General features: G+C 66.3%; 51 protein-coding genes and 3 tRNA genes (2 of these 54 cut by a window edge). 19 read left to right on the top strand and 35 right to left on the bottom strand.

The features are described 5' to 3' along the window. Together sppA and GGR45_RS08385 are read left to right on the top strand one after the other, a co-directional pair. Positions 1 to 1,752, top strand: partial view of a signal peptide peptidase SppA gene (sppA, locus tag GGR45_RS08390; RefSeq protein WP_175311553.1) — the 3' portion only. The gene continues 210 nt to the left of window position 1, outside the view; the window shows 1,752 of its 1,962 coding nt (coding positions 211-1,962); its start codon lies beyond the left edge, outside the window; the stop codon is at positions 1,750 to 1,752. Between the two features lie 118 nt (positions 1,753 to 1,870). Continuing rightward, positions 1,871 to 2,461 carry a GNAT family N-acetyltransferase gene (locus GGR45_RS08385; protein WP_175311554.1) on the top strand — a complete coding sequence of 197 codons (591 nt, stop codon included), beginning with the start codon at positions 1,871 to 1,873 and terminating at the stop codon, positions 2,459 to 2,461. A 39-nt stretch (positions 2,462 to 2,500) separates the two neighbouring features. On the opposite strand, the gene GGR45_RS08380 is transcribed toward GGR45_RS08385, so the two are convergent. Next, a complete protein-coding gene (locus GGR45_RS08380) occupies positions 2,501 to 3,385 on the bottom strand; it encodes an energy transducer TonB (RefSeq protein ID WP_175311555.1) in 885 nt (294 codons plus the stop codon). Positions 3,386 to 3,595: 210 nt separating this feature from the next. On the opposite strand from GGR45_RS08380, the gene pgi reads away from it, so the two are divergent. From pgi to GGR45_RS08365, 3 genes are all read left to right on the top strand, one after another. Then, positions 3,596 to 5,089, top strand: a complete 1,494-nt coding sequence (pgi, locus tag GGR45_RS08375; protein WP_175311556.1) for a glucose-6-phosphate isomerase — start codon at positions 3,596 to 3,598, stop codon at positions 5,087 to 5,089. A 240-nt stretch (positions 5,090 to 5,329) separates the two neighbouring features. Beyond that, positions 5,330 to 6,679 carry a glutathione-disulfide reductase gene (gene gor / locus GGR45_RS08370; protein WP_175311557.1) on the top strand — a complete coding sequence of 450 codons (1,350 nt, stop codon included), beginning with the start codon at positions 5,330 to 5,332 and terminating at the stop codon, positions 6,677 to 6,679. Between the two features lie 142 nt (positions 6,680 to 6,821). After that, positions 6,822 to 6,995 (top strand): hypothetical protein, encoded by a 174-nt coding sequence (locus tag GGR45_RS08365; RefSeq protein ID WP_175311558.1) that lies wholly within the window; start codon positions 6,822 to 6,824, stop codon positions 6,993 to 6,995. Positions 6,996 to 7,005: 10 nt separating this feature from the next. Here the strand turns inward: GGR45_RS08365 and GGR45_RS08360 are convergent, their stop codons facing one another. The 7 genes from GGR45_RS08360 to ptsP form a co-directional block, all read right to left on the bottom strand. Then, positions 7,006 to 7,623: a glutathione S-transferase family protein gene (locus tag GGR45_RS08360; protein WP_175311559.1), complete on the bottom strand. Its 618-nt coding sequence runs from the start codon at positions 7,621 to 7,623 to the stop codon at positions 7,006 to 7,008. Positions 7,624 to 7,655: 32 nt separating this feature from the next. Beyond that, a complete protein-coding gene (locus tag GGR45_RS08355) occupies positions 7,656 to 8,552 on the bottom strand; it encodes a dienelactone hydrolase family protein (protein ID WP_175311560.1) in 897 nt (298 codons plus the stop codon). Positions 8,553 to 8,879: 327 nt separating this feature from the next. After that, positions 8,880 to 10,847, bottom strand: a complete 1,968-nt coding sequence (ftsH, locus tag GGR45_RS08350; protein WP_175311561.1) for an ATP-dependent zinc metalloprotease FtsH — start codon at positions 10,845 to 10,847, stop codon at positions 8,880 to 8,882. A 112-nt stretch (positions 10,848 to 10,959) separates the two neighbouring features. After that, the gene (tilS, locus tag GGR45_RS08345) at positions 10,960 to 11,952 is read right to left on the bottom strand and encodes a tRNA lysidine(34) synthetase TilS (protein ID WP_175311562.1); all 993 of its coding nucleotides are present in this window, start codon (positions 11,950 to 11,952) and stop codon (positions 10,960 to 10,962) included. Positions 11,953 to 12,180: 228 nt separating this feature from the next. Then, entirely contained in the window at positions 12,181 to 13,128 is a 948-nt protein-coding gene (locus GGR45_RS08340) for a tetratricopeptide repeat protein (RefSeq protein WP_175311563.1), read from the bottom strand. Between the two features lie 87 nt (positions 13,129 to 13,215). Further along, entirely contained in the window at positions 13,216 to 14,184 is a 969-nt protein-coding gene (locus tag GGR45_RS08335; protein ID WP_175311564.1) for a helix-turn-helix domain-containing protein, read from the bottom strand. A 70-nt stretch (positions 14,185 to 14,254) separates the two neighbouring features. Then, positions 14,255 to 16,528 carry a phosphoenolpyruvate--protein phosphotransferase gene (gene ptsP, locus GGR45_RS08330; protein ID WP_175311784.1) on the bottom strand — a complete coding sequence of 758 codons (2,274 nt, stop codon included), beginning with the start codon at positions 16,526 to 16,528 and terminating at the stop codon, positions 14,255 to 14,257. 174 nt (positions 16,529 to 16,702) lie between these two features. On the opposite strand from ptsP, the gene GGR45_RS08325 reads away from it, so the two are divergent. Beyond that, entirely contained in the window at positions 16,703 to 17,218 is a 516-nt protein-coding gene (locus GGR45_RS08325; RefSeq protein ID WP_175311565.1) for a DUF4142 domain-containing protein, read from the top strand. Between the two features lie 135 nt (positions 17,219 to 17,353). Here GGR45_RS08325 and lldD read toward each other — a convergent pair whose 3' ends face one another. From lldD to dapB, 4 genes are all read right to left on the bottom strand, one after another. After that, complete coding sequence (gene lldD / locus GGR45_RS08320) at positions 17,354 to 18,484, bottom strand: FMN-dependent L-lactate dehydrogenase LldD (protein ID WP_175311566.1); 1,131 nt, start codon at positions 18,482 to 18,484, stop codon at positions 17,354 to 17,356. Between the two features lie 291 nt (positions 18,485 to 18,775). Beyond that, positions 18,776 to 18,852: transfer RNA gene (locus tag GGR45_RS08315), tRNA-Arg, on the bottom strand. Between the two features lie 46 nt (positions 18,853 to 18,898). Beyond that, the gene (gene nth / locus GGR45_RS08310; RefSeq protein WP_175311567.1) at positions 18,899 to 19,567 is read right to left on the bottom strand and encodes an endonuclease III; all 669 of its coding nucleotides are present in this window, start codon (positions 19,565 to 19,567) and stop codon (positions 18,899 to 18,901) included. Between the two features lie 5 nt (positions 19,568 to 19,572). Continuing rightward, positions 19,573 to 20,301, bottom strand: a complete 729-nt coding sequence (gene dapB, locus GGR45_RS08305) for a 4-hydroxy-tetrahydrodipicolinate reductase (protein ID WP_175311568.1) — start codon at positions 20,299 to 20,301, stop codon at positions 19,573 to 19,575. Positions 20,302 to 20,746: 445 nt separating this feature from the next. Between dapB and GGR45_RS08300 the strand changes: the two genes are divergently transcribed. Then, positions 20,747 to 21,448, top strand: a complete 702-nt coding sequence (locus GGR45_RS08300; protein ID WP_175311569.1) for an NAD-dependent deacylase — start codon at positions 20,747 to 20,749, stop codon at positions 21,446 to 21,448. Here the strand turns inward: GGR45_RS08300 and GGR45_RS08295 are convergent. Then, positions 21,438 to 22,244: a 3'(2'),5'-bisphosphate nucleotidase CysQ gene (locus GGR45_RS08295; protein ID WP_217497966.1), complete on the bottom strand. Its 807-nt coding sequence runs from the start codon at positions 22,242 to 22,244 to the stop codon at positions 21,438 to 21,440. The genes GGR45_RS08300 and GGR45_RS08295 overlap by 11 nt on opposite strands. Then, entirely contained in the window at positions 22,231 to 23,577 is a 1,347-nt protein-coding gene (locus GGR45_RS08290) for a TldD/PmbA family protein (RefSeq protein ID WP_175311570.1), read from the bottom strand. Before GGR45_RS08290 ends, GGR45_RS08295 begins: the two co-directional genes overlap by 14 nt. Before the next feature lie 236 nt (positions 23,578 to 23,813). Here GGR45_RS08290 and GGR45_RS08285 point away from each other — a divergent pair, with 236 nt between their 5' ends. Further along, complete coding sequence (locus tag GGR45_RS08285; protein WP_175311571.1) at positions 23,814 to 23,978, top strand: hypothetical protein; 165 nt, start codon at positions 23,814 to 23,816, stop codon at positions 23,976 to 23,978. Between the two features lie 71 nt (positions 23,979 to 24,049). On the opposite strand, the gene GGR45_RS08280 is transcribed toward GGR45_RS08285, so the two are convergent. The 3 genes from GGR45_RS08280 to GGR45_RS08270 all read right to left on the bottom strand — a co-directional run bounded on the left by GGR45_RS08280 (position 24,050) and on the right by GGR45_RS08270 (position 24,665). Continuing rightward, positions 24,050 to 24,358 carry a polyhydroxyalkanoic acid system family protein gene (locus tag GGR45_RS08280; protein ID WP_175311572.1) on the bottom strand — a complete coding sequence of 103 codons (309 nt, stop codon included), beginning with the start codon at positions 24,356 to 24,358 and terminating at the stop codon, positions 24,050 to 24,052. Positions 24,359 to 24,462: 104 nt separating this feature from the next. Beyond that, positions 24,463 to 24,536 (bottom strand) — tRNA-Gly (locus GGR45_RS08275). Positions 24,537 to 24,579: 43 nt separating this feature from the next. Beyond that, positions 24,580 to 24,665: transfer RNA gene (locus tag GGR45_RS08270), tRNA-Tyr, on the bottom strand. A 171-nt stretch (positions 24,666 to 24,836) separates the two neighbouring features. On the opposite strand from GGR45_RS08270, the gene GGR45_RS08265 reads away from it, so the two are divergent. Together GGR45_RS08265 and rlmB are read left to right on the top strand one after the other, a co-directional pair. Beyond that, positions 24,837 to 26,447 carry a M20/M25/M40 family metallo-hydrolase gene (locus GGR45_RS08265; protein ID WP_175311573.1) on the top strand — a complete coding sequence of 537 codons (1,611 nt, stop codon included), beginning with the start codon at positions 24,837 to 24,839 and terminating at the stop codon, positions 26,445 to 26,447. Then, positions 26,447 to 27,190 carry a 23S rRNA (guanosine(2251)-2'-O)-methyltransferase RlmB gene (rlmB, locus tag GGR45_RS08260; RefSeq protein ID WP_175311574.1) on the top strand — a complete coding sequence of 248 codons (744 nt, stop codon included), beginning with the start codon at positions 26,447 to 26,449 and terminating at the stop codon, positions 27,188 to 27,190. The genes GGR45_RS08265 and rlmB overlap by 1 nt, the downstream gene beginning before the upstream one ends. A 434-nt stretch (positions 27,191 to 27,624) precedes the next feature. Here the strand turns inward: rlmB and GGR45_RS08255 are convergent, their stop codons facing one another. Continuing rightward, the gene (locus GGR45_RS08255) at positions 27,625 to 27,942 is read right to left on the bottom strand and encodes a 2Fe-2S iron-sulfur cluster-binding protein (RefSeq protein ID WP_175311575.1); all 318 of its coding nucleotides are present in this window, start codon (positions 27,940 to 27,942) and stop codon (positions 27,625 to 27,627) included. Between the two features lie 57 nt (positions 27,943 to 27,999). Between GGR45_RS08255 and GGR45_RS08250 the strand changes: the two genes are divergently transcribed. The 5 genes from GGR45_RS08250 (at position 28,000) to uvrB (ending at position 33,158) form a co-directional block, all read left to right on the top strand. Next, positions 28,000 to 28,629: a DNA-3-methyladenine glycosylase family protein gene (locus GGR45_RS08250; RefSeq protein ID WP_175311576.1), complete on the top strand. Its 630-nt coding sequence runs from the start codon at positions 28,000 to 28,002 to the stop codon at positions 28,627 to 28,629. Positions 28,630 to 28,812: 183 nt separating this feature from the next. Continuing rightward, positions 28,813 to 29,265 (top strand): DUF2721 domain-containing protein, encoded by a 453-nt coding sequence (locus GGR45_RS08245; RefSeq protein ID WP_175311577.1) that lies wholly within the window; start codon positions 28,813 to 28,815, stop codon positions 29,263 to 29,265. Further along, positions 29,262 to 29,663, top strand: coding sequence for a DUF4345 domain-containing protein (locus GGR45_RS08240; RefSeq protein WP_217497967.1), 402 nt, complete (start codon positions 29,262 to 29,264; stop codon positions 29,661 to 29,663). Before GGR45_RS08245 ends, GGR45_RS08240 begins: the two co-directional genes overlap by 4 nt. A gap of 70 nt (positions 29,664 to 29,733) precedes the next feature. Beyond that, the gene (locus GGR45_RS08235) at positions 29,734 to 30,900 is read left to right on the top strand and encodes an MBL fold metallo-hydrolase (protein ID WP_175311578.1); all 1,167 of its coding nucleotides are present in this window, start codon (positions 29,734 to 29,736) and stop codon (positions 30,898 to 30,900) included. Between the two features lie 65 nt (positions 30,901 to 30,965). Then, entirely contained in the window at positions 30,966 to 33,158 is a 2,193-nt protein-coding gene (gene uvrB / locus GGR45_RS08230) for an excinuclease ABC subunit UvrB (protein WP_175311579.1), read from the top strand. A gap of 186 nt (positions 33,159 to 33,344) precedes the next feature. On the opposite strand, the gene GGR45_RS08225 is transcribed toward uvrB, so the two are convergent. Further along, entirely contained in the window at positions 33,345 to 33,716 is a 372-nt protein-coding gene (locus GGR45_RS08225; RefSeq protein ID WP_175311580.1) for a PRC-barrel domain-containing protein, read from the bottom strand. A gap of 129 nt (positions 33,717 to 33,845) precedes the next feature. On the opposite strand from GGR45_RS08225, the gene GGR45_RS08220 reads away from it, so the two are divergent. Further along, on the top strand, positions 33,846 to 34,373 hold the full coding sequence (locus GGR45_RS08220; RefSeq protein ID WP_175311581.1) for a hypothetical protein: 528 nt from the start codon (positions 33,846 to 33,848) through the stop codon (positions 34,371 to 34,373). A 392-nt stretch (positions 34,374 to 34,765) separates the two neighbouring features. Here the strand turns inward: GGR45_RS08220 and GGR45_RS08215 are convergent, their stop codons facing one another. The 4 genes from GGR45_RS08215 to ruvB all read right to left on the bottom strand — a co-directional run bounded on the left by GGR45_RS08215 (position 34,766) and on the right by ruvB (position 39,352). Next, the gene (locus tag GGR45_RS08215; protein WP_175311582.1) at positions 34,766 to 36,046 is read right to left on the bottom strand and encodes a hypothetical protein; all 1,281 of its coding nucleotides are present in this window, start codon (positions 36,044 to 36,046) and stop codon (positions 34,766 to 34,768) included. Further along, positions 36,043 to 36,777 (bottom strand): hypothetical protein, encoded by a 735-nt coding sequence (locus tag GGR45_RS08210; RefSeq protein ID WP_175311583.1) that lies wholly within the window; start codon positions 36,775 to 36,777, stop codon positions 36,043 to 36,045. Before GGR45_RS08210 ends, GGR45_RS08215 begins: the two co-directional genes overlap by 4 nt. Positions 36,778 to 36,781: 4 nt before the next feature. After that, positions 36,782 to 37,996, bottom strand: coding sequence for a toxic anion resistance protein (locus GGR45_RS08205; RefSeq protein WP_175311584.1), 1,215 nt, complete (start codon positions 37,994 to 37,996; stop codon positions 36,782 to 36,784). 330 nt (positions 37,997 to 38,326) lie between these two features. After that, entirely contained in the window at positions 38,327 to 39,352 is a 1,026-nt protein-coding gene (gene ruvB / locus GGR45_RS08200; protein WP_175311585.1) for a Holliday junction branch migration DNA helicase RuvB, read from the bottom strand. Positions 39,353 to 39,506: 154 nt separating this feature from the next. Between ruvB and GGR45_RS08195 the strand changes: the two genes are divergently transcribed. Then, complete coding sequence (locus tag GGR45_RS08195) at positions 39,507 to 40,400, top strand: 2-hydroxyacid dehydrogenase (protein WP_175311586.1); 894 nt, start codon at positions 39,507 to 39,509, stop codon at positions 40,398 to 40,400. A gap of 31 nt (positions 40,401 to 40,431) precedes the next feature. Here GGR45_RS08195 and ruvA read toward each other — a convergent pair whose 3' ends face one another. From ruvA to GGR45_RS08170, 5 genes are all read right to left on the bottom strand, one after another. Then, positions 40,432 to 41,031: a Holliday junction branch migration protein RuvA gene (ruvA, locus tag GGR45_RS08190; protein WP_175311587.1), complete on the bottom strand. Its 600-nt coding sequence runs from the start codon at positions 41,029 to 41,031 to the stop codon at positions 40,432 to 40,434. 31 nt (positions 41,032 to 41,062) lie between these two features. Further along, a complete protein-coding gene (locus tag GGR45_RS08185; protein ID WP_175311588.1) occupies positions 41,063 to 42,601 on the bottom strand; it encodes a hypothetical protein in 1,539 nt (512 codons plus the stop codon). Between the two features lie 146 nt (positions 42,602 to 42,747). Next, a complete protein-coding gene (gene ruvC / locus GGR45_RS08180) occupies positions 42,748 to 43,266 on the bottom strand; it encodes a crossover junction endodeoxyribonuclease RuvC (protein ID WP_175311589.1) in 519 nt (172 codons plus the stop codon). A gap of 54 nt (positions 43,267 to 43,320) precedes the next feature. Then, positions 43,321 to 44,064 carry a YebC/PmpR family DNA-binding transcriptional regulator gene (locus tag GGR45_RS08175; protein ID WP_175311590.1) on the bottom strand — a complete coding sequence of 248 codons (744 nt, stop codon included), beginning with the start codon at positions 44,062 to 44,064 and terminating at the stop codon, positions 43,321 to 43,323. 27 nt (positions 44,065 to 44,091) lie between these two features. Then, a complete protein-coding gene (locus GGR45_RS08170; protein WP_175311591.1) occupies positions 44,092 to 44,631 on the bottom strand; it encodes a DUF1003 domain-containing protein in 540 nt (179 codons plus the stop codon). Positions 44,632 to 44,703: 72 nt separating this feature from the next. Between GGR45_RS08170 and GGR45_RS08165 the strand changes: the two genes are divergently transcribed. Next, positions 44,704 to 46,167, top strand: a complete 1,464-nt coding sequence (locus tag GGR45_RS08165; protein WP_175311592.1) for a helicase HerA domain-containing protein — start codon at positions 44,704 to 44,706, stop codon at positions 46,165 to 46,167. Positions 46,168 to 46,366: 199 nt separating this feature from the next. Here the strand turns inward: GGR45_RS08165 and GGR45_RS08160 are convergent, their stop codons facing one another. Both GGR45_RS08160 and GGR45_RS08155 read right to left on the bottom strand, forming a co-directional pair. After that, a complete protein-coding gene (locus tag GGR45_RS08160) occupies positions 46,367 to 46,627 on the bottom strand; it encodes a DUF2312 domain-containing protein (protein ID WP_037570224.1) in 261 nt (86 codons plus the stop codon). 143 nt (positions 46,628 to 46,770) lie between these two features. Beyond that, the gene (locus GGR45_RS08155; protein ID WP_175311593.1) at positions 46,771 to 47,073 is read right to left on the bottom strand and encodes a DUF1244 domain-containing protein; all 303 of its coding nucleotides are present in this window, start codon (positions 47,071 to 47,073) and stop codon (positions 46,771 to 46,773) included. 72 nt (positions 47,074 to 47,145) lie between these two features. Here GGR45_RS08155 and pyk point away from each other — a divergent pair, with 72 nt between their 5' ends. Further along, positions 47,146 to 48,615 carry a pyruvate kinase gene (gene pyk, locus GGR45_RS08150; RefSeq protein ID WP_175311594.1) on the top strand — a complete coding sequence of 490 codons (1,470 nt, stop codon included), beginning with the start codon at positions 47,146 to 47,148 and terminating at the stop codon, positions 48,613 to 48,615. Between the two features lie 114 nt (positions 48,616 to 48,729). Here the strand turns inward: pyk and GGR45_RS08145 are convergent, their stop codons facing one another. The 5 genes from GGR45_RS08145 to sucD form a co-directional block, all read right to left on the bottom strand. Continuing rightward, entirely contained in the window at positions 48,730 to 49,098 is a 369-nt protein-coding gene (locus GGR45_RS08145) for a nuclear transport factor 2 family protein (protein ID WP_175311595.1), read from the bottom strand. A 465-nt stretch (positions 49,099 to 49,563) separates the two neighbouring features. Next, complete coding sequence (lpdA, locus tag GGR45_RS08140) at positions 49,564 to 50,958, bottom strand: dihydrolipoyl dehydrogenase (protein WP_175311596.1); 1,395 nt, start codon at positions 50,956 to 50,958, stop codon at positions 49,564 to 49,566. A gap of 110 nt (positions 50,959 to 51,068) precedes the next feature. Then, complete coding sequence (gene odhB, locus GGR45_RS08135) at positions 51,069 to 52,304, bottom strand: 2-oxoglutarate dehydrogenase complex dihydrolipoyllysine-residue succinyltransferase (RefSeq protein ID WP_175311597.1); 1,236 nt, start codon at positions 52,302 to 52,304, stop codon at positions 51,069 to 51,071. Positions 52,305 to 52,412: 108 nt separating this feature from the next. Beyond that, the gene (locus tag GGR45_RS08130; RefSeq protein ID WP_175311598.1) at positions 52,413 to 55,394 is read right to left on the bottom strand and encodes a 2-oxoglutarate dehydrogenase E1 component; all 2,982 of its coding nucleotides are present in this window, start codon (positions 55,392 to 55,394) and stop codon (positions 52,413 to 52,415) included. 131 nt (positions 55,395 to 55,525) lie between these two features. Next, positions 55,526 to 55,530 carry the 3' portion of a succinate--CoA ligase subunit alpha gene (gene sucD / locus GGR45_RS08125; RefSeq protein WP_042484035.1) on the bottom strand. It continues 880 nt past the right edge of the window, so 5 of the gene's 885 nt are visible here — the last part of the coding sequence; its start codon lies off the right edge, out of view — the gene reads right to left on this strand; it ends in the stop codon at positions 55,526 to 55,528.

Genomic DNA, 55,530 nt, shown 5'->3' with positions numbered 1-55,530 from the left:
ACCAAGGCGATCACCGACGGCGCGCTCCTGTTGAAACTGGACGGCCCGATCGTCGAGCAGCCCGAAACGATCGCGCCGCTCGCCATGCTGTCGGGCGGCAGCGTGCCGCACCAATATCGCCTGCGCGATCTGGTCCGCGCGATCGACGCGGCCAAGGACGACGGTCGCGTGAAGGTTCTGGTGCTCCATCTGGATGCGTTCGGCGGCGCCTATCCCGCTGCCTTGCAGGAAGTGGGCAACGCGATCCAGCGCTTCCGCAAGGGCGGCAAGCCGGTGCTGGCCTATGCCACCGCCTATACCGACGGCGCATACCGGCTGGCCGCGAACGCCAGCGAAATCTGGGTCAATCCGCTGGGCGGCACGCTGTTCACCGGGCCGGGCGGCAATCAGCTTTACTATAAGGGGCTGATCGACAAGCTGGGCGTGACCACCCATGTCTATCGCGTCGGCAAGTTCAAATCCTTTGTCGAACCCTATATCCGCGCCGACCAGAGCCCCGACGCCCGCGCCGCGTCGCAGGCGCTCTACGGCACGCTGTTCGCCCAGTGGCGCGAGTCGGTCGCCCAGGCGCGCCCCAAGGCCCAGCTCGACAGCTTCCTGACCCAGCCCGACCGCGCCGTCCTGGCGTCGAACGGCAACATCGCCGACGCGAACCTGAAGGCGGGGCTGGTCGACAAGCTGGGTGACAAGCTGGCTTTCGGCAAGCGCGTGGCCGAGATTGCCGGGGCCGAGGCGAACAAGCCCGCAGGCTCGTTCCGCACCATTTCCTATGCCGCCTGGGTCAAGGCCAACCCGCTGCCGACCAAGGGCGATGCGATCGGCGTGCTGACCATCGCGGGCAATATCGTCGATGGCGAAGCCGGTCCCGGCACCGCAGCGGGCGAGACGGTGTCCAAGGCATTGCTCGAAGGCCTCGCCGAGAAGAAGCTGAAGGCGCTGGTCGTGCGCGTCGATTCGCCGGGGGGATCGGTGCTGGCGTCCGAGCAGATCCGCCAGGCGATTCTGGAGGCCAAGCGGCAGAAGCTGCCCGTCATCGTCTCGATGGGCGGCCTTGCGGCGTCGGGCGGTTACTGGGTCTCCACCCCGGCCGACCTGATCTTTGCCGAGCCGGGGACGATCACCGGGTCGATCGGCATTTTCGGCATCATCCCGACCTTTGAGAACACGCTCGCCAAGATCGGCGTGACCACCGACGGAGTGAAGACCACGCCGCTGACCGGCCAGCCGGACGTGCTGGGCGGGACGACGCCGATGCTCGACACCATCCTGCAGGCGGGGATCGAGAATGGCTATCGCCAGTTCCTGTCGCGCGTCGCAGAGGCGCGCCACATGACGCCCGAAAAGGTCGACACCATCGCGCAGGGCCGGGTCTGGGACGGCGGCACCGCGCGCCAGATCGGACTGGTCGACCGGTTCGGCACCCTGTCAGACGCCATCGCCGAGGCCGCCCGCCGCGCCAAGCTGGACCCGGCCAAGGTCCATGCCGAGTATCTGGAGAAGAAGCCGGGCTTCGCCGCGATGCTGGCAGAAGGGTTCGACAGCGATGACGACAGCCAGCAGGGCGGCGACGTCTTCGCCATCGCTGCCGCCGAACGTCGTGCGATCGCCGCCCGTGCCCTGGGCGACGTTGCGCGGCTGGCGCGGGGCGGGTCGGTCCAGGCCCGCTGCCTGGAATGCGGTGCGCTGGGTCCGGTGGGCACGTCGAGCGACGAGCGGCTGCTCGACCTGCTGATCGCGAAGCTGGGGTATTGATCCCCAAACTTCGTTCACGCTGAACGGACGCAGGAATACGGACCCCGGAAATCGGAGGCCTTCCGAACGGCGTATCTGCGCGCTACGCAGGCCCATTCCTTCTGGAGACGCCCCCCGCATGATCGCCATCCGCGCCGCCCGCCCCGAAGACGCCGCCGCCATCGCCGCCATCTATGCCCCGCATGTGCTGGCCGGTGTCGTCTCGTTCGAGACTCAGGCTCCCGACGCCGACATGATGCGCGCGCGGATGGAAGGGGCCGATGGCCTCTATCCCTGGATCGTCGCGACACTCTCTGACGAAAATGGACATGAGGAAGGCGTGATCGGCTATGCCTATGCCGCCCGGTTCCGCGAGCGTGAGGCCTATCGCTGGGTAGTCGAGACCACCATCTATGTCGCCGACGTGTCGCAGCGTTCGGGCGTCGGGCGGCTTCTTTACGAAGCGCTGGTGGACACGCTGACCGCGCAAGGCTTCACCCAGGCCATGGGCGTGATCGCGCTGCCCAATGATGGCTCGATCAAGTTGCACGAAGCGGTCGGCTTTCGCCGCGCGGGCGTGTTTCGCGAGGTCGGCCATAAGCATGGCCGCTGGATCGATGTCGGATATTGGCAGCGCGAACTGGCGGAGCCCGCCCCCCACCCCGCCGAACCGAAACGCTTCACCGATGTCGGCGTGGTACGCGATCCGGTGGCGGGGAAGCATCGCTGACCCGACCATGGGCGGACCAACTCGTCCGCCCTACGATGATCAACGGAACACGAAGAACGGCGCGCCGGGTTTCCAGTTGATGCGGTTGATCCAGACCGAGGCGACGGGCTGGCCATCGGCGGCGACGGCGGGTCGGAACTTCGCGCGCTTGGTCGCCGCGGCGCAGGTCGCGTCCTGAAAAGCCTTGTCGCCGCCCGATTTGGTGACTTCGCATTTCTGGACGGTGCCATCCGCGCCGACGAGCAGGCGGATGATGACGGCGCCTCCCATGCCCATATGGTTCAAGCCGGAGGGATAGTCCTCCGGCCGGAACCAGTTGGCCGGGTTTTCCACGGGCTCCGGCATATTCTCGAGCTGACGCTGCTGCGCAGGATCGAGCCCCCAGGACGCGATCAGATTGTCCGCGCATTTGTCGAGCGCCGCGAGCGGACTCTTCATCGACCCGAGATCGAAACGCGCGGCATAGCGACCGACGAAGCGGATACCGAGGATCGTCGGCTGGCCGGCGTCCACGTCGCTGCGCAGTGCCTTGGGCAGATCGACATCGGGCTGGAAGCGGAGCGTGGCCAGCCCGCCGCTCGTGCCAGCGAAGCCCTGGGCGTGCATACCGGGCACTTCGGCGACCGTGGTGGTCGACACGGATACGGATTGCCGGTCGTCCGTCACCGGGAAAGACCGGCCCGCCAACCCCATCTCCAATCGGTCGCGAAGATCGTATCGGCTGATCTGCAACAGGATCTGATCCTTGCCCTCGCCAAAGTTCCGCATCAGGCGACATTCGGTCGGGGCATAGTCCACTTGCCATTTCGAGGACGGCGCGAGGGGCGGCTTTGGTTCGGCGGCAGCCGAGGCGATTTGCGGCAGAATGCTACCCGCCATGATGGCCATGCCCACCCAGATCGGGATCGTTCGACCGCGCATCATTTTCCCCCTCCAGGTCCGACGTCAAAACCGTCGATACGCCGGGAGAATGACATGATTATTGCCAGTGCCCAATGACAATATCGTCATCCCGTCTGTTGTCCGGCCCACCCCGTCCCCGCCATACCAATCTAAGGCTTGGCTTTGCGCACGCGCTTTGGCTAACGCCGTAGGGAAAGCCCCACCGGGCACGTCAAGGAAGGAACAGGCATCATGGCTGCCGACTGGTCGACGATCGAATCGCTCCCGCAGACCCCGCTTCTCGATCTTTTCGCGAATGATCCCAACCGGCTGGCGTCGCTCAGCCTTGATGTGGCGGGTATCCATTTCGACTGGTCCAAGACCCATCTGACCCCCGAAGCCGTCGCCGCCTTCGTGGAGCTGGCCAAGGCCAAGGGGCTCGCTGCCAAGCGCGATGCCCTGTTCGGCGGCGAGGTCGTCAACGTCACCGAGGGCCGCGCGGTCGAGCACACCGCCGAGCGTGGCGAGGGCAACCCCGAAAGCGTCGCCACGGCCCGCGCCTCGCACGCCCGGATGCGCGCGCTGATCGACGCCATCGAGGCAGAAGCGCTGGGGCCGATCCGCCATGTCCTGCACATCGGCATCGGCGGCTCGGCGCTCGGTCCCGACCTGCTGGTCGATGCGCTGGGCCGCGATACCGACCGTTACGACGTGGCGATCGTATCGAACGTCGACGGCGTCGCGCTGGAGGAGGTGTTCAAGCGCTTCGATCCCGCCGCCACGCTGCTGGTGGTCGCGTCCAAGACCTTCACCACCACCGAGACGATGCTCAACGCCACCTCGGCGCTGCAGTGGATGACCGAGAACGGCGTCGAGGACCCCTATGGCCGCGTCATCGCGCTGACCGCCAACCCCGACAAGGCAGTCGAATGGGGCGTGGACGAAACCCGCATCCTGTCCTTCGCCGAATCGGTGGGGGGGCGCTATTCGCTCTGGTCGACCATCGGTTTCCCCGCCGCGCTGGGCCTTGGCTGGGACGCGTTCGAGGAATTGCTGGAAGGCGCGGCCGAGATGGATCGCCATTTCCGCCTGACCGACCTGGCGCAGAACGCCCCCGCGCTCGCCGCCTTTGCCGACCTCTATTATACCCAGGTCCGCCATGCCGAGACGCGCGCGCCCTTCGCCTATGACGAGCGGCTGCGCCTCCTGCCCTCCTATCTCCAGCAGTTGGAGATGGAGTCGAACGGCAAGGGCGTGACCGTCGATGGCGAGGCCGTAGGCCGCCCCACCGCGGCGATCACCTGGGGCGGGGTCGGCACCGATGCGCAACATGCGGTGTTCCAGCTGCTCCACCAGGGCACCCACCTCGTCCCCGTCGAGTTCATCGCGGTGATCGAGCCGGGCGATGTACTGAGCGACGATCACCATCGCCAGCTGCTGCTCAACGCGTTCGCGCAAGGTGCCGCGCTGATGAAGGGCAAGAAGGTCGATGACCCCGCACGCAGCTATTCGGGCGATCGGCCGTCTTCGACCATCCTGCTCGATACGCTTGACCCGCGCACGCTGGGCGCACTGATCGCCTTCTACGAGCATCGCGTATTCGTGAACGGCGTCCTGCTCGGCATCAACAGCTTCGACCAGTTCGGCGTCGAATTGGGCAAGGAAATGGCCAAGGCCGCCGACCAGGGCGGGCAGGAATTCGATCCCTCGACCGAGGATTTGATCCAGCGGGCGTTCGGCGCGTAATAATCTTCCGCGCTCGCGGGGAGGTGGCAGGCCGCAGGTCTGAAAGAGGGGGGGGCTTCCTCACAGGACAGCCTTTGTGGAACGCCCCCTCCACCATGCTACGCATGGTCCCCCTCCCCGCCGGGGAGGATCGAAGTTTCCGATCACTGTCAGGGGGACGCTGAACTTGGCTCGGCGTTCCCCGTTGTGCTTTTAAGCGGGGCGCACCCTGCACATCTGATTTCCCGGAGAACCGATCCCATGGCTGACTATGACTATGACCTGTTCGTCATCGGCGCGGGCTCAGGCGGCACCCGCGCGTCGCGGGTGGCGGCGGCGCATGGCGCGCGTGTGGCGGTGGCCGAGGAATATCGCGTCGGCGGGACCTGCGTCATCCGGGGCTGCGTGCCCAAGAAGCTGCTCGTCTATGGCGCGCATTTCGCCGAAGATCTGAAGGACGCCCGCCGCTTCGGCTGGCAGGTGCCGAGCGACTGCGAGTTTTCGTGGCAGACGCTACGCGACAATGTCCTGGCGGAGGTCGACCGTCTCAACGGTGCATATAAAAAGACGCTGGAGAGCCACAATGTCGAGATCATCGACCAGCGCGCAACCGTTACCGGGCCGCACAGCGTCCGCCTGGCCGACGGGACAGAGAAGACCGCCGACAAGATCCTGATCGCGGTCGGCGCGCATCCGGCCGTCCCGTCTTGCCCCGGCCACGAACATGGCATCACCTCGAACGAAGCGTTCCATCTGGACTCGATCCCCAAACGCGTGCTGATCGCAGGGGCGGGCTATATTGCCAATGAATTTGCGGGCGTGTTCCACCAGTTCGGCGCGCATGTGACGCTCATCAACCGCAGCAAGGATATCCTGCGCGGCTACGACCTGACGATCCGTGACCGATTGCTCCAGATTTCCATGATGAAGGGGATCGAGTTCCGCTTCGACGCCACCTTCGAGGGGATCGAGAAGCAGGCCGACGGTTCGCTCAGGGTCTCCATGTCGAACCATGCGCCGATCGAGGTCGACCTGGTGATGTTCGCTACCGGCCGGATGCCTAACACCCATGGCCTTGGGCTGGAGAAGGCGGGCGTCGAGTTGGACGATCATGGCGCGGTCAAGGTGGATGAGGACAACCGGTCCACCTGTCCCAGCATCTTCGCGGTCGGCGACGTGACCAACCGCGTGCAGCTGACCCCCGTCGCCATCCGTGAGGGACAGGCCTTTGCCGACACGGTGTTCGGCAACAAACCGACTCGCGTCGATTATGACTGCATTCCGGCGGCGGTATTCAGCCACCCCCCGATGGCCGGCGTCGGCATGACCGAGGCGCAGGCCAAGCAGATGCTGGGATCGGTGCGGGTCTATACTTCCGACTTCCGTCCGATGAAGAATGTGCTGGCGGGCCGCGAGGAGCGCGCCCTGTACAAGATGGTGTGCGACGGCGACACGGGCCGGGTGGTCGGACTGCACATGATTGGCCCCGATGTGCCCGAAATCCTTCAGGCGGCCGCCATCGCGGTGAAGGCGGGGCTGACCAAGGCGCAGTTCGATGCCACCGTCGCGCTGCATCCGACCATGTCGGAGGAACTGGTGCTGATGCGCTGAGACCCCATGCGCCCCCGGTGTGTCACCGGGGGACAGTTCCGCGACTTTGTGACCCATCACGTATCGCGTGAACATTTACCGCCATGCGCGTTTATGGCCGTAGGGGACCGCCAGGCGCCCGAGGATTCGAACGGAAAATGTAATGAGCGAGCAATGCGTTACCTTCGAACAGGTCATCGCTTTTGCCCAAGCGGCAATGGACGGCGCGGATGCGCTGGACCAGCCGCTGGCGGGCAATCACATTGCTGCCGGGCTCGAATTGCTGCGCGTTGCCCGCGAGAATGCCGAACGCGCCCGCTCCTCCGCCTCGTGCTGATCGGTCGCCATCAGTCGTCGTCCGCGATGCCATCATCCAGCGCCGTGGCGCGTCGATGCGCCGGACGGTCCCGCAATCGGCCGATATAGGTCATGATCGCGTCGGTCTTGGGGATCAACCCGAACTGGGTGAACCACATCAGCTGCGCCCCCAGATACACGTCCGCCGCCGTGAAACGCTCACCGGCGATATAGGGATGCTCGGCCACCGCCGCGTCCACGACCCCGACGACCCGATCGAAATCGCCATAGCCCGCCATGCGCTGTTGCTCGTTGGTAGGGGTCACGCCCATGGCGCGGTTGGTGATCGCCGCCTCCAAAGGCCCGGCGGCGAAGAACAGCCAACGATAATAACCCGCCCGCTCATGGGATAGGGGCGCAAGCTCGGCATCGGGAAAGGCGTCGGCCAGATAGGCACAGATCGCCGCCGTTTCGGTTACCACCTGCCCCATATGGACGATGGCAGGCACCTTCATCATCGGGTTGATCGCACGGTATTCGGGCGCGATCATCGTCGATCCGTAATCCAGCACGATGGCCTCATAAGCCGCACCCGTCTCCTCCAGCATCCACCGCGCGATGCGGCCGCGCGACTGGGGGTTGGTATACAGCGTCAGGTCGGCAGTCATACGCGCTCCATGGCGATGTTGAGGTGATTGGTTCAGGCCCGGTCGAGATGACGGTGCAGGAAGGCGATCGTCCGCACCCAAGCCTGGGTCGCGGCCGCGGCGTTATAACGTTCGGCCGAGCCGTCATTGTTGAAGGCATGGTTGACGCCCGGATAGGTGAAGGCCTCGACCGGTCGCCCCGCCTGACGCAGCGCCGCGACCCAGGGCTCGCCGGTCGCATTCACCCGCGCATCCTTGCCTGCATAATGGAGCATCAGCGGCGACTGGACCTTCGCCGCCTCACTGGGATTCGGCGCGGGTCCATAATAGGCCACGCCCGCCGACAGCGCCGAGCCGGCCGCCACGGCCAGCCGATTGACGAACGCCCCGCCCCAGCAGAACCCTACCGCGCCCGCCCGGCCAGTCCCCGTCCTGTCGGCGGCAGCATGGGCTATCATCGCCCGCGCTTGAGCTAGTGCCAGATCATAGTCGAGCGTCCCGATCAGCGTCCGCGCGCGATCCTCGTCCGCCGGGGTCCCCCCTTGCGGCGCGAGTAGGTCGGGGGCGACCGCATGGAACCCGGCGAGCGCCACCCGTCGCGCGACATCTTCGATATGCGGGGTCAGCCCGCGATTTTCATGGATGACCAGCACCGTTCCCAGCCGCTTCGTCACGCCCTTGGGGCTGGCGAGATAGGCGGCCGAGCGCGCCCCGGCCTCCATCCCCTCGCGGCGGTCGATGCGCAGTCGTGCGTCGTGCGGATCGGTGATCGCCGCTGCCGCAGGGCTGGCGGCGATGCCCAGGATCAGCGCTTCGGCCGCCGCCACCGATCCGGCCAGGGCGGTCATCTGGCGCAGCAGCGTCCGCCGGTCGTGATGCTCATGGGTGAAGGCGTCATAGATTCGGACCGCGCGGTCGCGCAGCGAGTCGGCCGGGGGGATATCGGTCATGCGGGCATCCTCCACTCATGATCGCGGGTCCGGCATGGGCACCGACATTCTCGCGATCCTGATAAGGAGTTTAGAGGCGTGCGCGGTCTCGGGCTAGGCTTGATTGGGCGGGGTCGGTACCGAGCCTTCGCCTTCGCTCAGACCGAACCGACCGAGGACGGGTCGGGAGCCGCCCGCCCTTTCGGGAAGCACCGCTTATAAAAGCCGTTCGCCTTCCTTCCGTTCGCGCCTGGCAGTCGAAGCCTACGGGCTGGCGCTCTCGCCATCCCAAAACAAAAGGGCCGCCCCTTCATCAGGGACGGCCCTTTGGTCATCTTGCCGGAACGATCAGGCCCCCAGCGGGCTCGGCGATCCGAACGGACCCGCGCCACGCCGTGTCTTGGGGATCGAGGTCCCCGCCTTGGCGATCGGCACGCTCTTCGTCTTGGGATCGTCGCGACCGATATCGTCGCCCGCGATCAGCTTCTTGATCTCGTCGCCCGACAGAGTCTCATATTCGAGCAGCGCTCCGGCCAGCAGATGGAGCTGATCGACATGCTCGGTCAGCACATGCTTGGCGCGGTGCAGCCCGCCCTCGACGATCGACTTGATCTCGTCGTCGATCAGTTGCGCGGTCTGGTTGGACATGCGCACCGGCTGGCTGGACGAATAGCCCAGGAAGCTCTCGCCTTCCGGCTGCGCATATTCGACCGGGCCTACCTTGTCCGACATGCCCCATTTGGTGACCATGTCGCGGGCCAGACCCGTGGCGTACTGGATGTCGCCGCTGGCGCCGCTCGACACCTTGTCATAGCCGAAGATGATCTCCTCGGCCACGCGACCGCCCATGGCGACCGCCAGGTTCGCGTACATCTTGTCGCGGTGATAGCTGTACGAGTCGCGTTCCGGCAGGCGCATCACCATACCCAGCGCACGGCCGCGCGGGATGATCGTCGCCTTGTGGATCGGATCCGACGCCGGTTCGTGCAGCGCGATGATCGCATGGCCCGCTTCGTGATAGGCGGTCATCCGCTTCTCGTCCTCGGTCATGACCATGGAGCGGCGCTCCGCGCCCATCATGACCTTGTCCTTGGCTTCCTCGAACTCGGCACTGGCGACCAGGCGCTTGCCCTTGCGCGCCGCCATCAGCGCGGCTTCGTTGACGAGGTTGGCGAGGTCGGCGCCCGAGAAGCCCGGCGTGCCGCGCGCGATGACGCGGGCGTCGACGTCGGGGGCGAGCGGCACCTTCTTCATATGGACTTCGAGGATCTTCACGCGGCCATCGATGTCGGGGCGCGGCACCACGACCTGGCGGTCGAAGCGGCCCGGACGCAGCAGCGCGGGGTCGAGCACGTCGGGACGGTTGGTCGCGGCGATGATGATGATGCCCTCATTGGCCTCGAAACCATCCATCTCGACCAGCAGCTGGTTCAACGTCTGCTCGCGCTCATCATTGCCATTGCCCAGGCCCGCACCGCGATGACGGCCGACGGCGTCGATTTCGTCGATGAAGACGATGCACGGCGCCGACTTCTTGGCCTGCTCGAACATGTCGCGCACGCGGCTCGCGCCGACGCCGACGAACATCTCGACAAAGTCCGAACCCGAGATGGTGAAAAAGGGCACGCCCGCCTCACCCGCAATGGCGCGGGCGAGCAGCGTCTTGCCGGTACCGGGCGAGCCGACCAGCAGGGCACCCTTCGGAATCTTGCCACCCAGCCGCGCGAACTTCGACGGGTCCTTCAGGAACTCGACGATCTCCTGCAGTTCCTCGCGCGCTTCGTCGATACCGGCCACATCGTCGAAAGTGACCTTGCCTTCCTTCTGGGTCAGCATGCGCGCGCGGCTCTTGCCGAAGCCCATCGCGCCGCTCGCCCCGCCGCCCTTCTGCATCTGGCGCAGCACGAAGAAGGCGATGCCGATGAACAGCAGGAACGGCAGCGAATTATAGAGCATCAGCATCCAGATGGACGGCCCTTCCTCGGTCTTCGCCGTGAAGGTCACGCCCTTTTCCCGCAGACGCGGGATCAGCTGCGAATCGGGGACCGGGGTCGTGCGGAACTTTTCGCCCGACGAGAGCTGGCCAGTGATCGAGTCGCGCGAGATGGTCGCGGTCTTCACCGTGCCCTCGTCCACCTTGTCGAGGAAGGTGGAATATTCGATCTGATTGCCGCTCTGCGCCGAGGATCCCGCGCCCGACAGGCTGACGAACAAGGCGAGCGCCATCAGGATGCCCACCCAGATCAACAGGCTCTTCATCCAGGGGTTGCCGCCCCCATTGGGATCGGGGCTCTGCTGCTTGTCGTTATCGTTCATCGGTGCCGGATACCTTTCAGCCCTCAAGATAGGCATGGCGAGGTTAATGGCAATGGAACAACACCGATCATTGTGATCGGGACAAAAGCAATCCGCCCGGCACCGGGGAGGATCAGCCTGTCTTCCTCGGGGGCGCGGGCCGGAAGCGCCAGACGCCGGAGCGGACGCTGGCAATTACCCCGGCCTGGGTCGCACGGCTGCCATGCGCCAGCGATTCGAGCAGCTTTTCGATATTGCTCCCGTCGCTCCAGGCCGGCGCCTCGATCCCGGCGATGGCGCGCACCGTGCCGATCGCACGGCGGGCCAGCCGCCGCCCGAGCTCACGCGGCAGGTCGGCCGCCTGAATGCGGACATTGTCGCCGTCGATCTGCGCCCGCTCGTGCCACAACCATTCGACCGTCGCGCGCAGATCGGTATCCGCCTCGGCCAGTTGCGCCGCCGCGCGCGCGAGTTGCGCCACGCCCAGCCATTCATGCCCGTCGAGCAACTGGCGGAAGCGCGTGCGGTCGTGGCGCGGATCGTGATTGGCGGGATCGTCGACAAACGGCGCCTCGGCACGACGGACAATCCGCCGCAGTTCGGCGCGTCGCCAGTCGAGCAGCGGACGCAGCACGACCGCGTCCGCGATCACCGTCCGTGCGCGCACCCCCGACAGGCCCGACAGCCCCGCCCCGCGCGCGGCGCGCATCAGGAAGGTTTCGGCCTGGTCATCGGCATGATGCGCGGTCAGGACCGCCGCCGCGCCGATCGCCCGCGCCTGCGCGGCGAGCAGGGCATAGCGGGCTTCGCGCGCCTGGGACTGAATGCTCGCCCCCGCGATCGCCGTTTCGGGGCGCAGGCCATGATGCGGCACGCCCAGCGTCGTGCAATGATTGGCCACCATTCGCATTTCGTCCGCTGCTTCGGCGCGCAGGCCGTGGTCGACCGTCGCCGCCGCAATTCGCCCGGGAAACGCCGCGGCCGCCAACGTCAGCATCGCCATGCTGTCGGGACCGCCGGACACCGCCAGCAACAGGGGCGCCGGATCGGCGTGGGGATCGTGAAGAAGCGTCAGATCGGCGGCGAAGCGCGCAATCTGATCGTCGGCCGTGGCATCGGTGGCCATGATGCTCTCAAAACTGGTCAGGGATGCGCGCGCTCTGGCCCTTCGGCTGCACCAGTGCAAGAGGTTTTGCGATCCCGGAAGGTGGTTGCGGGCTCATTCCTACCCGACAAGGGGTGGCGGCGGAGCGAAGCCCAGAAGGAGGGGTGCCGCCCCCTCGTTAGCGGGACACCCCTCCACCATATTGCGCATGGTCCCCCCCTCCCCTTGCAGGGGAGGAATGCGTTTACATCACTGGCACTTGGCCGCGCTGCGCCCACTGGCGATCTGCGACTTCATCGCGGCGGACAGCTTGGCACCGTACACGTCGGACAGTTCGTCATAGACCTTGCAGGCATCGGCGGGCTTGTTGAGCTTGGTCAGCGCCTGACCCAGATAGAGCAGGCTGTCGGGCGCGCGCTCGCCGTCCGGAAATTTCTTATAATTTTCATAGAAGGCCATCGAGGCAAGGCTGGGCTTGCCGGAGTCGAGATAGCTGCGACCCAGCAGGTTCTGCGCGAAGCTGGCGCGGCGGCTCTTGGGATAGTCGGCGACCATCTTTTTCAACGCGGCTTCGGCCTCGGGATAGCGCTTGGCCTGCCACAGGCGATAGCCATAGAGATAGGCATCCTCGGCCGGATCGCCGGTCGACGGCTTCTCAACCGCCGCACCACCGGTCGCGGCCGGACCCGCCGTCGCGGTATCGCCGGTCACCACCGAGGGGGCCGCCGGGGTCTTGACCGGGCGGGTCGATCCGGTCGCAGCAGCGGGCGCGGGCGTGTCGAGCGGCGCACTCTGGCCAGCAGGCGCGATCGGCGCGGGGCCGGACTCCAGCGCCTTCAACCGCGCTTCGGTCGCGCGCTTATAGGCGTCGAACTGATCCTGAAGCTGGCGGGTGCGATAACCATTCTGTTCGATCTGGCCGGTCAGGCCCGCCATCTGCTCCTCCAGCGAGGTCACGCGCGAGGTCAGGTCGGACAGAGCGCTGGACGCGGGTACGCCCGGCGCCTGCGTTTGGGTGTGCGGCGCGGTTATCTCGGGCTGGACATAACCGCCCGCGCCGTTCGGGAAGACCTTGCGCTGGACGGCGCGCATCTCGCTTTCCAGCTTGCCGACCCGGCCTTCGACATTGGATTGGGCAATGGCAGCGGTCGGCAGGATCATGACGGCCGCGACCCCGGCCAACAACAGGTTACGCATCGGTTTCACCCCCCCGGTGGGCTGGTTATGAAAGGGACAAGGCTATCCTACCCTGCCCGGCTGTCGCCAGCCTTAAGATTCAGGCCCTTACAGATCCGCTGGTGCCGTGGTGGCGGGCGAAGGCGTCGCCGCGGGCGTCGGGACATCACGGCCCGTTTCGCCGCCGGCGCTCGGCGTTGCACGCTGCTCGGAACGCTCGCGCAACGGGGTGCGGAGGGTCGGCGCGACGGTGGCCGCGGTCGCTGGAGCGCCCGACAGACGGGCACCGATCGCCTGCGGATCGAGCGGCACATCCTTGATCGCGCGCGATCCATCGCCCAACGCAGGGATCGCCTGACCGTTCAGTGTCACCGCCAGCTTGTCGGGGCGACCGACATTGAGCAGCGGTCCCTTGGCAGTGGCGGGCACCTCATAGCTTTCGCCGGGCTTCAACGTGCCCATTTTCAGCGTGACGTTGTCGGCGTCATAAACGCGCAGCCAGACCTCGCCCTTGGCGGTCAGCACGACCTTGCCCCCCGTTATTGGCGTCGGGCTGGGTGCCGGAGCGGGTGCGGGCGCGGTGCCGTTGGTCAGCGGGGTCGCGGCGGGGACCTCCTGCGCGGTGCGGTCGCGGCGGAACAGATCGGTACCGTACCACAGGCCGGCGATGATGAGCAGCGCCAGCGCCAGGCCGACGCCGACGATCGCCAGTCCGCGCGATGGCACGCGGGCAGGGTCGGCAATGTCCTGCGGCACATATTCGGTCACGCGGCGACCCAGCCGGTCGACATCGGCGCGCACGGCCTGGGCGATCGCGACCTCGTCCGCCCCGACCGCGCGGGCATAGGCCTTGGCGAAGCCGACAGCATAGGTGGCCGAGGGCAGGCTCTGATAATCGGAAGCCTCGATCGCCGCGAGATGACGACTGGGGATACGCGTGCGCGCACCGATATCGCCCAGCGAAAGCCCCTGCGCCTCACGCGCCGTGCGCAGGACGTCACCGGCGCGGGCAGGTGCCGCCGGTGCGGCATCGTGGCCGGGATTGACCTCGTCCATTCTCAACTCCGAAGCGACCATGGCCCACCCCATGATCGCGGTCGTTCTTTCAGACGGTTGGGATCAAGTCAACGCGAACACCTGACTTGGATCAGGCCAATTCGACACCGTTCGTCGCAGCCCAGGCACCAAGCGCCCCACGCATGTCACGCACCGGATGCGCCAGCAGCCGCGCTACCTCGGCGGTGATCGCCTCCCGGTCGAGCGAGCGGATCATCGCCTTGACCGGACCGACCGCCGCCGGGGTGATCGACAGCCGGTCGATGCCGAGGCCAATCAGCGCCATGGCCTCCAGCGGACGGCCGCCCATCTCGCCGCACACCCCGATCGGCACACCCGCCGCGCGTGCAGGCTCGACCACCCGTCGCATGAAGCGCAGGATCGAGGGGCTGAGCCAGTCATAGCGCTCGGCCAGCTTGGGGTTGGCGCGATCGGCGGCGAACAGGAACTGGGTCAGGTCGTTGGTGCCGATCGACAGGAAATCGACATTCGGCAGGATCAGGTCGAGCTGTTCCGCCAGCGCAGGCACTTCCAGCATCGCGCCGTAGCGGACGTCGAGCGGCAGGCGACGCCCGCGCGAGCCCAGCCAGGCCCGCTGCGCCTCGAACAACGCCTTGGCCTCGTCGAACTCCCATGCCTCCGACACCATCGGGAACATGATGTTGAGCGTCCGCCCCGATCCCGCCTCGATCAGCGCGCGCGCCTGCGCTTTCATCAACCCGTCGCGCTCCAGCGCCAGGCGCAGCGCGCGCCAGCCCATCGCCGGGTTCTCCTCGTCCCCCGGATCGGTGTTGAGATAGGGCAAGGCCTTGTCGCCGCCGATGTCGATGGTGCGGAAAATCACCGGCCGGTCGCCCGCCGCCTCCATCACGTCGCGGTACAGCCGCTGCTGCCGCTCGCGCTGCGGCAGGGTGGCGGACACCAGGAACTGGAACTCGGTGCGGAACAGCCCGATCCCGTCGGCGCCCGTGGTGTCGAGCGCGGCGGCATCGTCGCGCAGGCCCGCATTGACCATCAGGGTGACGCGGTGCCCATCCTTCGTGACCGGCGGTACGTCCCGCAGCGCCGCGAACGCCGCGCGCCGCTTCTGGCGCAGCGCCAGCTTGGCTTCGAACGCCTCCTCCATAGCAGCGGTCGGGCGGACGAGCACGCTGCCCTCCGCCACGTCGAGCAGCAACTGGTCGCCGTCCGCGATCTGGCGGCGCACGTCGCTGACCCGGCCCAGCACCGGCACGCCCATGGCGCGCGCGACGATGATGACATGCGCGGTCAGCGATCCCTCTTCCAGGATCACGCCTTTCAGCCGCCGGCGATCATATTCCAGCAGCTCGGCCGGACCCAGGTTGCGCGCGATCAGGATCGTGTCCTGCCGCAGCCCCAGTTGCGCCGCCGTCCCCATCTGGCCCGACACGATGCGGAGCAGCCGGTTGGACAGGTCCTCCAGATCGTGCATCCGGTCGGCGAGCAGCGGATCGTCGATCTGGCGCATCCGCTGGCGCGTGCGCTGCTGCACCCGCTCGATCGCCGCCTCGGCGGTCAGGCCGCTGTCGATCGCCTCGTTGATGCGCCGCGCCCAGCCCTCGTCATAAGCGAACATCTTGTAGGTCTCGATGACCTCGACATGCTCGCCCGCGACGCCGAACTCCGCCTCGCGCGCCATGCGGTCGATCTGTTCGCGCATCTTGTCGAACGCGGCGTAGACACGACGCCGCTCGGCATCGATATCCTCGGCGACCGTGTGCTCGATGAAGATACGCGGCTGGTGATAGACGGCAAAGCCGCTGCCCATGCCCTCGACGAGCTTCTGGCCGCTCAGCCGGATCGTCGCGGTCATCTGCGGCCGCGCGCCGCCCGCGCCCGCCGCGTCGATCAGCCCGGCATTGGCGATCAGCTCGGACAGGACCATGGCGACGGTCTGCAGCGCTTCGATCTCGACATCGGCGTATTTGCGCGGTTCGCTGTGCTGGACCGCCAGCACGCCCACCGCGCGTTCGCGCCGGATGATCGGCACGCCCGCAAAGCTGTGGAACCGGTCCTCGCCGGTTTCGGGCTTGTAGGCGAAGTCGGGATGGCTGGCCGCTTCGTCCAGGTTCAGCACCTCGACATCCTCGGCGATGGTGCCGACCAGCCCCTCGCCCAGCGCCAGCTTGGTGACATGGACCGCCTCCTCGGCCAGTCCGCGGGTCGCGAACAGCTCCAACACCCCTTCGCGCAGGAGATAGATGGAGCAGACCTCGCTGCCGATCGCCTCGCCGATGATCTGAACCACCTGGTTCAGCTTGGCTTGGGCGGGGGTACGCGACGCCATGACGTCGTGCAATCGAACGAGGATCTCGCGGGCGGAGGCGGCGGCCGAAACGGGCATGGTGACAGGGCTAACAGACGGCATGTGGCGGTGTCATGCGCTAATATTGCGCGTCCGTGCCTTTGAAGGGGCGTCGCACCCGCCAACTCCCTGATCTGAATTATAAATCAGATATTTATCGGGAACAGCGCGGCAAACGGCCGGTTGCTTCAACGTCCGTTACGGGAGAGCATCATGCCCAAATTCCTATCCGCCGCCCTTGCCCTCGGCTTTGCCGCCGCCCCGATCGCCGCGCAGACCCCGCCGCCCCCGCCCCCCGCCGCTGCCAAGGCACAGGCGGCCGCCTATGTGAAGGCTGCAGGCATGAGCGATCTGTACGAGATCACCTCCAGCAAGCTGGCCTTGCAAAAGTCGCGCAATGACGACGTCCGGCGATTCGCCCAGATGATGATCGATCATCATACCCAGACGACCGCCGCGACGGTTCGCGCCGCCAAACAGGATGGCCTGAAGCCCATGCCGCCCAAGCTCGGCGGGGCGGAGGCGTCGATCGGCGAGCTTCGCCGCGCCTCGGCCGACGGGTTCGACCGCCTCTATATCGGTCAGCAGCTGCCCGCCCATCAGGCCGCGCTGGACTTGCACCGGAGCTTTGCCGCCAATGGCGACCGCCCCGCGCTGAAGGCCAGCGCCCAAGCAGCGGTGCCGATCGTCCAGCAGCATATCCAGATGCTGCAACAGATGCCGCGCTAAGCGATCCTCCCCGGCACGGGGAGGTGGCAGGCCATAGGCCTGACGGAGGGGGCGTGCCGCACAGGAATACCCGTGCGGCTATCCCCCCTCCACCACCACTTCGCGGCGGTCCCCCTCCCCCGTACCGGGGAGGAGTCAGGCCAAGGCCGTCCGGTCGATCTCCGCAATGGTACGCACGCCGGTCAGCGTCATCGCGACCCGCATCTCGGCCGCAAACAGGCGCAGCAGGTTGGCGACGCCCGCTTCTCCGTCCGCCGCCAGCGCATAGATGAATGCCCGGCCCAGCATCACCGCATCCGCACCCAGCGCCAGCATCCGGACCACATCCAGCCCGGACCGCACGCCCGAATCCGCCAGCAGCTTCAACTCGCCCGCCACCGCATCGGCGATGCGGGGCAGCGCGCGCGCGGTCGAGGAAACGCCGTCCAGCTGCCGCCCGCCATGGTTGGACACGACGATCCCATTCGCGCCGAACCGCACCGCGTCGCGCGCATCCTCGGGATCGAGAATGCCCTTGATCACGATCGCGCCCTTCCACATGTCGCGAATCCATTCCAGGTCGCGCCACGCGATCGAGGGGTCGAAATTGGCGCCCAGCCAGCCGATATAATCCTCCAGCGCGGTCGGCGCGCCGCGATAGGCCGAGATATTGCCCAGATCATGTGGCCGCCCGCGAAGCCCCACATCCCAGGCCCAGCGCGGATGCGTTGCCGCCTGCACCATCCGCCGGAACGCCGCGTTCGGCCCCGACATGCCCGAATGCGCATCGCGGTAGCGCGATCCCGGGACCGGCATATCGACGGTGAAGACCAGGGTCGTCACCCCCGCCGCCTGCGCCCGCTCCAGCGCATCGCGCATGAAGCCCCGGTCCTTCAGCACGTAAAGCTGGAACCAGATCGGTGCGGAGGATGCTGCCTGCACTTCCCGGATCGCGCAGACCGAGACGGTCGACAATGTGAACGGCACCTGCGCCGCCGCCGCCGCCCGCGCCGCCTGTACCTCGCCGCGCCTCGCATACATGCCGGTCAGTCCGACCGGCGCCAGCACGACCGGCATGGCGAGCGAGGTGCCGAACAATTCGGTCTCCAGGCTCAGATCAGCGACGTTGCGCAGCACCCGTTGGCGCAGTTCGATCCCCGCCAGATCGTCGACATTATGGCGCAGCGTATGTTCGCCGTTCGCACCACCATCAATATAGTGAAACAGGAACGGCGGCAGGCGGCGACGCGCGGCCTCCCGATAATCGGTCGGGGCGGAAATAATCATTGCTCGAGCAGCCTCATTTCTCCACGCGCGGAATGCCGGGACGGGCCTGCACTCCGCTGACGGGGCGCTCTTATCGCGTGGCGTCGCGGCTTTCCATGCATCTTCCCGCGAGGAAGCCGTAAGGCGGCTGCCCGGCGCTTCGTCGAAGCAGAGTGCTCGAACCAACCAATCAACTCATGGACCGATCACAGCACTGATAGCGCCGCAGGCGAAATGCTGATGGCGAACCTTCGCGAAAGGTTCGCCAGTGACAGCGCCAAGCACTTGAAAGCCAACTGAAAATGGAAAAGCTGGCGCACCCGACAGGATTCGAACCTGTGGCCTCTGCCTTCGGAGGGCAGCGCTCTATCCAGCTGAGCTACGGGTGCGTGGGCTGGCCGACTAGCATCGCCAGTTCCACCGCGCCAGCCCTTTTTACGACGCCGCCGCTTTTCCGCTCCCGGCCCCTGGCGCCGGGGGCTTGGGGCGATAGGCGCACAGGTCCTCGACCGGGCAGCGCCAGCATTCGGGGCGGCGCGCCTTGCAGATATAGCGGCCGTGCAGGATCAGCCAGTGATGCGCATGGACCCGAAACGGCGCCGGCGTGGCCTTGTCGAGCTTCAACTCGACCGCGAGCGGCGTCTTGCCTTTGGCCAAGCCCGTGCGATTGCACACGCGGAAGATATGGGTGTCGACCGCGAAGGTCTCGTGCCCGAAGGCGACGTTGAGCACGACATTGGCGGTCTTGCGCCCGACACCCGGCAGACGTTCCAGCGCCTCGCGATCCTCGGGCACTTGGCCGCCATAATCGTCGACGAGCATCTGCGACAGGGCGATGACGTTCTTGGCCTTGGTATTGAACAGCCCGATCGTCTTGATGTGCTGTTTCAGCCCGTCCTCGCCCAGGTCCAGCATTTTTTCGGGCGTGTCGACCTCGGCGAACAACGCGCGCGTGGCCTTGTTCACTCCGATATCGGTCGCCTGCGCCGACAGCGCGACCGCGACGACCAGCGTATAGGGGTTGCGATATTCCAGCTCGGTTTCGGGATGCGGGTTTGCCTCCGCCAGCCGGTGGTAGAATTCGACGACGTCCGCCTTCTTCATGCCCCTTACAGACCCAGCACGTCGCCCATGCGATAGCGCCCCGGCGCCTGCCCCGCGAGCCACAGCGCGGCGCGCACAGCGCCACGTGCGAAAATGGTGCGGTCCTGCGCGAAATGACCCAGCGTCACCCGCTCGCCCTCGCCCGCGAAGATCACCTCATGGTCGCCGATCACCGATCCACCGCGCAGCGCCGCCATGCCGATCGTCCCCTCGGTCCGCGCGCCGACCAATCCCGCGCGGCCATCGACACGCAGCTCGGACAGGCTATGCCCCCGCCCCGCCGCCGCCGCCTCGCCCAGCAGCAGCGCGGTGCCCGAGGGCGCATCGACCTTGTGCCGGTGATGCATCTCGGTGATTTCGATATCCCAATCGGTGCCCAGCCGAGCAGCCGCCTCGCGCACCAGATTGGCGAGCAGCGTGATGCCGAGCGAGGTGTTGCCGGTCTGAAGCACCGCGATCTCGGTCGCGGCGGCGTCGATGGCCGCGTGCTGCACCGGGGAAAGGCCGGTGGTGCCGATCACGATGGGGGTCCGCGCCGCGCGGGCGGCCGCCAGATGCGCGTCGAGCGCCCCCGCGATCGAGAAGTCGACCAGCACGTCGGCAGTCTCGGCCAACGCGACCGGATCATCGTGCGAATCGCACCCCCCCGCCAGGGTCGCACCCTCACCCTCGATCAGGTCGGCAATGGCGCGGCCCATGCGACCGGCGCTGCCATAGATGCCGATAGCGGTCATGCGGAGGCCTTGGGCGACAGGAGGATGCGGGTCGTCATGAGCGGCTCCATTACACAGGTTGCGGTCGAGGGAAACCGGCTGCGATACGCCCCGTTCAACGGCCGGCGGGAGGCTCCGGGGCCATCGCTGTGCCACTTTCTGACGTTGATCTGGTCGTCGGATATCAAGTTGTGTCCCTATCGGAATGGGTCGCAGCTTATCGGGATGCGTCACCACCTTGCCGGGCTGCGGCGCGGCGGTTTGGGGTGGCGGCCGCGTCGGTGATGATCTCGGACACGGACATAAGCCTATGCACAGGGGATAGCCCCGAGCCTCCATCTTAGGCGCGAATCCGTCCGGTCAAGACAAGGGCCAGCCCACGAGCCATCGGGAATGCTAGCCGCCCAAGCGAAACGTCCGCTTCTCCCCATTCCCGACAAAGCAGACACAGCCTATCCTCACCACCATGCATCCCGTCCGCAACATCGTCATCCTCACCGGCGCAGGCATCTCCGCAGAATCCGGTATCGCCACCTTTCGTGGCCCCGGCGGGCTGTGGGAGGGGCACCGGGTCGAGGATGTCTGCACGCCCGAAGCGCTGGCCGCCGATCCTGAGCTGGTTCACCGTTTCTACGACCTACGGCGGGCAGCGCTGTCCGGGGTCGCGCCCAATGCGGCGCATGAGGCGCTGGCGCGGCTGGACCGCGAGTGGCCGGGCGACTTGCTGATCGTCACACAGAATGTCGACGACCTGCACGAGCGGGCGGGCGCGACGCGGATGCTGCATATGCATGGCGCGCTGAAGCGGGCGCTGTGCGCGGCCTGTGGAGAGCGGTTCGACTGGCAGGGCGATTTGCCGCCCGGCACGCCCTGCCCCGCCTGCGCCGCACCGCGCATGCGGCCCGACATCGTGTTCTTCGGCGAGATCCCCTATCATATGGACCGGATCGAGGCAGCGCTTTCCGAGGCCGACCTGTTCGTGTCGATCGGCACCTCGGGCGCGGTTTATCCGGCGGCGGGGTTCGTGCGGATGGCAAGCGCCCATGGCGCGCGGACACTGGAGCTCAATCTCGATCGGTCGGAGGGCAGCGGCTGGTTCGACGAAAGCCGCCTCGGCCCGGCGGGGCGGCGCGTGCCCGAATGGGTGGAGCAGATGCTCAGCGCGTGACGGGGACGATAACCTCGCGGGCACGCGGCGCGAGCCGCTCGACCGCCGCATCCTGAAGCCCGCGCGCCGTCACCAGCACGCCAAAGGCGCGGGGATCGGGCTTGTTGAAGAGCAGCGGCTGGCCCAGCGCATCGGCGACCCCTGCCCCGGCTTCCGATGCGATCAGGGCGGCGGCGGCGATGTCCCACTCATTGCCCCAGCGTAAGGTCGCGACCAGATCGGCCTCGTCGGCGGCGACCATGGCAATGCGCAGCGCGATCGAGTTGGGCTTGAACACGGCGACCAGATCGCGGTCGGCCTTGGGCAAGGCATCGACCGGCACGCGCGCGCCCGGCATCTGGCGGCAATAGCCCGCGCTCAGCGGGCTACCATTGCGGGTCGCGCCGTGCCCCGCCCGCGCCAGCCACAACTCGCCGCGGGCGGGCGCGGCCAGCATCCCGACCACGGGCCGACCATCCTCGACCAGCGCGACGGAGACCGCCCAGCCCTCCCGCCCGCGAATATAGTCGCGCGTCCCGTCGATCGGGTCGACCACCCAGACGCGCCGGGCCGCCAGCCGGTCGGGCTTGTCTGCCGTCTCCTCCGACAACCAGCCCGCATCGGGGATCAGCGCGTGGAGCCGCGCGTACAGCATCCGGTCGACATCCAGATCGACCTCGCACACCGGGCTGCCCGGGGTCTTTTCCCATCGGTGAAAATCGGTACGCCAACGGGCCAACGCCATCGCCGCCGCCTCACGCACCGCCGCCACGATTGCAGGAATCAGGTCTGGCGGGATCGGGTCAGCCGCCGGCAACCGTCATTCCATCGATGCGCAGCGTCGGCACATTCACGCCATAGCGGAACTCCAGATCATTGGCCGGGGTCATGCCGAGGAACATATCCTTCAGATTGCCTGCCACAGTGAACTCCGCAACCGGCTCTGCGATCCGTCCGTTCACGATGCGAAAGCCCGCCGCGCCGCGGCTATAGTCGCCGGTGACGGGGTTCACACCGCTGCCGATCAACTCGGTGACATACACGCCGTCGACAATATCGGCGATCAGCGTGTCGACCGGCACGCGCCCCGCCGCCATATATAGGTTGCTGGTCGACACGCCCGGCGCGCCGCTGGTGCCGCGCGCAGCATGGCCGGTGGGCTCCAGTCCCAATTGCCGGGCCGAGGCGGAATCGAGCAGCCAGGTTTCCAGCACCCCGTCCTCGACGATCGCGGTCGGCGACACCGCCAGCCCCTCGCCGTCAAAGGGGCGTGAGCGCAGGCCGTGCGGGCGGTGGGGATCGTCCTCGATCCGGATGCCGGCCGCCATCACCTGCTCCCCCAGCCGATCGAGCAGGAAGCTGGTCCGGCGCGTGATCGCCGCCCCCGCGATCGCCGAAACGAGATGCCCGACCAGCGACGATCCGACACGGGGGTCATAGACGACCGGCATCGCGCCGCTCACCAGCTTACCCGGATGGAGCCGCGCGACCGTCCGTTCACCCGCGCGGGCGCCGATCGCCTCGGGGCTTTCCAGCAGGCGGCGCAGGCGCGCGCCGTGATGGGCGTAGTCGCGCTGCATGCCTGCGCCCTCGCCTGCAACCACGCTGACGGACAGACCGTAGCCGGTGGCGGCATAGCCCGCCGCGAAGCCATGGCTGGTCGCCAGCGCCGAGACGACGCGCGAGGCCGACGCGCCCGCCCCTTCGGAATTGGTCACGCCCGCCACGGCGCGCGCAGCCTCTTCGGCTTCGAGCGCGGCGGCACGGAGCGACTCTGGCGCGACCTCGCCGCCATCATCCAGGTCGAGCATGGGCGGTGCGCCGTGCAGCAGCCGTTCCTCGGGCGCGAGGCCCGCCCAGCGATCCTCGGGCGCCTCGCGTGCCATGGCTACGGCGCGCTCGACCGTCCGGTCCATCGCGTCGCCGGACAGGTCCGAGGTCGACACGCTGGCCGAACGCCGCCCGACGAAGACGCGAAGGCCCAGTTCCTCGCTCTCGGACCGGCCGACATCCTCCAGCGCACCGAGACGAACGGATACTTCCAGCGCGGCATCGGCGGCAAAGATCGCGTCGGCGGCATCGGCTCCGGCGGCGCGGGCACGGGCGACGATATCGGCGGCCCGGTCGCGGGCTTGTTCGGGGGTCAGCATATGAACGGACTTAAGGGCGCTTGGACAGGGATGCCAGTCCTCGTGGCGTCACGAGACCGACTTGCGCGCCTATCCGGGCCTCAACCGCCAACGCCAGGCTGGGCCGCGACACCGCGTGACCATCGGCCGCCAGGTGACGGGCCGTTCCGATCGTCCGCTGAACCGCTGGACGACCGGCGCGTTGGAGCGACATGGCTTTACATTCGCCCCGCCCCCATCCCGTCTCTCAAAAGGCGATGCTTCGCGTCTCCGCCGGGCGCGCCCTCGACATGCGCGCCCATCTGCGGGTCACGAGCGGCGGCCTGCTCGCCATCGGCGGCCTCGTCTCGTCCATTCTGCTGTCGACGGCGGTGCTGGTCGGCGTCGCGACCCGGCACCTGTCCCATCGGAATCGCCCTTAGCCTGGAGCGATAGGGCGTTTTGGCCGCATCCCGGCGATCCCTTTGCCCCCCGTGTCGGGTCGAAAAGGGAATTAGGCCTTGGCGAGCATCTTTTCCGCGCTGGTCTTCACGAAATCGCTGATCGGCCCCGCCATCATCGACAACATCATCGGGATCGTCACCGTGCCGCGCAGCGCGTCGTCGGCGATCTCCATATCGGCCTTCACCGTCTGGCTCATGGCGATGATGGTCAGGATCAGCCGGTCCTCGGCGGGCCATTCGGACGTCACCTGACCGCCCCCGGGGATATGCGCCTCCAGCTTGGGAAGCCCCTGCTCGATCCGCCGCCGCGCTTCGGCATGACCCAGGTCGTGGGGGATGTCGAAATTGACCGATGCCATTACGCGAACTCTCTTTTATTCTTAAAACGAGAGCCGCGTGGCGCGGTTTGCCGCGAGGGTCAAGCGCGACAACGAAAATCTTTCGGGGAAGAACCGGATATGGATGGAGCGGGTAACGGGAATCGAACCCGTGTATTCAGCTTGGAAGGCTGCTGCACTACCATTGTGCTATACCCGCTCAAGTCCAGCGCCGCTTCTCGACCCTAGCCGATCGGCGGGGATGGTGGAAGGGACTGGATTCGAACCAGTGTACGCTCACGCGGGCAGATTTACAGTCTGCTGCCTTTAACCACTCGGCCACCCTTCCGGGGTGTCACTCCATCGGAGCGAGGCGCGCCCAATGCCGAAGCCGAACGCGGCTGTCAACGCCGTTTTATGCGTTTTCCGCACGGCATGGCTGATCGGGTTGCTTGCATGTCCCGTGATCGGGACATAGCCTCTGCCTCATAGCAGAATTTCCCGGGGGTTCTCGAATATCATGCGCACACACTTGCTTGCCGCCGTCGCGGCTGTCGCCCTTTTGCCTGCCGCCGGCGCATCCGCGCAGGATCGGGGCGCCGCCAATCGCATCATCGACGAGGGGATGAATCACAGCCAGGTGATGCAGACCGCCGAGCATCTGACCGATGTGATCGGTCCGCGCATGACCAACAGTCCCGCCATGCGCGCCGCAGAGGGCTGGACCGCCGAGCAGTTCGCCAAATGGGGCCTGAAGAACGTCCATAAGGAGGGCTTCGCCTTTGGGCGTGGCTGGTCGATCGAGCGGGCGAGCGTGCGCATGGTGTCGCCCCGCCCTCTGCAACTGACGGCGATCCCGATCGCCTGGACGCCCGGCACCAACGGCGCGGTGACCGCCCCCGTGATCGTCGCGCCCATGAAGCGCGAGCGGGACTTCGACAAATGGCGGGGCCAGCTGCGCGGCAAGATCGTGATGGTGTCGCTGCCGGGCACGGGTGACGAGCCCGGGTCCGCGCCCTTCCGCCGCCTGACCGGCGAGGACATCACCAAACTCGACCTGTACGTCCAGCCCGAGCATGATCCCGACAGCGCCGACCGCCGGCTGAAGCGGCTCGACTTCGCGCAGAAGCTCGACGCCTTCCTGAAGGCCGAGGGCGCGGTCGCTTACGTCACCCAGAGTTATCGCGACGGCAAGCTGGTCCACGGCGAGGGCTATCTGTTCGGGCGGGGCGAGACACCCGTGGTGCCCGGTATCGAGCTGGCGGCCGAGGATTATCGCCGGCTTGCACGTCTGACCAAGATCGGCCCCGCGCCGACGATCGAGGTGCTGAGCGACGTCCGCTATGACGACAGCGACGTCAACGCTTACAACATTATCGCCGAAATCCCCGGCACCGATCCCAAGGCGGGCTATGTGATGGCGGGCGCGCATCTCGACAGCTGGGTCGCGGGCGACGGCGCGGCCGACAATGCGGCGGGCAGCGCGATGGTGATGGAGGCGGCGCGTATCCTGGCCGCCACCGGCCAGCGGCCTCGGCGTACCATCCGCTTCGCGCTCTGGTCGGGCGAGGAGCAGGGCATTCTGGGCTCCATGGCCTATGTCGAGCAGCATCTGGCGACGCGCGGCCGCCCCGGCGACGCGCCGCAGACCGGCCTGAAGCGCTATTATGGCTGGACCAATCGCTGGCCGATCACGCCCAAGCCCGGTTACGGCGACCTCGCGGCCTATTTCAACATCGACAATGGCTCGGGCAAGCTGCGCGGGATCTATGCCGAGAACAACCCGGCGGCGGTGCCGATGCTGAAGGAATGGCTGTCGCCCTATGCCTCGATGGGGGCGGGCAATGTGGTGCAGCGGACGACCGGCGGAACCGACCATGTCTTCATGCAAGCGGTCGGCGTGCAGGGTTTCCAGTTCATCCAGGACCCGCTGGATTATGGCAGCCGGACCCATCACAGCTCGGCCGATACCTTCGACCATCTGAAGGGGGACGACATGCGTCAGGCTTCGGTCGTCCTCGCCGGGGTCTTGCTCGCGGCGGCGAATGCGGACAAGGCGTTGCCGCGCCCGCCGGTTCCGACCCAGCCGGCGGCGACCAATCCCTTTAGCTTTACGGATACCGACGACTGATGGCACGCCGAGGACATCGCCCCAGCCAGGCTTCATCCAACCGCCCCCGCTTCTGGGGGCGGCATGCGGTGACGGCGGCGCTTGCCAACCCGAACCGCACCGTGCGCAAGATCTGGGGCACGCGCGAGGCGCTGGCCGCGCTCGACCTGCCGCCGGTGGTGCCGATCACCTATGCCGATGCGGCGGACCTGGGCCGCCTGGTGCCCGCTGATGCGCCGCATCAGGGCCTGGTGGCCGAGGTCGATCCGCTGGAGGATATGTGGCTGGGCGACCTGCTGCACGAAGGGCAGGACGATCAGCGGCCGCTCGTCGTGCTCGACCAGGTGACCGACCCGCACAATGTCGGCGCGATCCTGCGCTCGGCCGCCGCGTTCGACGCGCTGGGTATCGTGACCCAGGATCGCCACGCGCCGCCCGAATCAGGCACGGTCGCGCGGTCGGCGAGCGGTGCGCTGGAGACGGTGCCGTGGATTCGCGTGGTGAACTTGGCCCGTGCGCTCGACGAGATCGCCGAAGCAGGCTTCTGGCGCATCGGCCTGACCGGCCACGCCAACCAGACGCTGGCCGAGGCGATGGGCACGCAGCGCATCGCCATCGTGCTGGGCGCCGAGGGCGAAGGCATGCGCCAGAATACCGAGGCGCATTGCGACGAACTCGCCAAGCTGCCGATCAGCCCGAAGGTGGAGAGCCTGAACGTCTCCAACGCGGCGGCGATCGCGCTGTACGCGGTGGCGGCGCGGTGATGTGTTGGGCGGCGGGGGCTGTCCCTGCCGCCTTTTTGCACATGGCGAAGGGCGGGGCGTGCGCTTCGACTTCGCTCAGCGTGAACGGCTGTCGGTACGCGCGGCCCCCATCCCCCTCCTCCGTTCAGCCTGAGCGAAGTCGAAGGCCACGGGATGAAGGTTCGCGCGGAGGCGCGGAGACGCGGAGATGATGTGTCTGGCCGCAAGGCCTCTCTATCCTCTCGGGCCGCCGCAAAGTCTGCCGGTCATGATGGCAGGCTTCGGTCGCGCCGCGCGACACATCTCCGCGCCTCCGCGTCTCCGCGCGAACACAATCTCTTAGATAAGCTGGAACGTCGCCAAACAGGACGCCGCCTCTGCGTCCTCCGCGCCTCTGTGCGCATAAAAAAGGCGGGGCCATAACCCCGCCTCCGACGTTCCGACGCAATGCGCTGTCAGTCCTCCGCTGCGATCCGCACCCGCATCCCGTCCTGCGCTTCACCAAAAGGCAGCTGGCAGGACAGGCGCGAAGTCGAATCCCGATCACCGGTCGAATCGAGTAGGTCGTCCTCATCCGGCCCGATCGCGGGCAGCGTGTCGGCAAAGGCCGGGTCGACATGCACATGGCAGGTCGCGCAGCTGCAGCATCCGCCGCACAGCGCCAGCAGTTCGTCGACACCGGCGTCGCGGATGACCTCCATCACCGACAGACCGGCCTCGCCGTCGATTTCGCGTTCTTCCCCGTCGCGGGTCACGACGATAAGCTTGGGCATGTCCATTCTCCTTGTCGGCAGCGGCTCTGCCGGGCCTGAACGCGCGGATCAAGCATCATGGGGCTAAGCGCCGAACAGATTCGCGAAAGCATGGATGCACTCGCGGCCATGGAGCCTGCCATTGCCGCCGCGCTGGGGCGGATCGGCTATCCCGCCCCCCGCATCCGCGCGCGGGGCTATGCGACGCTGGTCCGGACCATATTGGGCCAGCAGGTGTCAGTCGCGTCGGCCGATGCGCATTGGCGGCGGCTGAACGCCTTGCTGGGCGATGCGACTGATCCGACACGGATGCACGGCGTCAGCGACGAGGAACTGCGTGGCGCAGGCATATCGCGGCAAAAGGCGGGCTATCTGCGCAGTCTGGCCGAAGAGGTGACGAGCGGCCGCCTGAACCTGGCCGAGCTTCCGCAAGATGACGAGGAAGCAATCGCGCAGCTCGTCCGGGTGAAGGGAATCGGCCGCTGGTCGGCGGAGGTCTATCTGCTGTTCGCCGAAGGGCGGACCGACATCTGGCCGGCGGGCGACCTGGCCGTGCAGATCGAGATGGGGCGCATCCTGGGTCACGACGCCCGGCCTTCGGAAAAATTGGTCCGCGAACTCGCCGAGGCGTTTCGTCCGCACCGTAGCGCGCTCGCCATCTTCACCTGGCATCACTACGGCGCGGGGGCCGACGCCGCGCCGGTATGATCCTCCCCGCTCGCGGGGAGGTGGCAGGCCGCAGGGCTGACGGAGGGGGGCTTCGGCAAGGGACTGGCTCGACAGCACGCCCCCTCCACCACCCTGCGGGTGGTCCCCCTCCCCGTGCCGGGGAGGATCATTGATTCCTTTCCCCCTTGCTCCGTGCAGCCCGACGCGCCACCATTTCAGGCGATGCCCATCTTGCCAGCCGTTGCCACCATCGCCCAGACCATCCAGCTGTCGCTGGCGCCCGTCTTCCTGCTCGCCGCGATCGGGCAGTTGCTGAACGTGCTGGCCGGGCGGCTGGCGCGGGTGATCGACCGGGCGCGCGGGCTGGAAATGATGATCCACAAGATCGACGACGGTCCCGACCTGTTGCGCCACAAATGGGAGCTGCGGTTGCTCGACCGGCGGATGTCGATCATCAACGCGGCGCTGTTCCTGGCGGTGTCGAGCGCGGTGATGGCCTGTATCGTCATCGCGGTGCTGTTCATCGCCAATATCGGCAAATTCGCTATCGGCACCTGGATCGCGCTCGCCTTCATCCTTTCGGTCAGCCTGCTGACCCTGTGCCTGATCGCGTTCATGGTCGAGGTTCGCATTTCACTGCGCGCGATCCATGTCCGCAAGGAAATCCTGGATTGAGCGATATCCGGGTCGAGCGGCGTGCCTTGCAGGTCGTGGTCGCCATCGCCTGTCTGGTGCCGCTGACCATCGGCGGGATCAGCATCGTGCGCGGCCCCGGGTGGCTGGGTCATGCGCCGTCGATCCCGACCGATCTGGACAGCCAGTTCCGCTATGTCTCCGGCATCTTCTTTGCGCTGGGCCTGGCCTTTACGACCTGCGTGCCCGGCATCGAGCGCAAGGGCGCGCGGTTCCGATTGCTGGGATTGCTGGTGGTGGCGGGTGGACTGGCGCGCGCATTGTCCTGGGCAACGATCGGCGCGCCCTCCGCCGGGCATCGGTTGGGGCTGGTCATGGAACTGGGGGTCGTGCCGCTTCTTATGCTTTGGCAGGCCCGCATCGCGCGCGGTCGACGCTGAATGTCAGGAGCTTTGCGATGCGCTTTTTTGACCGGGCTTTGCCTATCGTCCGGCGCTTGAAGGCTGAAACATGAAACGCGTCGGCCGGATCGCCAAGGGGCTGGCGCTGATCCTCATCCTGCTCGGCCTGACCGCGACGATCGTCCCGCATTATCTCGACCGGCTTTATTATGTGGGGCCGGAAACCGGCCATTATGATGGCGAGCGCTTCTTCAACCCGGATGGCGATGCCGATACCCTGAGGATGCCGACACGCGGCGGGCGTGGCGGTTTTCTGTGGCGGCAGCTCACCGGCGATGACGGCCGCCCCGACTGGCCCCATGCCGTGCCGGTCCACCCATCCAAACCCGAGGCACGGGTTACGGGCCAGCGAATGGTCGCGACCTGGATCGGCCATGCGACGGTGTTGATACAGACCCAGGGGCTGAACATCCTGACCGATCCCGTCTATGCCGAGCGTGCGGGGCCGTTCGGCTTCGGCCCGAAGCGGGTGGCGATACCCGGAATTGCCTTTGACGACCTGCCCCGGATCGATGTCGTGCTGGTCAGCCACAATCATTACGACCATCTCGACCAGACGACGCTCCAGCGACTGTGGCGGCGGGACCGGCCGTTGATCATCACCAGCCTGGGCAATGACAGCGTCATCGATCAGGTCGGCGTCCCCGCCACGGCACTCGATTGGGGGCGGGAAAAGGCGATCCGGCCGGGCGTTTCGGTGGCCGTCACGCGCAACCATCACTGGGGCAGCCGCTGGTTTGCCGATCGCAACCGGGCCTTATGGTCCAGCTTCGTGGTGCGCTTGCCGGGGGGCAATGTCTTTTTCGCGGGCGATACCGGCATGGGCGACGGGCGCTGGCCGGGGGAAGCAGCGAAACTCGGCCCGGTGCGGCTGGCGCTGCTGCCGATCGGCGCATTCCGCTTCGTTCCGGGCCAGATGGCGTCGGGCAGCCATATCGGCCCGCCGCAAGCGGTACAGATTTTCGAGCGGCTGGGCGCATCGACCGCGATCCCCATCCATTGGGGTACGTTCCGGCTGTCCTATGAGGGCTATGACACGCCGCCCAAGCTGCTCGACGCGGCGATGCGCTGTTCCCGCGCGCCGGGCCGGTTTATGGCGGTTCGGCTGGGCGAGCCGGTGGAGGTCGGCCCTTTCCGGGCTGGAGGCGCACCACGGACCGGCGATGCGGCGATGCGGGCTTGCCTCGATACGGCGCGGGTTCGGGCTTTGCGATAAGCGAAGCCCACGCCACAAGATCGCAACCACTGGAACAAAAGCGCAACCGGACCCATATTCCCGGCATGGCGATCCAGATCCGTACCACCCTAGACGAGCCCGAAACCGGGGTCAGCTTCGTTCCTCACCGCCCGTCGCGCCCGGAAAAGGCCGAAGGCGGCAAGCGCTTCGAACTTGTCACGGATTACACCGCCAGCGGCGACCAGCCCGCCGCCATCGCCGAACTCGCCGCCGCCGCGCGCGCCGGCGACAAGGATCAGGTGCTGCTAGGCGTCACAGGATCGGGCAAGACCTTCACCATGGCCAAGGTGATCGAGGAATTGCAGCGCCCCGCGCTGATCCTCGCGCCCAACAAGATCCTGGCGGCGCAGCTCTATGGGGAGTTCAAGAGTTTCTTCCCCAACAACGCGGTCGAATATTTCGTCAGCTATTACGACTATTACCAGCCCGAGGCCTATGTGCCCCGGTCCGACACCTATATCGAGAAGGAAAGCTCGATCAACGAGTCGATCGACCGGATGCGCCACTCGGCAACGCGTGCGCTGCTCGAGCGCGATGACGTCATCATCGTCGCCTCGGTGTCCTGCCTCTACGGTATCGGGTCGGTCGAAACCTATTCGGCGATGATCTTCGACCTGAAAAAAGGCCAAAGCGTCGACCAGCGCGAGATCATCCGCAAGCTGGTCGCGCTTCAGTATAAGCGCAACGATGCCGCCTTCATGCGCGGCAATTTCCGGGTGAAGGGCGACAATCTCGAAATCTTCCCCTCGCATTATGAGGATTCGGCCTGGCGCGTGTCCTTTTTCGGCGACGAGATCGAGGAGATCGTCGAGTTCGATCCGCTGACCGGCAAGAAGGTCGCCAGTCTCAATTCGGTGCGCATCTACGCCAACAGCCACTATGTGACGCCGGGTCCGACGATGAAGCAGGCGGTCGAGGCGATCAAGTTCGAGCTTACCGAACGGCTCAAGGAGTTGGAGATCGAGGGCAAGCTGCTGGAACGCCAGCGGCTGGAGCAGCGGACCAATTTCGACCTGGAGATGATCGCTGCCACGGGGTCATGCAACGGCATCGAGAATTACAGCCGTTTCCTGACCGGCCGCCTGCCCGGTGAGCCACCGCCCACGCTGTTCGAATATCTGCCCGAAAATGCGGTGCTGTTCGTCGACGAAAGCCATGTCACGATCGGCCAGATCAACGGCATGTCGCGCGGCGACCATCGCCGCAAGATCACGCTGGCCGAATATGGCTTCCGCCTGCCCTCCGCGATCGACAACCGGCCGCTGCGCTTCAACGAATGGGACGCGATGCGCCCGCAGACGGTCAGCGTCTCGGCCACCCCCGGCCATTGGGAGATGGAGCAGACCGGCGGCGTCTTCGTCGAACAGGTCATCCGCCCCACCGGCCTGATCGACCCGCCGGTCGAGATCAAACCGGTCGAGGAACAGGTGCAGGACCTGATCATCGAGGCGCGCAAGACGACCGAGCTGGGCTATCGCACCCTCGTCACCACGCTGACCAAGCGGATGGCGGAGGACCTGACCGAATATATGCACGAGGCGGGGATCAAGGTCCGCTACATGCACTCCGACGTCGAGACGCTGGAGCGTATCGAGCTGATCCGCGATCTGCGGCTGGGTGTCTATGACGTGCTGATCGGCATCAACCTGCTACGCGAGGGCCTGGACATTCCCGAATGCGGGCTGGTCGCGATTCTGGACGCGGACAAGGAAGGCTTTCTGCGTTCGGAAACCTCGCTGATCCAGACGATCGGGCGCGCGGCGCGCAATGTCGATGGCCGCGTGATCCTGTACGCCGACCGCATCACCGGGTCGATGGAGCGCGCGATGCTGGAAACCTCGCGCCGTCGCGAAAAGCAGATGGCCTATAATGCCGAGCATGGCATCACGCCGCAGACGATCCGCCGCCAGATCGGCGACATCATCGCGCATGTGGCCAGCGGCGACCAGGTGACGGTGCCGATCGACGACGACCGTCCGCACATGGTCGGCCACAACCTGCGCGCCTATATCGAGGAGTTGGAGAAGAAGATGCGCAAGGCCGCCGCCGACCTCGAATTCGAGGAAGCGGGCCGGTTGCGCGATGAGATCCGGCAGCTGGAAAACGAGGAACTGGGCCTGCCCGTGCACGAGCAGAAGGCGCCGATCATGGGGCGCTCCAACGAAGGCAAGCCGGGCACGCGTAAGACGCGGTTCGGCAAGAGCAAGAAGTTCGCGAGCGGGCGAAAGGCGAATTGATTCGTTGGGGGTGGGCTGTTTGGCGGTTGCCCTCCCCCATCCCCTCCCGCCTGCGGGAGGGGAGCGTGACTGGGCGGCCGTCAGGGCTCTACGTCTGAAAGAATCCTACCACTTCCACGGACACGCCCCTCCCGCAGGCGGGAGGGGATGGGGGAGGGCATCGCCCCAAGGACCGCCCTCAAAAAATCACCCCAAATCCAGATTCTCCGTCCCCACCCCATAATAGCCCGCCACCCGGTCGGCATAGGCCTGATCGAACACCGGCGCATGGTTCGCCCAGCTCGGGCCGCCTTCCAGCAAGCGGCGGTCGACGGTGATCACATATTGATCGCCCACCGGATCATATTGGAGCAGGCTGAACGGCACGGGATAGAAGCTCTTGCCCATGCCCAGAAACCCGCCCAGCGCCAGCACGGCGTGGGTCGCGCGGCCCGAACGCTTGTGGACCATGAAAGAAGAGACGCTGCCGATCATGTCGCCGTCGCGGCTCTCCAGCTTCAGGGTCCCTGAGACATTGGACTGGACCAGGATCAGGGTCGGCGTATCGTGATCGGCCATTCTTAATCTCCGTTTATCGCCGTCAAAACCCGCCAGAGCGAGGCGCGGTTCCGATGCCCGCCGCATCGGCACGTCCCGTCGCAGCGCGGGGTTGAGCGAGGGCGCCCCCTCCCCCATAGGCTCGACGCGATGCGTCGCCTGTCCCTTGCTTCCCTCGCCCCGATCGTCGGGGCCGCCGCCCTGTCGGGCTGTATCCCCGCCGCCCCGCGCCCCGAGGCTGCACCACCGGTGCGACAAGCCCCCCGTCCCGCCCCGTCCGCGCCGCGCCCCGTATTGGGCAGCGACTGGCGCGACTGGCCCCTGACGCCGGGCGACTGGCGCTATCAGCGCACCGCGCAAGGGTCGGTCGCGATCTTCGGCACGGGCGGCGTCACGCGCCTAACCATGACCTGCGATCCGCGCACCCGCCAGATCCGCCTCGGTCGCCCCGCCTCGGTTCCGGGAGCGGTCACGATCCGGACCTCCAGCACCACGCGCAGCCTGACCGCCCACGCGGTCGCGGGCGGCGCAGAGCTGTCGCTGCCGGTCGGTGATTCGCTGCTCGATGCCATGGCGTTCAGCCGGGGCCGGTTCACGATCGAGCAGAGCGGACAGGTGCCGCTGGTCATCCCCGCCTATGCGGAGATCGGACGCGTGATCGAAGATTGCCGGGGCTGACTCCCGCCATTTGGCGGGCGCAGGATGCTCGGCCAAACATCGTTGCATTACAAGTCTTGTTTATTGGCTTTCGCCTACGCACATTGGCGTTGCGCACTTTGAAAGGGCGCATTGGCTTTAACTAGCGAAAGGAGGTGATCCGATGTCTCATGGTTCAGCAAGGGGGTCGGTTCAGTTCGTTCGGGGGGCCGGTCTCTGACATCGATAGGCGCGGGTCGGGGGGTATTTTCCCCCAATCAACGGTCGCGCCTGATGTCATGAGGCCCGCATGGTCTCCCGGGCTGGAGCTCTCCGGCCGCTGACCATGTTTAGGGGTTGCCGGGTCGTCGCGATGACGCCCCGGCAGCCTCTTTTCATTTGGGGGAAGCGAGCGGGCTCTATGCCCCGATCCGTCAGGGTTTGGCCGCGACCGCACCGGGCGATGCCGTCGGGTCCTGCATCACCAGCCGCAGCGGCCTGTCGCCCGGCACCATCAGCGACGGCACATCGTCACCGGCGCGCAGCAGCACCTGATCGACGGGGATCGCATCGTCGCTCTCGCTTGCAACGAACGCCTGGACCAGCCGCTCACCCTTTTGCGGCACGAAGCCCGCCGGGATCGCCATCGGCTTGCGCCCCATCGCCGCCAGCCAGTCCGGGCGGCCCTTCACCATGCGGGTGGCGGGATGATAGACCTGTAGATCGACCGCATCGGCATATTGGCCGACCGTGACCGGGCGATCGCCGTCGAACATTACCACCGACCGGCCGGGCGCCTTTGCCGCCAAGGCCCGCCGCGCAAGGCCGTTATAGCCGCTGGCCCTTTTCCCCAGTGTAACCTGGTCGATGGTCAACGGATCGATGCCGGTCTTCGCCTTTAGCAAGGCCCCCATCCAGCTTTGCTTGGCATTGCCATAGCCACCGATCGGCTCCTCGGCGACATGGCTATGGCCGACATAGACGAACATCCTGGCCTTGGGGGCGGCGGCCAGCACTTTGGCCAGATTGCTCGACTGCGCCTCCTCGCGCCGGGCGATGCTGTCGGCGCGGCTTAGACCGCCGCCGCTTTCCGTCTGTTCATAGGCCAGGGGACGATAGCCCATGGCCAGCGACTGCCGCACGAAATCCCCGAACACGGGATCCTGCGTATAATGACCCGAGCTGTGGACCGGATAGCCATCCTTTGCCAACCGAGCCATCGGCGCCTGATCATCGGTATTCCAGAAGGTTTCCGCCGCCAGCACGGAATATCCCAACGGACGCAAGGCGCGGGCGACCTCCAGCGCAAAGGCGCGATCGCGCGGCAGGCCATGATCTTCGTTGAGGATGACCACGCGGGTCCTGGCCGCTCGCGCGACGATTTCGGCGATCGCATCGCGAGCCGTGGTGGCGGCCAGGCGCTCGGCGGCGGCCTTGGCCTCTGGCGCGTAAGACGGTTGCGGTTCGGGGCCAGCAGGCTCGGCCGTCATGCGAGTCCGCGCTTCGCGCCACTGGCTGTAAAAAATGCCCGGCTTAGGCTTGCCTGCCGCGTCGAAGGCCAGTGGCTTCAATATATTGGCCGCGTCGAGATAGCGGCCATCCTTTAGTTGCTTCAGCGACCCGTTGATCGCGTCCCAATCCGCCTTGCTCGGTCCGTCCTGCGCCATCACGGCGGCGGGGAGCATCATCAACGCCACCGCCGCCCGTCGCATCATTCCGCCTTTTCCTCGCGATATTTCATTTCCAAGAAGCGTCCCCGAGTCGACAGGCTGTCGAGATCGGCCTGGGCGAGCCGCTGGGTCATGTCGCCGATCTCCTGCTCGATCAGCTTGAGACCGTCGACCAGCTGCGCATCCGGCGTGCGTCCGTTGCGCTCGACCCGCCGCAGCGGCTCTGGCACGCGCTCATAATCGCGCAGGAAGGCGGGAAGCTGTTCGCCGATCAGGCGGCGGACCTCCATCGCCTCGGCCGTGTCATTGTCGACGGCGGCGAGTTGCGGCGAGAGCGTGTCGAGCCGCCGCCCGATCCGGTCGACCAATTGTACGGCGGGCGCGGGCAGCAGCGGTCGCTGCGCCTCCAGCCAGCGTTCGGTCTGGGCGGGCAGCGCCTTGATATCGACCTGCGCCAGTTTGGCGGGGGTCGGCGCGCGCGCGGCCGGGGCGAGCGCGATGGCCAGCGTGATGGCCAGCATCAGCATCATCGCCGCCAGCGCGCCGAAAATGCCGATCCCGCCGGGCAGGATCAGGCCCGTCACCATCGCCGCGATCAGGATGATGGCGTTGGCGATGGCGATCAGGATGACCCGCTGCATCGCCGAGCGCGCGCGTCGCCGCACCCGCTTGACCGTTTGCTGCGCGGACCCACGATAATCCTGCGAGATGCGCGCCATCGTTTCGCGCGCACGCTCGATCTGGGCATCGACCTCGTTCGAGCGGGGGGTGGTCACGGGCTTACAGCGCCTCCAGCTTGAACGACGATGCGGCCGACCCGCTGGTCAGTTGTGGATTCTGCGCCCCCTCGGCACGGGCGATATAGCCCTTCGACTTCTCGACTTCGTGGCCCAGCGTCGTGACCGTGGTCTTCATCGAATCGAGCGCCTTCAGCTTGAAGCTGTCGATCGCGTCCATCGTGTCGTAGATATTCTGGAAGGCGCGTTGCAGCGTCTCCAGCGGAATGGTCGAGGCCGCCGCCTGCTCATGGATCTGCGCGGTCTGGCTGCGCAGCAGCTTGCCGGTCGAATCGATGATGTTGGCGGTGGTGGTGTTCAGCGCGGTGATCTGGTCGAGGACCAGCTTCTGGTTGGCCAGCGCCTGCGCCACGGTGACGGCGGTACGCAGCGCCGAGACCGTGGTGGTCGAGGCGCGGTCGACGCCCTTCACCAGCTCGACATTGTTCTTCTTGACCAGATCGAGCGCCAGATAGCCCTGCACCGTGACCGCCATCTGGGTCAGCAGATCCTGGGTCCGCTGGCGGGTATAGAAAAGCGCGGTTTCGCGGATCGCCTTGGCCTTGGCGGGATCGGTGTGATCCAGCTCGTTGGCGGCATCCTCCAGCTTGGCGTCCATCGCCTTGGACAGATGGATCATCTGCTCCAGCCGACCCATCGCGGACCATAGATTGGCCCGCTCGGTATCGATCGCGGCATTGTCCATCAACAGCTCGTCGCGGCCGGAGGACAGGCTTTTCAGGATCGCGGCGATATGGGTCTGCGACGAGCGATAGCCGTCGAAATAGTCGCGCATCTTGTTACCGAAGGGCAGGATGCCGAGCAGCTTGCGCGGAGCGGACAGATTGCCCTGGCGGCCGGGATCGAGGCTTTCGACGACGCGGCGCAACTCGGTCAGGTCCTTGCCCACGCCCGTCTCGCCATCCATCGCCTTGACCGGACGATCGAGGAAGCGGTTGGACTGGCCAGCCGCCTCGCGGATTTCCTTCTGCCCCATGGCGGTGATCGCATCGACGCGGCGGCCGAATTCGGGGCTGTTCACGTCCTGCGCGATCAGCTCGGCGACGAAGCCGTCGACCTTTTGCTCCAGCTGGGTCCGCGTCTTGTCGTCGACCGGAACCAGCCCGGCGGCCTGGGCGGGCGCCACCGTTGGCACGGGATCGGGCGGCGTCAGCGTCAGCCCCTTTTCCTGGGTCACGGTATCGGCGGTCGTGGCCATGCTCAAACTCTCCAAATGCGCTTGCCTAGTGTGGAGGGGATGGCCGCAGGGTTCAAGTGTATTATCCGGATAATACTATCCGGCCCGACCATTCACCTTTTGTCATATCTGGCGCGAAACCCAAGCCAGAGGGCGTTCGTTACCCCGCCTCGGCTTTGCCTCTCCGGTCGGTCCGATCGTCCACCAGCTTTATCCGATGGCGCATTTCGATGTGGAATCATGCGGTTGGCGAACGGCCGCACCGGCCGGAGAGTGAACCCGAACGCAGCATAGAGATACCCGCCTGCCCCTTGTCGGTTCACACGCCGTCAGGGGGCTTTTTTGGGCATGTCAGGTGTCGAACAGCCCGTCTTGCGATCCGACCGGCGGATTGAGCCCCAGATGCTTCCATCCGCCCGGATTGAGGATACGCCCCCGCGCGGTGCGGGCGAGCAGGCCAAGCTGGATGAGGTAAGGCTCGATCACCTCCTCGATCGTATCGCGCGGCTCGGACAATCCGGCGGCCAGCGTCTCCACGCCCACCGGCCCACCCCGATACACGTCGGCAATCATCGTCAGATAGCGACGGTCCATCGCGTCCAGCCCTAGCGCATCGACCTCCAGCCGGTTGAGCGCCTGATCGGCGGCGGCGGCATGGACGATCTCATGCCCCGCCACGCTGGCGAAATCGCGCACCCGGCGCAGCAACCGGCCCGCGATACGCGGCGTCCCGCGCGACCGGCGCGCCACCTCGACCGCGCCGTCCTCGGCAATGGGCAGGTCGAGCAGTCGCGCGGCACGGGTGACGACGCGCGTCAGTTCCTCGACCGTATAGAATTGCAGGCGGACGGGAATTCCGAAGCGATCGCGCAGCGGCGTCGTCAACAGGCCCTGCCGCGTCGTCGCGCCGACCAAGGTGAAGCGGGGAAGGTCGATCCGAACCGAGCGCGCCGATGGCCCCTCGCCGATCATCAGGTCGAGGACGCGGTCCTCCATCGCGGGATAGAGGACTTCCTCGACCGCCGGTTGCAGGCGGTGAATCTCGTCGATGAACAGGACGTCGCCGTCTTCCAGATTGGTCAGCAGCGCAGCGAGGTCGCCCGACTTGGCGATGACCGGGCCGGAGGTCGCGCGAAAGCCGACGCCCATCTCGCGCGCGATGATCTGTGCCAGCGTCGTCTTGCCCAGACCCGGCGGTCCGAAGAACAGCACATGGTCCAGCGCATCGCCGCGCCCGCGCGCCGCCTGGATGAAGACACGCAGATTGTCGCGCGCCGCCTGCTGCCCGACGAATTCGTCCAGGCTCTTGGGACGGAGCGCGGCGTCGACATCCTCGGGGCGACGGCTGGCGGACAATAGGCGGTCTTGGTCGGTCACGCGCAGAGCCCTAGCGGTTGGAAGGCATGGCTGTCGAGGATCGTTGCGAACATTGCACGAACATAGCAGGGCTTGCACGACCGCGACAGCCAGGACCGGGCGCATCGGCGGCGGATGGCGGACTTTGGGCAAAAATCGCGCTATTACAGCGACCATGCCGCACGATGTTTTCCTCGCCACCGCCGTCCCACCCGCACTGGACATTGCGCTTGCCGAGCGCTTCACGCTTCACCGCGACGCGCCGCCGTCGACCACCCGCGCAATTGTGGGCGGGGGCATGATGACGGTCGATGCAGGCCTGCTCGATCGCCTGCCCCAGCTTGAAATCATCGCGGTCCACGGCGTCGGCTATGACGGCATCGACCACGATGCTGTCGCCGCGCGCGGCATCCGGATCGCGATCACCCCGGATGCCCTGACCGAGGATGTCGCAGACCAGGCGATCGCGCTATGGCTGGCGGTCGACCGGCGGATCGCGGCGAACGACCGGGCGATGCGGATGGGCAACTGGACCGTGCCGCTGGGTCGCCGCGCCAGCGGGCGACGGATCGGGATTTTCGGGCTCGGGCGGATCGGACAGGCGATCGCACGGCGGGCGGAGGGTTTTGGCAGCGCGATCCTCTACACCGCACGTTCGGAAAAGCCGGTGCCATGGCGCTTCGTGCCCGACCTCGCGACGCTGGCGGAGGAAAGCGACGTCCTGATCCTGGCGGCGCCGGGGGGAGCCGAAACCCGTCGCATCGTGGATGCGATGATGCTGGATCGGCTCGGGCCGGACGGAGTGCTGGTCAACATCGCGCGTGGCAGCCTGGTCGATGAGGACGCATTGATCGCCGCACTGGAGACGCACCGGATCGCGGGCGCAGGGTTGGATGTCTTTGCCGAGGAACCCGACGTGCCCTGCGCGTTGCGGCGGATGAACCATGTCGTTCTCGCCCCGCATCAGGGGAGCGCGACGCGCGAAGCGCGGGCAGCGATGGCGGAAATGGTGGTGGCAAATCTGGAAGCGCATTTCGCCGGGCAGGTGCCGCCGGGGTTGCTACGTTAGCGGATTCCCACGGCCCTGCCCCGGCCGCACGCTACTTCGCCGCTTTCCGCAACGCCAACCGGACCAGCGCATCCAGCGATGCACCGGCCCCCAATTCCTCTTCCGCCGAGGCGACCGCCGCACTCGCCTCGGCTGGACGGAAGCCCAGGTTGAGCAGGGCCGACACCGCATCGGCTCCCGCCCCGGCCGGCGGTGCGATACCGCCGCCCTGTCCGATTGCCAGGGCGATCCCGCCGACCTTGTCCTTCAACTCCATCACGATCCGCTGGGCGAGCTTCGGCCCCACCCCGTTCGCGCGCGCGACCATCGCCTTGTCGCCGCTGGCGATCGCGCGCATCAGGTCGGCGGGTTCCAGCGCGGACAGGATGGCCAGTGCCACGCGCGACCCCACCCCCTGCACGCCGGTCAACAGGCGGAACCAGTCGCGCTCGTCCGCGCTGGCAAAGCCGACCAGCCGGATCGAATCCTCGGACACCAGCATCTCGGTATGCAGCATCGCCGCCTCGCCCACCGGCCCGATCGCCGACAGCGTGCGCGCCGAAGCGCCGACCAGATAGCCGACGCCGCCGACATCGATCACCGCATGGTCGATGCCGGTGGAGTCCAAACGTCCCTTGAGATGCGCGATCATCCCGCGTCGATAGAAGAACTCGTCCCCCTCGTCATCCCGTCATGCGACCATCCCCGGCGGAAGCGCCTCCATTGGGAAGATAGGTCCAGGCATTGCCCGGCAGGTTATCGCGGCATACGGGTGCCTGCTGGAACAGGCTGCGATAGGTGGCGAGATCACCGATACCCGTGGTCACCGCCCATAGCCCGATCTGCGAGTCCAGCCGCGAAAGGCCGGCGGCATAAAGCCGATCAAAGATCGCGGCGCAAAACTGATCGGCGGCACGAACCGTGTCGTTCGCTTGGGACTTGGCCGGCGGAGCATTCTTGTCGCCCTCGAACACGACTTCGGCCTTTTTCACTTTCTCATCCTCGATAAGGATGAGTTGCTTGGACAGAGCCAGGAACCATTCCTGCTCGCTCAGATATTGGCGTATGTTCTTGCCGACACCCAGGCGAAAATTCAAAACCTGACTGGGACTGACGCGCTCGGCCAATTGATCGACCGCATATTTATACTGGTCGCTTTGAAAGCCGGGGCGGCCATGAAATTTCGCGAAGTCGGTCCGGTAGATCAGCGTCTTCAGATTATCGACGGCAGGTATCCTACCCTTTTCCCCGCGACCTTGCTGGCAGGCATTCATGACGTCGAAGACCGACACGCGCGGACAGGTCATGCTGATCCGAAATACCATTCGGCGGCGGTCTGCGCCATGCTCGGCGCTGTCCTCCCTTCCCCAACGCGACGTCCGAATCTTGTCGGGAAGATAGACGATCACGATGATCGACGCGCCGGGATACCATTCGCTCATCAACCGTCCGGCCGAGACGGTTTCGGTGATCGATGTCGAGAGCAGGCGGGAAAGAGCGACGTCATAGGCCGAAGAGACGCGCTGGACCTGTTCGCGATTGATGGCCGTCAACAGGGATCCCCCCGGTGCGGCGATCGCAAGCGAGTCGCGAAGCGTCGACAGAACGATTCCGGTCGGTTGGATGTCCACTTCATCGGCGATGCGGCCCGTCGCCTCGATCGTGACGCTGGAATTGGCGGACAGGCGAACGTCGGGCAGCGCCATATCCGACCCGGTGAGCGTGGTCACGAAAGCCTCTCCCTGGCGCCCGCGCCCATTATAGTCGACCGCGACCAGTGGCACGTTGAACTCGATATCCGGGTCACGCATCCTGATCCGTACCGACATGACGACTCCGCGCGACCGCCCCATGAAGAAGCGGCTGAGAGCGCTATGCCGTTCCCGCTTATAGTCGCGCACAAATCCGCCATCGTCGACCAGCTCGACGACCCAGCGGCCATACAGGTCGTTGAGATGATAGAAATTTCTATTGTCGACCTTGGCCTGCCAGCATTCGTAAACCCCGATCACTTCGCTGATACGGCGACCGTCCGGAATATCGGTCACGTTCACGTTGCCCTTGTCATCGCCACTGCAATTGAAGGGCGTTTCGGCTTCGTCCTCTTCCGGCTCGGTTTGCACAACAGCCCCCCAAGCCCCGGACATGGCCGCCGCTTCGGCAGGGATGGGCATCGCTACCAACGCAAGAACGGCGGATGTCGTGAATAGGCGGCGTTTCATGGCTTGGCTCCCCGTCGAACAGACAAAACGCAACGCCACGACAGGCCCGCCTGCCGGAGGATCGGGCGTGTCGATGATGCCGCCAGAAGCTGATGGGGGTAAGCCGGGCACGGCCATATCCGATCCGTTTCGGACTGGTCAGTGTGTCAGATCGCGCTGTTGCGCCGCTCCATGGCCCGCGCGCTCGCCAGATGATGTGCGTGCGTGATCGCCACCGCCAGCGCGTCCGCCGCGTCCGGCCCGGTCAGCTTCACGCCGGGCAAGAGATGGCCGACCATCGCCTGCACCTGCTTCTTGTCCGCACCGCCCGTGCCGACGGTCGCCTTCTTGACGATGCTGGGGTGATATTCACCGACGATCAACCCGGCCTGCGCGGCCGCCAGCAGGACGATACCGCGCGCCTGGCCCAGCTTCAGCGTCGATTGCGCGTTGCTGTTGCCCAGCACTTCTTCCACCGCCGCGCCGTCAGGCTGTTGCTGGCGGATGACGTCATACAGCGCGGCATGGAGGTTCGCCAGGCGGCGGGGGAGCACCATCGACGGCTCGGTCTTGATCTGGCCGTTGGCGACGTGACGCAGCCGGTTGCCCTCCACCGCGATCACGCCCCAGCCGGTGGTGCCGAGGCCAGGGTCAAGCCCGAGGATGATGGCGGGGGGCGGTGTCATAAAGTTTTCCGCTCCCGCCTGCCCCCCCGGCACAAAACCGGGGAGGCATCAGGATCAGCCGAGCTTTTCCATCACTTCGTCGGAGACTTCGTAATTGCCCCAGACGGTCTGGACGTCGTCGTCATCGTCCAACGTGTCGATCAGCTTGAACAGCGTCGCCGCCGCCGCTTCGTCGACCGCGACCATGGTCTGCGGACGCCAGGCCAGCTTGGCCCCTTCCGCCTCGCCCAGCACCGGCTCCAGCGCCTTGGCGACTTCGTGCAGATCGCCTTGCGCGGTCCAGATCTCGTGGCCGTCCTCCGACGAGGTCACGTCCTCCGCGCCCGCTTCCAGTGCCGCCTCGAACACCTTTTCGGCATCACCGGCGCTCGCGGGATAGTTGATCAGGCCCATCCGGTCGAAGCCGTGGCTGACCGAACCGGCGGTGCCCAGATTACCGCCATTCTTCGACACCGCGGTGCGCACATTCGTCGCGGTGCGGTTGCGATTGTCGGTCAGGGCCTCGATGATCAGGCTGACGCCGCCGGGACCGAAGCCCTCATAGCGGATTTCCTCGTAATTCTCCCCGTCGCCGCGCGAGGCCTTGTCGATCGCGCGGGCGATATTGTCCTTGGGCATCGAGGCCGCCTTGGCCGCGTTGACGGCGGCGCGTAGACGCGGGTTCATGTCCGGGTCGGGCGTACCCATCTTCGCCGCGACGGTGATTTCGCGGGAGAGCTTGGAAAATGCTGCCGAGCGCTTCTTATCCTGCGCGCCCTTGCGGTGCATGATGTTCTTGAATTTGCTGTGGCCTGCCATCGGTGCCTCTTGAGATGATCGCGCTCTCTACGACCGCGCAAGGGCCTTTGCCAACCCGTCGATCTTCGCCTCCAGACTATCGAGCCGTTCGGTGACGGCATTGTCCAGCTTGTGGTGCAGCCGCAATATGTCGATCTCGGCACGCAAATTGGTGCGATAGTCCAGGCTGGCGGCCAGCCGGTCCTTGGCCGATTGCCGGTTCTGGCTCATCATGATGACCGGCGCCTGGATCGCCGCCAGCGTCGAGAGCATCAGGTTCAGGAAGATGTACGGATAGGGATCGAACGCCATCCCGAAATGGCTGAGCACGTCCGAGTTGAGCAGCATCCACCCTAGCAGAATCACCGAAAAGGCGATGATGAAGCCCCAGCTGCCGCCGACCGCCGCGACCCGGTCGGCCAGCTTCTCGCCCCAGGTCGAGGTTTCGTCCGCGACGTCCGCCGCGTCGCGGGCGCTGAGTTGGCCCGACTCGATATCGGCGATGACCTGGGCTTCTTCCTCGTCCAGTTCATGCGCGGGCTTGCCCAGCGTGCGGCGGGCGATTTCGGCGGCGGTCGACAGGGCCATAAGCAGGGCGCTCCTGGGCAAGGAATCAAATGCCTTGCTCCTTGGGGCGTTGATCGGCCAAACGCCAGAGTCATGACGGTACGCGTGGATATGGGAACCGATGAGCGTGGCTCGTCGGTGCCGATCGATTTGGAGGAACTGCTGGCGACCCGCCTGCTGGTGCAGGGCAATTCGGGTTCGGGAAAGTCGCATCTGCTGCGCCGCCTGTTGGAGAAGTCGGCCGGCCAGGTGCAACAGGTGGTGATCGACCCGGAGGGCGATTTCGTCACCTTGTCCAAGGCTTACGGCCATGTCGTGATCGAGGCGGGCGACTATGCCGAGCGCGAGGTCGGACGTTTCGCGAGCCGGATTCGCGAGCACCGCGCCTCGGTGGTCCTCAGCCTGGAGGGGCTGGAGATCGAGGGCCAGATGCGCTGCGCGGCGACCTTCCTCAACGCGCTGTTCGATGCCCCGCGCGAGCATTGGTATCCGGCGCTCGTCGTGGTCGACGAGGCGCAGCTCTTCGCCCCCACCACCGGCGGCGAAGTGACCGAAGAGGTCCGCCGCGCCTCGCTGTCCGCGATGACCAACCTGATGTGTCGCGGGCGCAAGCGTGGCCTGGCGGGGGTGATCGCGACCCAGCGACTCGCCAAGCTGGCCAAGAACGTCGCGGCGGAGGCGTCCAACTTTTTGATGGGCCGAACCTTCCTCGACATCGACATGGCGCGCGCCGCCGATCTGCTCGGCATGGAGCGGCGGCAGGCGGACGCGATCCGCGATCTAGCACGCGGCACCTTCCTGGCGCTCGGCCCCGCCGTGTCGCGGCGGCCGATCACGGTGAAGATCGGCGCGGTCGAAACCTCGGCGCGCTCGGGCAGCCCCAAGCTGACCCCCCTGCCCGACGCGCCACCGCCGGACTTGCAGGAACTGCTCTTCGCGCCGGTCGAGGAAGCGCCGACGCTCCCGATGACCTTCGACCCGCGCCCGCGCCGGGTGCCCGCCGAGGAACTGATGGCCGATCTGGGCCGCCCGCCCTTACCGACCACCGCAGCACCTCCGCCGCCGGAAATGGACGAGAGCGAGGTCGAGGCGATCTACGAGCAGGTGCTGCGCGCCATCGTCGAGGACCCCGAATCGACCTTCCGCCCCGCCTCGGTCCTGTTCCAGGATTTCCAGGTGCGCTGCCGGATGGCGGGGCTGGCCCGGCCGCCGCTCGACCTGAACGGTTTCGCCCGGCGGCTATCCTGCGCACGGGCGGGGATTTTCGATGTGAACGATCCCGACTGGCAGGAAGCGCTGGCGCTGGCCGCGATGCTGCCCGACGACATGCTCGGCGCGTTCCTGCTGGTCGCGCGCGCGGCCCGCGAGGGGCTGCCCTGCCCGCCGGATACCAAGATCGCCGAGACTTATGGCACCAGTTCGCTGGGCCGGGTGAAGCGGCTGATCGCCTATATCGAGAGCCGCGACCTGTTCGTGTGCCGCACCGACCTGACGGGCAAGCGGTCGATCACGATTCCCCGGCTGGGCTGGACGACCCAGGCGGCGGAGATGGGGTGAGGGTTTCGCTTGGCCTTCGACTTCGCGCAGGCTGACCGGGGGGGCGAGACCAAGAATATTCCTGAACGCCTCAATTCCCAACCCAACACCGTTCAGCCCGACCGTAGTCCAAGGCCACGCCCCACCGCCCACACCAACAAAAAGGGCGGCGAAGCCTCAAGCCCCGCCGCCCTTCGCGTGTCCAAACCCGAATCCGGGATCAGATCATGCCCAGCGCCTTCATATACACTTCGAGGATGGCTTCCTCTTCCTGATATTCCTCGCGCTTCTTCTTGCGGATCGCCATGATCTTCTTGATCGCCTTGGGATCATAGCCGCGCGCCTTGGCTTCGGCGAAGACATCCTTGATGTCGTCCGAAATGCCCTTCTTCTCTTCTTCCAGCCGCTCGGCCCGCTCGATCAGCAGGCGCAGCTCGTCGGCCGTGACATTGCCGCTGCTGTCGAAATTCTCGTCCGCCATGATATCCAACCTTCTTGAAAACCTGCCCGCTCCCAGGAACCCGCCGCCACGACACGCCCCTCACCCATGGGCAAGGTCGGTCCGGCGCGGATGTCGGGATCGCTGGCGGTCTAGGCGGTTCCGCGCCGTCGCTCAAGCGGGGGTTAACTGTTCTTCTTCACGCTTTCGGCCATGCGGGCCAGCTGCTCGGGCGTCGCCTCGCCCTGATGCTGCGCCTTCCACTCGTCGTACGGCATCCCATAGATCGCCTCGCGTGCGGTCGCCTTGTCGACTCCTGCGGCCTCGCCCACCCAGTCGGACAGGCAGTTGCGGCAAAAGCCCGCCAACCCCATCAGATCGACATTCTGCGCATCCGTCCGGTGCCGCAGATGCAGCACCAGCCGCCGGAACGCCGCAGCCGCCGCTCGATCATCGATTGCATTCAACGCATCCACTGCGTCGGTCATATTCGTCGCTCCTAGGTTGATCGTAACGCATTAGGCTTTAGGACACTGGCCGCAAAGAAGCAGGATGTGAACATGATCAAGGCTCTACCTCCGCGTTCGCGCAAAGTCCGCGTCCTCGCCACGCTCGGCCCCGCCAGCAGCGACCCCGAGATGATCGCCACCCTGTTTCAGGCCGGCGCCGACGCCTTCCGAATCAATATGAGCCATGGCGATCAGCAGTCGAAGATCCCGCTCATCAAGGCGATCCGGGGGCTGGAGGAGCGGTTCGGCCGCCCGACGACGATCCTGGCCGATCTTCAGGGGCCGAAGCTGCGCGTCGGCAAGTTCGCGGATGGCAAGGTCATGCTGGAAACCGGCAGCACCTTCGTCCTCGATCGTGATCCCACGCCGGGCGACGCCACCCGGGTCGAGCTGCCGCACAAGGAAATCTTCGCCGCGATCGAGCCGGGCGCGCGCCTGCTGCTCGATGACGGCAAACTCGTCCTGCGTGTCGCCTTCCACGACGCGGACAAGATCACCACGCTGGTCGAGGTCGGCGGCGCGCTGTCGAACAATAAGGGGCTGAACGTCCCCGACGTGGTGCTGCCCATGGCCGCGCTGACCGAGAAGGACCGTTCGGACCTGGCCTTCGCGGTCGAGCAGGGCGTCGACTGGATCGCCCTGTCCTTCGTCCAGCGGCCCGAGGACCTGATGGAAGCGCGCGGCCTCATCAAGGGCCGCGCCGCCCTCCTCGCCAAGATCGAAAAGCCGCAGGCGATCGACCGGCTGGAGGAGATCGTCGAGCAGTGCGACGGCGTGATGGTCGCGCGCGGCGACTTGGGCGTCGAACTGCCGCCCCAGGCGGTGCCGCCGCTCCAGAAGCGCATCGTCGAGGTGTCGCGCCGCATGGGCCGCCCGGTCGTCGTCGCGACGCAGATGCTCGAATCGATGATCCAGAGCCCGTCGCCCACCCGCGCCGAGGTGTCGGACGTGGCGACCGCCATCTATGACGGCGCCGACGCGATCATGCTGTCGGCCGAATCGGCGGCGGGCGCCTGGCCGGTCGAGTCGGTCGCGATGATGAACGCGATCGGCGTCTCGGTGGAAAACGACCCCGGTCACGGCGACCGCGTCCATTTCACCGCCATGACCCCCGACCCGACCACCGCCGACGCACTGGCCGAGGCGGCGGCACGAATCACCAATACCGTAACGGCCAAGGCGATCATCTGCTTCACGACCAGCGGCTCGACTGCTCGCCGCGTGGCGCGCGAACGTCCGTCGGTGCCGATCCTCGTCCTGACCCCGCAGCTCGAGACGGCGCGCCGCCTGGGCCTGCTCTGGGGTTGCCACGCGGTCCATACGCGCGACGTCGAATCCTTCGAGGAAATGGTTGCCAAGTCCAAGCGCATGGCGCTGCGCCATGGCATGGCCGAGGCGGGCAATCAGGTCGTGCTGATGGCGGGCGTCCCCTTCCGCACGCCGGGATCGACCAATGTGCTGCACGTCACCCGCATCATGGGCGACGAACTGGCGAATTACGGCGACCGCAGCGAGGCGTAAGCTTTCGCCCTGTCCAACGGGCCGAAAAGGGGTGCGGCGGGGGATGACCACCCGCCGCCCCTTTTCGATCCTGCGCTATCCCGACCCAATCGCTCGGGCCTCCAGGGTTGCCGATCAGCTGATATCCACGATCCTGGTCAGCTTTCCGTCCGCGATCGTCAGGAATGACGCGCCCCGCATTGCGATCGGCTCCCCGGCCTTCAGCTGGCCCAGGTCGATGGCCGGTATGCCAGTCCAATCGATTTCCAGCGCGACACGATCATCCTGAACGACGGCGGTTCGCACGGCTTGATGGCGGGTGGCGAACAGAGTGGTGGCCCGCTCCGCCAGTTCGGCAAAGGCGGCGCGGCCCTCGATCCTGATGCTTTGACCGGCGTTGGAGACATTCTCGAACACGACCGCGTCGTCCACGCAGGCCACCAGTGCGGCGGCGTCCTTACGATTATAAGCGTCCAGATAGCGTTGAATGACGGCAGGGAGCATCACAGGCCCTTTCCCTTCTTCACCAAGCATAGCAGCTCACCGTCTTTCCGGGCAGGGCGACCATGCTTCTTATCAAAATCGGAAGATGCCGGACGGCATCGCTTCGCTCGGACGGACCCGACCTGACGTATCAGGCCGGGCGATTAAATCGTCTTGCGGTCGCGATCGCGATAGGCACCGGGAAGGTCATGGCGTGATTATGCCCGCCCGAGCGAAATTGTCGAGATCGTCGGACCGCGCATTTGAACTGCAAGGACAGGCCGCCAACTCCTTCCTCCCCTGCAAGGGCAGGTGGCGGAGCGAAGCCCTGACAGAGGGGATGTCCCCTTTTCGAGAGCGGGATACCCCTCCACCATGCTGTGCATGATCCCCCGCTCCTTGCAGGGGAGGAGTTGGGAAGGCCTATAACAAAAGGGGCGAGCACCTCGCGATGCCCGCCCCCTTCTTTCTTCCCGCGAAGCCCGATCAGATGTGGATCGGCTTGCCCTGCACCGCCATGGCGGCTTCCTTGAGCGCCTCGGCATGGGTCGGGTGGGCGTGGCAGGTGTACGCGATGTCTTCCGACGTCGCGCCGAATTCCATCGCCTGTGCGGCCTGCGCGATCATCGTGCCAGCGAGCGACGAGATGATCCACACGCCCAGCACGCGGTCGGTCTTGGCGTCGGCGATGACCTTCACGAAGCCGTCGGTGTCGCGGTTGGTCTTGGCGCGGCTGTTGGCGGCGAAGGGGAACTTGCCGACCTTGACCTCGCCCTTTTCCTTGGCGGCTTCTTCCGACAGGCCGACACCGGCGATCTCGGGCATGGTGTAGACCACGCTGGGAATGACGTCGTGGTTCACGATGCCGGTCTGGCCCGCGATATTCTCCGCCACTGCGACGCCTTCGTCCTCGGCCTTGTGGGCGAGCATCAGGCCCGGTGCCACGTCGCCGATCGCCCAGACGCCGTCGACATTGGTCGCGAAGTCATGGTCGATCTCGACCTGGCCACGGTTGTTCAGCTTCACGCCAGCAGCCTCAAGGTTCAGCCCATCGGTGTTGGGCTTGCGGCCGATCGCGACCAGCACGGCGTCGGCCGACAGCGTTTCCGCCGCACCACCCGCCGCAGGTTCGACCGACACGGTCGCGCGGTCGCCCTCGACGGTGACGCCGGTCACCTTGGTCGAGGTCTTCAGCTCCATGCCCTGCTTCTTGAACAGCTTGGCCGATTCCTTGCGGACCTCGCCGTCGAAGCCGGGCAGGATCTGGTCGAGATATTCGACCACCGTCACCTTGGCGCCCAAACGACGCCAGACCGAGCCCAGCTCAAGCCCGATCACGCCGCCGCCGATGACGACGAGATGCTCGGGCACCTTCGGGAGAGCCAGCGCACCGGTCGAGTCGACCACGACCTTCTGATCGATCTCGACACCCGGCAGCGGGGTCACGACCGAACCGGTCGCGATCACGATGTCGCGCGCGGTAACGGTCTGGTCGCCGACCTTGACCGTGCTCGCATCCTGGAACGCGGCCTTGCCCTTCAGCCAGGTGACCTTGTTCTTCTTGAAGAGGTACTCGATGCCGCCGGTCAGTTCGCCGACCGCCTTGGTCTTTTCGGCATGCATCTGGTCGAGGTTGAGCTTTGCGCCCTCGATCTCGACGCCGAACTTGGCGAGCGCACCGTGGCTGGCTTCCTCGAACAGCTCCGAGGCGTGGAGCAGCGCCTTGGACGGGATGCAGCCGACATTGAGGCAGGTGCCGCCTAGCGTCTCGCGCGCTTCGGCGCACGCGGTCTTCAGGCCCAGCTGCGCCGCGCGGATCGCCGCGACATAGCCGCCGGGGCCAGCGCCGATCACCAGGACGTCATAGTCATACTCAGCCATTTGTCTCTCCCGTTCCCCGGCTCCGGGGTCCAGCCTCGCGGGCGCGCCCGCCTTCAAACAATAGGAACGGACCCTCGCGGTTGCGAGGGTCCGTATAGATCACAAAGCGATCAGAGGTCGATCAGGATGCGGGTCGGATCCTGGATCGCGTTCTTCAACGCGACGAGGAAGGTCACCGCCTCGCGACCGTCGATGATGCGATGGTCATAGGACAGCGCCAGGTACATCATCGGGCGGATGACGATCTGGCCGTCGACGACGACCGGGCGTTCCTCGATGCGGTGGAGCCCCAGCACCGCCGACTGGGGCGGGTTGATGATCGGGGTCGACATCAGCGAACCGAACACGCCGCCGTTCGAGATGGTGAAGGTGCCGCCCTTCATCTCGTCCATCTTCAGCGTACCGTCCTTGGCGCGCTTGCCGAAGTCGCCGATCGTCTTTTCGATGCCCGCAACCGTCAGGTCCTGCGCATCGCGGATGACCGGCACGACCAGGCCGTTCGGGGCCGAGACGGCGACCGAGATATCGGCATAGTCGTGATAGACGATCTCATCGCCCTCGATCGAGGCGTTGACCGAAGGAATGTCCTTCAGCGCCATCGTCGCGGCCTTCACGAAGAAGCCCATGAAGCCCAGGCGGACGCCATGCTTCTTCTCGAACAGATCCTTATACTTGGCGCGCGCCTCGATCACCGCGGTCATGTCCACGTCGTTGAACGTCGTCAGCATCGCGGCGGTGTTCTGCGCTTCCTTCAAGCGCTTGGCGATCGTCTGACGCAGGCGCGTCATCTTGACCCGCTCTTCCTTGCGCGCCGAACCAGCGGGCGCAGCGGCCGGAGCAGCGGCGGCCGGAGCGGGCGCGCTCGACTTGTTGGCGGCGGCGGCGGCAACATCTTCCTTGGTGATGCGGCCGTCCTTGCCGGTGCCCTTGATCGTCGCGGGGTCGAGGCCATGCTCGAGCACCGCACGACGCACCGACGGCGACAGCGCGGCGGGCGAGTCGCTCGACTCGTCAGCAGCGGGTGCAGCGGCGGGAGCAGGAGCCGGAGCAGCCGCCGGAGTTGCGGTCGCGGCGGGCGTCGCCGCTTCGGTCTTGGCCGGGGCCGAGCCACCGGCATCGACGGTCGCCAGCAGCGCGCCGACCTGCACCGTGTCGCCGACCTTGACGGCATGTTCGCCCATGACACCCGCCACCGGCGAGGGCACCTCGACCGAGACCTTGTCGGTCTCCAGGCTCGCGATCGGCTCATCGACCGCCACCGCGTCACCCGGCTGCTTCAGCCATTCGCCCAGCGTCGCTTCGGAGATCGATTCGCCCAGTACCGGGACCAGAACTTCAGTCGCCATTTCCATTTCCTCCACCCGGCGAACCGGGGTTCTTACGCGGGCGGGCAAAACGCCCGCGCCAGATTTCATCCCTCCCCGGCTCGGTCACGAACCGGGGAACTCGGTAAGTCAGTCCGCCGCCTGCGTGGTGGGCTTGGCGGTCGTGTTGCTGCCCTCGGCGCGCGTCCGGCGGATTTCGTCGCGGACATTATGGCCCAGCGCATCTGCGACCAGCGCGCCCTGCTCGGCGGTGTGGCGCTTCATCAGGCCGGTGGCGGGCGATGCCGCCGCTGCGCGACCAGCATAACGCGCCCGCTTCACGCTCGCACCGGCCTCGGCCAGCGCTTCCTCGATCAGCGGCTCGACGAAGAACCAGTAGCCATTGTTCTTCGGCTCTTCCTGCGCCCAGACCACGTCCTGCAGGTTCGGCATCCGCGCGATCCGCTTGGCGAGCGCATCGCTCGGGAACGGATAGAGCTGCTCGACGCGCACGATCTGGGTCGTGGTGTCGCCCGCCGCGTCACGTGCCTCGATCAGGTCATAGGCGACCTTGCCGGTGCACAGGACCAGACGCGTCGTCGCTTCGTCGGCGGCACCGTTGGTGTCCGACAGCAGACGACGGAAGTGGCTGTCGCCCTGGAAGTCCTCGGCCTTCGACACCGCCAGCTTGTGACGCAGCAGCGACTTGGGCGTGAAGACGATCAGCGGCTTGCGGAAGTTACGGTGCATCTGGCGGCGCAACAGGTGGAAATAGTTGGCCGGGGTGGTGCAGTTCGCAACCTGGATATTGTCGTTGGCGCAGGACTGGAGGAAGCGCTCGGGACGTGCGGAGGAGTGCTCCGGCCCCTGCCCTTCATAGCCATGCGGCAGCAGCATCACGAGGCCGTTGGCGCGAAGCCACTTGGACTCGCCGGACGTGATGAACTGGTCGATCATGATCTGCGCGCCGTTGACGAAGTCGCCGAACTGCGCCTCCCACAGCACCAGCGTCTTTGGATCGGCCAGCGCATAGCCGTACTCGAAGCCCAGCACGCCATATTCGGACAGCGGGCTGTCCAGCACCTCGAAGCTGCCATGCTCCACGGTCTTCAGCGGCACATATTTGTGCTCGTCGGTCTGATCGACCCAGACCGCATGACGCTGCGAGAAGGTGCCACGACCCGAATCCTGGCCCGACAGACGGACGCCATAGCCTTCCGACAGCAGCGAACCGAAGGCCAGAGCTTCGCCGGTCGCCCAGTCGAAATTCTCGCCGGAACTGAACATCTGGCGCTTGGCGTCGAGCACGCGGTTCAGCGTCTTGTGGACCTGCAAGCCTTCGGGGATCGTCGTCAGCGTGCGGCCGATCGCGTCGAACAGCTTCTTGTCGAGGCCGGTCTCCACGTTGCGGCGACCCTGATCGCTTTCCTTCGGCGCCGACAGACCCGACCAGCGACCGGCGAACCAGTCGGCCTTGTTGGGCTTGTAGCTCGCGCCCGCCTCGAACTCGCCCTCGCAGCGCGTGGTGTACTGCTTGATATTCTCGTCGACCCAGGCCTGATCGACCACGCCCTCGGCGACGAGGCGCTTCGCGTAGGTCTCGGCGACACCGGGGTGCGAGCGGATCTTGTTGTACATCAGCGGCTGGGTGAAGCCCGGCTCGTCGCCCTCGTTATGACCGAAGCGGCGATAGCACCACATGTCGATCACGATGTCGCGGTGGAACTTCTGGCGGAACTCGATTGCCATCTTGGTGGCGAAGGTCACCGCCTCGGGATCGTCGCCATTGACGTGGAAGACCGGCGCCTGAACGCCCTTGGCCACATCCGACGGATAGGGCGAGGAACGCGCGAACTGCGGCGAGGTGGTGAAGCCCACCTGGTTGTTGATGATGAAGTGGATGCAGCCGCCGGTGTTGTAGCCACGGATGCCCGAGAAGCCGAGGCATTCCCAGACGATGCCCTGGCCCGCGAATGCGGCGTCACCGTGGATCAGCACCGGCACCGACGCCGCGTGATCGGTAAGGTCGCCCGCGATCGTCTGGATCGCGCGGGTCTTGCCCAGCACGACCGGGTTCACCGCCTCAAGGTGCGAGGGGTTGGCGACCAGCGACATATGGACCTTGTGGCCGTCGAACTCGCGGTCGGTCGAGGTGCCGAGGTGATACTTCACATCGCCCGAACCGCCGATGTCATCGGGGTTGGCCGAGCCACCGGCGAATTCGTGGAAGATCACGCGCAACGGCTTGGCCATCACATTGGCCAGCACGTTCAAACGGCCGCGATGCGCCATGCCGAACACGATCTCGCGCACGCCCATCTGGCCGCCGTACTTGATGACCGATTCCAGCGCGGGGATCATCGACTCGCCGCCATCCAGGCCGAAGCGCTTGGTGCCGACATATTTCTTGCCGAGGAACTTTTCCCACTGCTCGGCCTCGATGACCTTGTTCAGGATGGCCTTCTTGCCATCGGTCGTGAACTCGATCGCCTTGTCCTGGCCTTCCATCCGGTCCTGGAGGAAGCGACGCTCCTCCACGTCCGCGATGTGCATATATTCCAGGCCGACATTGCCGCAGTAATTCTTGCGCAGCGTCTCGACCAGCTCACGAATGGTCGCCCATTCGAAGCCCATCGTGCCGCCCAGATACACCTTGCGGTCGATATCAGCGTCGGTGAAGCCGTGATACTCGGTCTTCAGATCTTCCGGAAGCTCACGCAGGCCGGACAGGCCCAGCGGATCGAGGTTCGCCGCGAGATGGCCGCGCACCCGGTAGGTGCGGATCAGCATCTGCGCGCGGATCGCGTCACCCGCCGCCTTGACGATGTCGGCGGTCGAGGGCGCCGCAGCAGCAGCGGCGGCCGGAGCGGGCTTACCACCCTTGGCGGGCTTGGGAGCCGGTTCCATCTGGGTCGGGTCGAGGCCCGCGGTCAGATCGTCGGTCGAGGTGAGCGGCCAACGCTTGTTCTGCCAGCTGGGGGCACCGACGCCCTGCTCCAGACCTTCGAAAAAGGTCCGCCAGCCCGCATCGACCGACGACTGGTCGGCCTGATACTTGGCATAGAGCGTTTCGATGAAAGCGGGGCTGACGCCCGCCGCGATGTCGCTGAATTCCTGGCCTTCGTAGCCCATGAGACGCTTCCTCGACCGCCCGTCTTATCAACTCATCGCCACCCCGGCACATCCGCCTGGGGTCCGCAGCCGCGAGCGGCCCGCCTGCCGCCACGGACCCCGGCGGTTGTGCCGGGGTGACGCGATACGCCTTACT

It is taken from the genome of Sphingomonas zeae, from assembly GCF_014197135.1.
Taxonomy (GTDB): domain Bacteria; phylum Pseudomonadota; class Alphaproteobacteria; order Sphingomonadales; family Sphingomonadaceae; genus Sphingomonas; species Sphingomonas zeae.
Note: the sequence above shows the minus strand (reverse complement) of the source record. Positions and strands in the feature narration are given on the sequence as shown.

Excerpts from the sequence above, each read along its gene's own strand:
- GGR45_RS08385 (WP_175311554.1), top strand. The coding sequence starts at position 1,871 with ATGATCGCCATCCGCGCCGCCCGCCCCGAAGACGCCGCCGCCATCGCC.
- GGR45_RS08380 (WP_175311555.1), bottom strand. The coding sequence starts at position 3,385 with ATGATGCGCGGTCGAACGATCCCGATCTGGGTGGGCATGGCCATCATG.
- pgi (WP_175311556.1), top strand. The coding sequence starts at position 3,596 with ATGGCTGCCGACTGGTCGACGATCGAATCGCTCCCGCAGACCCCGCTT.
- gor (WP_175311557.1), top strand. The coding sequence starts at position 5,330 with ATGGCTGACTATGACTATGACCTGTTCGTCATCGGCGCGGGCTCAGGC.
- GGR45_RS08365 (WP_175311558.1), top strand. The coding sequence starts at position 6,822 with ATGAGCGAGCAATGCGTTACCTTCGAACAGGTCATCGCTTTTGCCCAA.
- GGR45_RS08360 (WP_175311559.1), bottom strand. The coding sequence starts at position 7,623 with ATGACTGCCGACCTGACGCTGTATACCAACCCCCAGTCGCGCGGCCGC.
- GGR45_RS08355 (WP_175311560.1), bottom strand. The coding sequence starts at position 8,552 with ATGACCGATATCCCCCCGGCCGACTCGCTGCGCGACCGCGCGGTCCGA.
- ftsH (WP_175311561.1), bottom strand. The coding sequence starts at position 10,847 with ATGAACGATAACGACAAGCAGCAGAGCCCCGATCCCAATGGGGGCGGC.
- tilS (WP_175311562.1), bottom strand. The coding sequence starts at position 11,952 with ATGGCCACCGATGCCACGGCCGACGATCAGATTGCGCGCTTCGCCGCC.
- GGR45_RS08340 (WP_175311563.1), bottom strand. The coding sequence starts at position 13,128 with ATGCGTAACCTGTTGTTGGCCGGGGTCGCGGCCGTCATGATCCTGCCG.
- GGR45_RS08335 (WP_175311564.1), bottom strand. The coding sequence starts at position 14,184 with ATGGTCGCTTCGGAGTTGAGAATGGACGAGGTCAATCCCGGCCACGAT.
- ptsP (WP_175311784.1), bottom strand. The coding sequence starts at position 16,528 with ATGCCCGTTTCGGCCGCCGCCTCCGCCCGCGAGATCCTCGTTCGATTG.
- GGR45_RS08325 (WP_175311565.1), top strand. The coding sequence starts at position 16,703 with ATGCCCAAATTCCTATCCGCCGCCCTTGCCCTCGGCTTTGCCGCCGCC.
- lldD (WP_175311566.1), bottom strand. The coding sequence starts at position 18,484 with ATGATTATTTCCGCCCCGACCGATTATCGGGAGGCCGCGCGTCGCCGC.
- nth (WP_175311567.1), bottom strand. The coding sequence starts at position 19,567 with ATGAAGAAGGCGGACGTCGTCGAATTCTACCACCGGCTGGCGGAGGCA.
- dapB (WP_175311568.1), bottom strand. The coding sequence starts at position 20,301 with ATGACCGCTATCGGCATCTATGGCAGCGCCGGTCGCATGGGCCGCGCC.
- GGR45_RS08300 (WP_175311569.1), top strand. The coding sequence starts at position 20,747 with ATGCATCCCGTCCGCAACATCGTCATCCTCACCGGCGCAGGCATCTCC.
- GGR45_RS08290 (WP_175311570.1), bottom strand. The coding sequence starts at position 23,577 with ATGCTGACCCCCGAACAAGCCCGCGACCGGGCCGCCGATATCGTCGCC.
- GGR45_RS08285 (WP_175311571.1), top strand. The coding sequence starts at position 23,814 with ATGCTTCGCGTCTCCGCCGGGCGCGCCCTCGACATGCGCGCCCATCTG.
- GGR45_RS08280 (WP_175311572.1), bottom strand. The coding sequence starts at position 24,358 with ATGGCATCGGTCAATTTCGACATCCCCCACGACCTGGGTCATGCCGAA.
- GGR45_RS08265 (WP_175311573.1), top strand. The coding sequence starts at position 24,837 with ATGCGCACACACTTGCTTGCCGCCGTCGCGGCTGTCGCCCTTTTGCCT.
- rlmB (WP_175311574.1), top strand. The coding sequence starts at position 26,447 with ATGGCACGCCGAGGACATCGCCCCAGCCAGGCTTCATCCAACCGCCCC.
- GGR45_RS08255 (WP_175311575.1), bottom strand. The coding sequence starts at position 27,942 with ATGCCCAAGCTTATCGTCGTGACCCGCGACGGGGAAGAACGCGAAATC.
- GGR45_RS08250 (WP_175311576.1), top strand. The coding sequence starts at position 28,000 with ATGGGGCTAAGCGCCGAACAGATTCGCGAAAGCATGGATGCACTCGCG.
- GGR45_RS08245 (WP_175311577.1), top strand. The coding sequence starts at position 28,813 with ATGCCCATCTTGCCAGCCGTTGCCACCATCGCCCAGACCATCCAGCTG.
- GGR45_RS08235 (WP_175311578.1), top strand. The coding sequence starts at position 29,734 with ATGAAACGCGTCGGCCGGATCGCCAAGGGGCTGGCGCTGATCCTCATC.
- uvrB (WP_175311579.1), top strand. The coding sequence starts at position 30,966 with ATGGCGATCCAGATCCGTACCACCCTAGACGAGCCCGAAACCGGGGTC.
- GGR45_RS08225 (WP_175311580.1), bottom strand. The coding sequence starts at position 33,716 with ATGGCCGATCACGATACGCCGACCCTGATCCTGGTCCAGTCCAATGTC.
- GGR45_RS08220 (WP_175311581.1), top strand. The coding sequence starts at position 33,846 with ATGCGTCGCCTGTCCCTTGCTTCCCTCGCCCCGATCGTCGGGGCCGCC.
- GGR45_RS08215 (WP_175311582.1), bottom strand. The coding sequence starts at position 36,046 with ATGATGCGACGGGCGGCGGTGGCGTTGATGATGCTCCCCGCCGCCGTG.
- GGR45_RS08205 (WP_175311584.1), bottom strand. The coding sequence starts at position 37,996 with ATGGCCACGACCGCCGATACCGTGACCCAGGAAAAGGGGCTGACGCTG.
- GGR45_RS08195 (WP_175311586.1), top strand. The coding sequence starts at position 39,507 with ATGCCGCACGATGTTTTCCTCGCCACCGCCGTCCCACCCGCACTGGAC.
- ruvA (WP_175311587.1), bottom strand. The coding sequence starts at position 41,031 with ATGATCGCGCATCTCAAGGGACGTTTGGACTCCACCGGCATCGACCAT.
- GGR45_RS08185 (WP_175311588.1), bottom strand. The coding sequence starts at position 42,601 with ATGAAACGCCGCCTATTCACGACATCCGCCGTTCTTGCGTTGGTAGCG.
- ruvC (WP_175311589.1), bottom strand. The coding sequence starts at position 43,266 with ATGACACCGCCCCCCGCCATCATCCTCGGGCTTGACCCTGGCCTCGGC.
- GGR45_RS08175 (WP_175311590.1), bottom strand. The coding sequence starts at position 44,064 with ATGGCAGGCCACAGCAAATTCAAGAACATCATGCACCGCAAGGGCGCG.
- GGR45_RS08170 (WP_175311591.1), bottom strand. The coding sequence starts at position 44,631 with ATGGCCCTGTCGACCGCCGCCGAAATCGCCCGCCGCACGCTGGGCAAG.
- GGR45_RS08165 (WP_175311592.1), top strand. The coding sequence starts at position 44,704 with ATGACGGTACGCGTGGATATGGGAACCGATGAGCGTGGCTCGTCGGTG.
- GGR45_RS08160 (WP_037570224.1), bottom strand. The coding sequence starts at position 46,627 with ATGGCGGACGAGAATTTCGACAGCAGCGGCAATGTCACGGCCGACGAG.
- GGR45_RS08155 (WP_175311593.1), bottom strand. The coding sequence starts at position 47,073 with ATGACCGACGCAGTGGATGCGTTGAATGCAATCGATGATCGAGCGGCG.
- pyk (WP_175311594.1), top strand. The coding sequence starts at position 47,146 with ATGATCAAGGCTCTACCTCCGCGTTCGCGCAAAGTCCGCGTCCTCGCC.
- GGR45_RS08145 (WP_175311595.1), bottom strand. The coding sequence starts at position 49,098 with ATGCTCCCTGCCGTCATTCAACGCTATCTGGACGCTTATAATCGTAAG.
- lpdA (WP_175311596.1), bottom strand. The coding sequence starts at position 50,958 with ATGGCTGAGTATGACTATGACGTCCTGGTGATCGGCGCTGGCCCCGGC.
- odhB (WP_175311597.1), bottom strand. The coding sequence starts at position 52,304 with ATGGCGACTGAAGTTCTGGTCCCGGTACTGGGCGAATCGATCTCCGAA.
- GGR45_RS08130 (WP_175311598.1), bottom strand. The coding sequence starts at position 55,394 with ATGGGCTACGAAGGCCAGGAATTCAGCGACATCGCGGCGGGCGTCAGC.